Origin of the sequence: Lysobacter sp. TAB13 (assembly GCF_052113885.1) — a bacterium.
Classification (GTDB): Bacteria; Pseudomonadota; Gammaproteobacteria; order Xanthomonadales; family Xanthomonadaceae; genus Lysobacter; species Lysobacter gummosus.
On sequence record NZ_JBFRDR010000006.1, the window covers coordinates 115344 to 172530 of the forward strand.

Below are 57187 nucleotides of genomic sequence, written 5' to 3' on the forward strand. Positions count from 1 at the left end.
AGTAGCAGCAACCTCCACAGCAGGCGCCATTTCAGCGAGTGCGGGCGCACGCCGATCATGCCGCTTCCCGCAGCAGATAGCCGATGCCGCGGATGCCGTGGATCTCCACGCCGGCGCCGGCCTCGGCCAGTTTGCGACGCAGGCGCGACACGTGGGAGTCGAGCGTGTTGGACTGGATGTCGTCGTCGAATCCATACACGGCTTCCTCGATCACCTTGCGCATCACCGTGCGGCCTCGGCGGCGCAGCAGAGCTTCGAGCAGCAACAGTTCCCGGCGCGGAAGTTCCAGCGGCCGGCCTTCCACCTCCGCCAGCCGGGCGACCAGATCGAAAGCCAGAAGACCGATACGTATCGTGTCGGAGGCCATCCGCGCCGGCCGGCGCAAGACCGCGCGCAGCCGCGCGAGCAGTTCCTCGATCGCAAAGGGCTTGACCAGATAATCGTCGGCGCCGGCATCCAGGCCGACGACGCGATCGGACAGTTCTCCGCGCGCGGTCAGCACGATGACCGGCGTGAGCAGGCCCATGGCGCGCAGACGCGGTATCAAGGCCACCCCATCGCCGTCCGGTAGACTTCGGTCGAGCACGATCGCGTCGTGGACATCGCCCATCGCGGCGGCCTGACCTTCGCCCAGGGTAGGGACGTGGTCGGCGACCATGTCGTAATGCTTCAGCGCCTGGGTCAGGGCCGCTGCGAACTCGGGTTCGTCTTCGATCAGCAGAATGCGCATGAGCCCAGTTCCATTGAGTCCGCCGCATTCTGCCACTGCTTGGGCCTGTTCATGCCCCGATCCAGCGCGAGGCCACTCGCCGGGTTACGCGATACACGGTGGCGGGAGGCAGGTTGCCGTAGATGCGACCGAGCCGTTGCACCTTGAACCCATGGCGGTCGGTCCAGGATCGCGGCAGCGGGAACCGGGCGCCGTAAGTGAACTGATAGAACGCGCCGTCGGCCGGGAGATTGCGGAATGCGCCCAGCAACACAGCAAGCCGATGACGGCGCGACAGGTTGCGCAGTGGCAGGCCGCTGACCACGGCGGCGACACCGTTATCGCCCAATGACGGTTGGCGCGACAGGTGCCGGGCATCCGCGCACAGTACCTGCGCCGCCGGAAAACGCTGCTTCAACAGCGCGGCGAATTCAGGCGCCGCTTCGACCAGGATCAAATCCTCCTCGGACACCCCGCGTTCGAGCAGCGCCCGCGTGAATACGCCGGTGCCAGGCCCCAGCTCCAGGACCCGGCCGGCAGCAACATCTACCTGGCCGGTAATCAAGCGCGCCAGCGCCGCGCTCGACGGTGCGATCGCGCCGACACGCGCTGGCGAATGCAGCCAGGTGCGCAGGAACGACCCCAGATCGCGCAGCCTGCCGTAGGCGGAGGCAGAAGGCTCCAAGGCTGCGGGCTTCGATGCGGCGGGGTGCAACGATGCTGGATTCATTCGGATTCCCGATGGAAAGGTTCGAATCCGATCTTAAAGACAAAGGTTGCGCCAACATTGCGGCGGATGAGGGCTTCAGGCGGCTTGGCCCGGGGGCTTGAGGGAGGCGGGCGGACTGAAAAGCCAGATCCGATGCAAGCGATCGCCACACCGTTAGTTGCAACCTGTACCCGCTACAGCCTGATCCGCCGCGGCGTCGCTGTCCCTCGGCAGTATGCAAGGAGTATCGAATAGCTCCTTGCATATGCCATTGGGCCGGCGCTGGAGCTCGGTGCTTAAGCTCAGTGCTTATCGACGGCCTGCAGCCGAAGCATCACCACCCCGTGCGAAGGAACAGTGGCGGAATAATGGCCGGATTTTGGCCCCAGCGATTTATGCGCCCACAGGTCGCGCACTTCCACGGCCACCGAGGCGGGCAGGCCCAGCTCCGGCCAGCTCACCGCGATCTGCGCCGGCGCTTTGCCGCGATTGAACAAGATCACCGCCCGGCCGCCGTCGGCGAGCGGCTTGGACCACGCCTCTAAGTCGCCATCGTCGCGCACGCGCCGTCCCTGGACGCCGAGTGGATCCTGATCGACGGCTATGACCTCGCGATTGAGAAGGATCTCGCCGGTAGCCTTATCCATGCTGGCGATGTCGTTGCCGGCGAGCAGCGGCGCGGCCATCAGCGCCCACAGGCTGAACTGCGAACGGTATTCATCCGTCGTCATGCCGCCGTTGCCGACCTCCAGCATGTCGGGATCGTTCCAATGGCCTGGGCCGGCGTAGGGATGCAGCGGTTCGTGCAGGTCGATGATGTTGGACACGCCCAGCGCGAACATGCCGCCGCCTTCCCAGCGATCGTTGATGTCCTCGGTGGTCCGCCACAAGTTGCCGATCTTCTGGCCCCATTCCCAGGGCCGGCTCTTGTCGCTGAAGGTGGGGCGGTTGACGCCCCAGTTGCAGATCGAGAGCACGACATCGCGCCCGGTCGCGCGCAGCGCGTCGGCCATCAGCGAATAGGCTTCCTGGCTGTCGCGCGTGCCGGTGTAGCACCAGTCGTACTTGAGGTAGTCCGCGCCCCATTCGGCATACGTGCGGGCATCCTGGAACTCGTAGCCTTGGCTGCCCGGACGGCGGCCGCAGGTCATGCGGCCGGCGTCGGAATAGATGCCGAACTTCAGCCCCTTGGCGTGGATGTAATCGGACAGCGCCTTGATCCCGGACGGAAACTTCACTGGGTCGGCGGTGATGCGTCCGTCTTTGTCGCGCGGGCCTTGCCAGCAGTCGTCGATGATCACGTACTGGTAGCCGGCGTCTTTCATCCCGCTGCTTGCCATGGCGTCGGCGACGCTGCGCACGACCTTCTCGCTGATCTGGCAACCGAATTTGTTCCAGCTGTTCCAGCCCATCGGCGGCGTCATCGCCAGTCCGTTATGCGTGCGCTTCGGGTCTTTCGACGCGGGAAACAGGTTGGCGTTGGGGCCGAATTCGACGTTGTAGTCGTCCAGCGGAGTGAACTTCTTGGCCTGCACGGCCTGCGCCGCGGCGCCGGTGGAACTCAGCAGTGCGGTGGCGAGCAGCACTGCGCGAGCGAGGGTGGGGCGCAATCGATGGTCGTGCATGGGCGGGTTCCTGAGGCGGCTCGAAGGTGTGGAATCGATCGGCCGCTTCGATATGACGCAAGCCCGAAGCCTATGCAGCCAACGGGTGATTGAGGCCGCAGGAGAAAGTTCAATGCGGGTGCTCTATGCGGCGTCGTCCGTTGCGCGTCCGATTTTCGCGCCGATCGTAGCGCATGAGCGGCAGCTGTCATGGACGATGCAAGACCCAGGCATTCAAGAGTTTTGTTTGTGCGCAATTCGGCGCCGATGCTGTCGATTTAAGACTAGATCGCCGTCGAGCATGGTCCCGCGATGATCGAAATTTGCGATGCCCAACTAAATTTGCGCGAAAAAATTCGCAGGCGGCGCGCAGGCTCTGTTGCTCTGCCTGGCTGCGCAATTGCGGCCCTTTCGCGAACGAAGGAGCGCATGTCGAAATCAGCAGGGCCCACTCAGAACTGCAGCCGCGCCCCGATCATCGGGCTGAAAACGCTGGTGCGCCAAAAGCCGCTGGACAATCCATCGGAAACCCGCGAGTACATCGCTCCGCCGTACACGTCGAAGCGCTTGTTGAAACGGTAATCGAGCACCGCCGACCAGGCATCGAGCGTGCCCTGGCAGGTGCCGGCGGAACGGTCGGCGCAATGTGCGGTGCCGTAGCTGTTCTGATCGTAGTGATACCAGGCCCCGGTAAGGCTCAGGCGTTCGTCGATCTGCCAGTTCGCTCCCAGCCACGACACCTGCAGGTGCTTGGCGCGCGGGAAGGCCGCGTTGTTGACGAAGCTGATCAGGTAGCCGCCCAGCCCGTGGAATCCGGGTTGCAGCGGGTCGCTCGGATTGCGATAGCGGATGCGCTCATGGCCGCCGGAAATCTTCCAACGGTCGCCCAATTTGTAGCTGGCGGCGAGGGCGACTGCGCGGTTGTCCGATACCGTCGCGGCCAGCGAATCATGCGGCACGCCCGGCGCCGCGAACTGGCTGGCGCTCAGCGAAGCGGCGTTGATCGCGCGGTTCTTGAACGCGTACACCACATCGACCGACAGCGCGCCTTTCTGCACGCCCAGGTCGAGCTGGGCCGCCTTGCCCGGACTGCTGTCGCTGTTGCCGGGCTGGTAGATCAATCCGCCATGGAAGGCGCCGTGGGTCAGGGTGTACTTGATCGAACTGTCCAGCCGCACGTTCTGGGTATTGCCGCCGCCGGCGGTGGTGCCCGAGGCGCCCATCAGCGAAAACGCCAGCGACAAGCCGAGCGGATCGTACTTGCCGACGACATCGGTGAGCAGGGTGTTGTGCCGGCCCAGGCTCAGTGTGCCGTAGCGTTTCGAACTCAGGCCCAGGAACGCCGGACCGTTGAAGATCTGGCCCGCGCGCGAGCCGTCGGCGGCGGTGCGCTGATCTTCCCGCGCCACCCCGTTGTTGTTCACCAGCGAGGCCAGCGCATCGGAAATCTTGCCCGAGTGCGGGTTGAAGCCCATTTCGAAATTGAACACGCCCGACAGATCCTCGGCGAGCGGGATGTCGCCCTTGAGGCCGAGCTTCGACTGGCTCATGCCGTTGGGCGCGATCGCGGTGATCGAATCGCGGCTGTTCTTGGTGACCAGATAGGCCACGCCGGTATACATGTCCTGGCTCACCGGAACGCCGTGATTCTGGTAGGCCACGCCGATGTCGACTGCGCCGTACAAGGTGATGCCGTTCCAGGTCAGCGGCGCGGCTTTGTCGTCGGCGGCGTGCGCCACGTTCGCCAGGCTGGCCGCGCACACGGCGACGGCCAGGGCGGATCGATTCAGTCGATGGCTCGGCATCGGCTTTCCCCTAGGAATGGATAGTGTGATCCGGCGATTCGCCGTGGCGCGTTGCCCTCACCAGGGCAGCGAATAGGTCTTGGTATTGGTGAAGCTCTTCATCGCTTCCAGCACGCCTTCCTTGTAGCCAAGGCCCGAATCCTTGATGCCGCCGAACGGCGTCAGCTCCAGCCGATAACCGGGTACTTCGCGGATGTTGACGCTGCCGACTTTCAACTCGCGAATGAAGCGGGTGATGTAGTCGAGCCGGTTGGTGCACACCGAGGACGACAGCCCGTAGGCGGTGCCGTTGGCGATGCCGATGGCGTCTTCGATGTCGCTGAAGCGCACGACCGGCGAGACCGGGCCGAAGGTTTCGTGTTTGACCACCGACATCCGCGGATCGACGTGGTCCAGCACCGTGGGCGAATACAACGCGCCGCGGCGGATATTGCCGTATCGCAGCTGCGCGCCGGCGGCGATGGCCTCGTTGACCACCTGTTCGAATTGGATCGCCGCGGCTTCGTCGATGACCGTGCCCATGTCGGTCGCCGGGTCCATCGGATCGCCGTACTTCAAGGCCTCGGTCTTGGCCACCAGCCGCTCCACGAACTCGTCGGCCACCGATGCGTGCACCAGCATCCGCTTGATCGCGGTGCAGCGCTGTCCGGAATTCTTGTACGAACCGCTCGCGGCCAGGGTGGCGGCTTCTTCCAGATCGGCGTCTTCCATCACGATGATCGGATCGTTGCCGCCCAGTTCCAGCACTTGGCGCTTGTAGGCGGCCTTGCCGGCGATGTACTTGCCGATGGCCACGCCGCCGGTGAAGGTCACCAGATCGACGTCCTCGTGGGTGAGCATGGTGTCGGCGATCTCGCGCGGATCGCCGGTGATCACCGACAGCATCTGCGGCGGCAGGCCGGCTTCGTACAGGATGTCGGCCAGCACATAGGCCGACAGCGGCGTCTTCTCGCTGGGCTTGAGCACCATGCGGTTGTTGGTCGCCACCGAGGGCGCCACCTTGTGGATGACCTGGTTGAGCGGGTGGTTGAACGGGGTGATCGCGGTGATCGCGCCCAGCAGCGGTTCGCGCAGGGTGTAGACCTTGCGGCTCTTGCCGTGATGGGTGAGGTCGCAGGAGAACACCTGGCCGTCGTCCACCAGCGCCTGATTGGCGGCGAACAACAGCACGTCCGACGCGCGCCCGACTTCGTACAGCGAGTCCTTACGGCACAGCCCGGATTCCAGGGTGATGACGCGCGAGATTTCGTCCAGGCGCGAGGCGATGATTTCGCCGGCGCGCATGAGGATCTTGTAGCGATCGAAGCGGGTTAGCGTCGGCTGATAATCGCGCGCGATCCGATAAGCGTGGCGCACGTCCTCCAGCGTCGCTTTCGGCACCGTGGCGACGACTTCGCCGGTGTAGGGATAGGTAACTTCGATCACTTCGTCGCGATCGACCTTTTCGCCGGCGATGCGCAGCGACTCGCGGCGGATCGGGGTATAGCTGAGCAGGGTGTTCAATGCACTGTCCTTACGTGAAGAGGTTCGTCCGATCTCGCCGGCGAACCTGCGCCGGCGCTTGCGCTCAGCGGCGGATGAACACCGCGATCACCGCGCTGATCAGGCAACTGGTCGCTACGATCGGGAACACCAGGGCGGTGTTGCCGGATTGATCCAGCAGGTGGCCGATGATCGGCTCGCCCAGCCCGGCCAGCAGGTAGGAGAAGAAATTCAGCACGCCGGTGGCGGTGCCGGCGCGCTTGGCGCCGACCAAGTCGGGGCACAGCGCCCAGAACGAGGAGGCCGGGCCATAGACGAAGAAGCCGGCCAGAAACAACACGATCAGCGAGACCGCGCCGGCGGGCAGCAGGTACATGCCGCTGGCGGCCACCGCGCCCAACAGCATGTAAAGCACCACCGCCTTGCAACGGCTGGAGCCGAACAGACGGTCGGAAATCCAGCCGTTGGTCAGCGCGCCCAGCGCCATGCCCACCGGCAGCGCGACGGCGATCCACGTGCCCATCGTGGTGGTCTTGGCCGCGGGCCCCAGGTAGTGCACCGGCACCCAGACCAGCAGTCCGTAGCGGGCGGCGTTCTGGAAGCCGATGGAGAGGCCGGCGATCAGCAGGCGCGGATTGCGCAGCACGGCCTTGTAGCGATCCCAGGAGCTTTCCGCGACGTCGGTCGTCTTCGCGTTGGTGCCGGCGGTCGCGGCGTCTTCGGCATTGGCGATGCCGGTGTCGGGTGAGTCATAGCCCAGGTCCTCCGGGCGCTCGCGCACCACCAGGTAGAAGGTGATGCCGCCCAGCAGCATCAACAGCACCGGCATCCGGAAGATCCAGCGCCAATCGAGTTGCAGGGTATCGACGACGATCATCGAGGTGACGAAGGACAACACCGACGCGCAACCCGCGGCGAAGGTATAGAAGCCGTAGACCTTGCCGCGCTCGCTCAGGCCCCACCAGTTCGACAGCAGGCGGCTGCCGGGCGCCCAGCCGAGCGCCTGGAAATAACCATTCATGCCCCACGGAATCACCAGGCTCTTGAAACCCGTGGCGAAGCTCACCACCCAGTTCGCCACGCACGACAGGATCGCGCCGGCGGTCATCACCCGGCGTCCGCCGAACTTGTCCGCCAGATTGCCGTTGATCGCCTGGCCGACCGCGTACGACCACAGCAACGCCGTCGATGCCCAGCCCAATGTTTCCTTGCTCAAGCCGAACTCGCGCTGCAGGCCGGGAATGGCGAAGCCGAAGGTCTGCCGTCCGGTGTAGAAGAACAGGTAACAGAACATGGCGGCGAACAACATCCGCCATTGCGCGCGGCGAAAGGATCCATCGATGGGCGCGGTGTGAGCGCCCAACATGCGTTCGGCTGATTCCATCGTGATCTCCTGCTGAGCTGGCGGCCGTCTTGAGGGCTGGGCTGGCGAGCGCGGCGCGCGGCGCCGCGTTGAATGGGAAGCGCGGCGGCGTCAGGCCGAGGAAACCGCGCCGATGAAGTTCTTGCCGCGGGCGCCGTGCATGGCCCGCGCGATCATGGCGTCGGCTTCCTCCGCGCCAACGCCGTAATCGGCGAACTCGGTCTTGACCCCGAGGCAACGCAGGAAATCGCGCAGGCGCCGCGTTGCCGAATCGAGCGAAGGGCCGAACAGGCGTTGCAGAGTGCGATCGCGGTCGGCGCGCTTGGACCACGCCTTCTCCAGCACCAGCGGCAGCGTGAAGGAGCAGGCAATGCCGTGCGCAAGTCCGTGCCGCAAGGTCATTTCGTAAGAGATCGAATGCGCCAGCGCGGTCTTGGTGTTGGAGAAGGCGAGCCCGGCCTTGAGCGCGGCCAGCGCCATGCGCTCGCGCAGCTCGACATCGCCGAGATTGCGCATGAGTTTGGGCAGGCAGTCGAGAATGTCTTCGACCGCCGAGACCGCCAACGCGTCGGACACCGGATTGCCGTTGACGTTCCAGATCGATTCCAGTGCGTGCGAAAGCGCATCCAGGCCGGTCGATACGGTGACGCCGGCCGGCACCGAGAGCATCACCTCGGGATCGACGATCGCCGCCTCCGGCCAAGTCGCTTCCAGATGCAGCGAATACTTCTTCTGCCCGGCCGCGTCCCAGATCGTCGCCCACGGCGTGACTTCGCTGCCGGTGCCTGCGGTGGTGGGCACGGCGATCAGCGACTTGAGCTTGGCCGGGGCGAAATTCCGCCCTTCGGCGAGCAGATCGATGAGTTCGTCGAACTGACCGCTGCCGGTGCCGGTCATCAGCGCCTTGGAGGTATCGATCGCGCTGCCGCCGCCGACGGCGACGATCGCATCGCAGGCATCGGGATCGGCCCAGAAGCGGTTGTACAGATCCTTCAACTGGGCCACGTCGGGGTTCGGCTGCACGTCCTCGATCAGCGCCACCAGGCGATCGCCCAGCAGCGCCTGCAGGCGCGACACCAGGCCGAGCGCGCGCGCTTCGGGGAACGTCACCACTACCGCGCGCCGCTGAGCCAATACGGTGGGCAACTGTTCGAGACTGCCTCGCCCGCAATGGATATCTACGGGATTGCGGTAGGCGTGGATCATGTTGAGTCTCCGTTGGATGGCCGGCGTCCGCGGCGGGCGGCGCTGCTGTCTGGCGAGATCGCCGGCACGCATCGGTTGCGCATTCCCCTGTCGCACCGATGGCCACGTGTGGTTGCGTGCCGCGGACAAGGTTGGTGGAGGACCGATCGCTGCGTCCAATCGCATATTCGGTGTACGCATCGGGAAAAACCGATAGATGCACGGTTGCAATGTCATGCGCGATGGTCTTAGTCGATGCTGCATTGCGATAGCCGCTGCTCGTGCCCGATACGATGCTGCATCGCAAAAAATCCGGCGCGGCGGACAGGGTTTCGATGCGATGCGATACGCGCGCGGCTGCGGCGCGCATGCACGGTGTTCGGCAAGTGTGGGAGACTCGGGCATCCGTCGCTGACATGCAGCGCCACAAATCGAACGCGTTATGTTTCATCAGTACTACAAGTGGATTCGCTGTTTCCAGGCCGTCGCGAAAACCGGAGGGTTTACTGCGGCGGCGCAGTATCTGCATATCGGCCAGCCCACCGTGACCGACCAGGTGAAGGCGTTGGAGCAGCGTTTCGGCGTCGAGCTGTTCCTGCGCGGCAGCCGCAGCGTGCAACTCACCGATGCCGGCGAGCGCTTGTATGCGATTACCCGCGGCTTGTTCGGGCTGGAAGAAGAAGCGCTGACGTTCCTGCAGAACGCGCACAAGCTCAAGACCGGGCTTGTGCGCGTAGGCGCGGTCTCGCCTCCGATCTCGCTCGAGCTGGCGCGCAGGTTCAAGCGGGCGCATCCCTCGCTGGACATCGCCGTGACCGTCGGCACCGAGGCCCTGGTGCTGAAGCGGCTGCTGGATTTCGATATCGATGTCGGATTGCTGGCGGAAACCGGATCGATCGACGGCATCCATATCGCGCCGTACTGCCGCGAACGGATCGTCGCGGTGGTGCCCGATGGCCATCCCTGGATCGGCAAGCCGTCGGTTTCGATCCGCGACATCGAAGGGCAGAACATCATCCTGCGCGAGATCGGTTCCAAGACCCGCGACCGGGTCGAGCTGGCCTGCCGGCACAACGAGATCCCGCTGAACTGCGCGATGGAGATCAACAGCCGCGAGGCGATCCTGCACGCGGTCGCCAGCGGCATGGGCATCAGTTTCGTCGCCCAGATCGAGTGCATTCCGCTGCCGGGCCTGGCGATGGTCGTCATCGACGAGCCGTTGCTGTCGATCGACTATGCGTTGTGCTGTCTGGAGGTCCGCCGCGAACGCCCGTTGATCAAGGCCTTGTTCGACGCGGTATCGGACCAGAGCGGCTAGCGCGAAAGAGGGCGGGGCGCCCCGAGAGATGGTCCGCGCGGGATGAAGGCGGCGCGCGCCGCCTCGGACATGCGACTGCCGGGCCGCGAACCGCGACCCGGCGGCTATGACTTATGCGAGGTGGTTCAGCGCCAGCCGCAGGATGTCGAAATTGCGCAGGCGCCGCTGCGGCACGTCGCGCAGCTTGCGGTTGAACAGCAGCGGCACCGCCTGTTCGGACAAGCCGCCGTGCGAACGCAGCGGCACGTCCAGGCCGCTCAGGTCGTGGCGGTCGGGCGTGGTGCCGATCACCGTCAAGCGCTCGCTGACCACGACCAGATCGCCGATGCGGTCCAGCGGCAGTTCGAAGCGTTCGGCCGCGGCCTGCTTGTCCAGCACCAGTTCGATGCCCGGCAGCGCGGCTACCGCCTCGTGTACCGCGCGCCGGTCCATGGCCTCGGGCACATACACGGTGGCGTAGGAACCCAGGGCGCCGTGATGGACCACGTAGGGATCGGTGATCGGCAGCAGCACGCGCACCGCGCCGGCGCCGAAGCGCTGGTCGAGCACCTGCTGCAGGAACACGATGTTGGCCTTGCCCGCCGCATCGGTCTTGGCGTTCATGCCGTGGTCGGCGGTGACGCCGATCAGCGCGCCCAACTCGTCCAGGCGCTGCAGATAGCGGTCCATCATCGCGTAGAACTCGTTGGCGCCGGCGGTGCCGGGTGCGTGCTTGTGCTGGATGTAGTCGGTGGTGGACAGATACATCAGGTCCGGCCGCGTGGTTTCCATCAGCATCACGCCGGCGGCGAACACGAATTCGGACAGGTCGGCGCTGTAGACCGACGGCAATGGCTTGCCCACCTTGACCAGCACGTCGTCGATGCCGTTGTCCTGCACGGTGGCCTGATCGGCTTTCTCGGCCGAGAAACAGATGCCCTTGAGCTCATGGCCGAGCAGAGAGCGCAGCTTGTCCTTGGCGGTGACCACGGCCACCGACGCGCCGGCGCGTGCCGCCGCCGCCAGCACCGTCGGCGCGCGCAGGTAGCGCGCGTCGTTCATCAGCACTTCGGCGTTGGCATCGGCGTCGTAGAAGAAATTGCCGCAAATGCCGTGGACCGAGGGCGGAGCGCCGGTAACGATGGACAGGTTGTTGGGATTGGTGAACGAAGGCACCACGCAGTCGCCGGCCAGCACGCTGCCGCGCTGGGCCAGGCTGGCGAAGAACGGCGCGACGCCGGCCTGTACGGCCAGGTTGATGTATTCCTGCTCGCAGCCATCGACGCAGACGATGACCGTCGGCTGGGCGGGAAGGCGATAGGCGTGGCCGTTGACCTGAATCTCGGAGCTCATGGGGACCTTGGTAAGGGGCGAAACCGGACGGATCGCTATGGCCGGCATCCTAATTTATGAATTAAACTGGCACAAACGAGTTTATTTCGCCTATTTGTCAGAAAAACTCACATGCCGCATAAGCTCCCACCACTCAATGCGCTGCGTATCTTCGAGGTCGCCGTGCGCGCCGGCAGCTACTCGCTGGCCGCGCGCGAGCTGAACCTGACCCACGGCGCAGTAAGCCGGCAGATCGAGATCCTCGAGCAGTGGCTGGGCCAGCCGCTGTTCCGGCGCGAGGGCCGGCGCATGGTGCCGACCGTGCATGCGCAGGCGTTCGGACGCGAGATCAGCGAGGCCTTCGACCATATCGGCGCGGCCTCCGAACTGTATGGCCGGATCGCCACGCGCAAGGTGATCCGGGTCAACGCGCCGGCGACCTTCGCCATGCGCTGGTTGATTCCGCGGCTCGACGGCTTCCACCGGCTGCAGCCCGATGTCGACGTGCGCGTGTCGACCGCCTTCAGCAACGAATCGGGTTTGCAAGGCACCTTCGATCTGGCCATCCGCCGCACCATCGAGCGCAATGGGCAGTTCGAGGTCGAGCCGATCTTCAGCGAGACCCAGACGGTCATCGCCAGCCCGTCGTTGCTGGCCAACACTCCGCTGCGCGATCCGCAGGACCTCATCGACGGCGTGCTGCTGTACACCGAAACGCGGCCGGGAACCTGGGAAGCCTGGCTGCGCGAAGCCGGCTTCGATTCGCTACGGCCGCTGCGGATGCTGCGTTTCGATCATTTCTTCGTCACTCTGCAAGCGGTGGTGGACGGACTGGGATTCGCCATCGGCACCTTCCCGACGCTGGACATGGACCGTCGGGCCGGACGCATCGTCACGCCCTTCGAGGACATCCGCGCCAGCGGCAGCAGCTACTACCTGCTGGTGCCGCGCGACGGCGACAAGCCCGCGCATCTGCGCGCGTTCGTCGACTGGTTGCTGGCGCAAGGCGCGGCGGGGACGACATAGTCCGAACGCCGCGCAGAGCGCCATATACGCATCATCGAAGCGCCGAGCCGGGTCAGCAACGATCCGCGCAAGCCCACGGTTGCTTCGCGCACGCGTCTCACCGTGACGCCTTGACGACGGTGCGGAAAAAAGAAGGGCCCGGAAATTTCGGGCCCTTTCTTTGTACGCGTATCATTTCCACTGACGGCGTTCGCGTGAGCCCGGCAATATCGGGCCCGCGCGCACCGCGCCGGCGCTGCAGGCGAGCATCGCCGCGGCGCAGATACCCGCTCAGGTCTTGCGTGCCACCGGAGTCACCGATGATGAAGCCGTTTCATATCCTGCGGGCAGTCGTCTTCGCCGCACTGATGTCGCTGGCGGCGAGCGCAACCGCCGCTGGCCAGGAGCGTGCGTCCGCGCCGGCGAGCGCGACGACCTCGCTGCCGGCCGCGATCCTGCCGAGTTTCGACGACGGCCCCTATCTGTTCTATGGCCACGGTCGCATCGATGCGCGCTGGGTCTGCGATGGCAAGGCGACCGAACGCACATTCCCGGCCAAACATTGGCCGGTGACGGTACCGGTGCAATGCGGCCAGACCCGTCCGATCAAAGTGCGCGCGCCAGCCGAGCCGGAACCGGACATTGCGCTCGGACAAGTGGAGCGCATCGCGGCGCTGTCGGACGTGCACGGCCAGTACGACCTGATGGTCCGTCTTCTGCGCAGCAATAGCATCGTCGATCGCAAATTGAACTGGCGGTATGGCCGCGGCCATCTGGTCGTCGTCGGCGACGTGTTCGATCGCGGGCCCAAGGTCAATCAGGTCTTGTGGTTGCTGTACGCTCTGGAGCAACAGGCGCGAGCGGCCGGCGGCGGCGTGCATCTGTTGCTGGGCAATCACGAGATCATGGTGATGGCCAACGACCTGCGTTATGTCAATGACGGCTATAACCGCAACGCCGGCGTGCTCGGCACATCCTATATCGATCTGTACGGCCCTCAGACCGTGCTCGGCCACTGGTTGCGCAGTAAGCCGGCGATCACCCAGATCGACGACCTGTTGTTCGTGCACGGCGGCATCGCTTCGAGCTACTTCGAGATGGATCTGACCCGGGCGCAGATCAACCAGCGCTATCGCGCCACGCTCGGCACAACCAAGTCGGCGTGGCAAGGCAATCCGGAACTGGCCGCGCTCTACAACGGCAAGACCAGTCCGATCTGGTATCGCGGTTACTTCACCGATCCGGAACTCAAACAAGAACAGGTCGATGCCATCGCCGCGCGGCTGGGCGTCAAGCACATCGTCGTCGGCCACACCTCGCACAAGCAGATCGGTAGTTATTTCGACGGCGTCGTCATCGGCGTTGACAGCAGCATCAAGAACGGCGAGTACGGCGAACTGCTGCTGATCGAACGCGGCAAGATGAGTCGCGGCACGCCCGACGGGAAGCGATTGCCCCTGACTGCGGCCGATCGTCTTGCCGAAACTGATTGAGCGCGGTTTGCGGCAGTCACCTCGCTGTTCGAGAGGCGGCGGGCCAGGCGAGCCAAGCCGCCTGGACCAACACTTCGGATAGTGAGCGAACCGCGGCTGTTGTTTGAATCTGCGCGGGCAGGGCTTGATCCTGACGGTGTGTGCATCATGAAGCGTCGTGCACGTGCTGGGCGGAGCAGGGCAGGCGCTACCGAATCAACAAGGCTGATTGCCGTGATCTGGCGTCGAACGGGGGAGGCCTGCAAACCGCTTCGCCAGCCTTCAGTGGCACAGATCACGGCTGCGGCGCCGGCGGCCGCTGAGGCGGCGCCACGTTCGAAATCGCGGTTACTTAGCAATTGCCTGCTGAAGTCCACGTGTCACCGCGGCGTACAACAAGCTCGCCATTGATGCAGCGAAGCGAACTTTGCTGATCTGGTTTTGCGCTTCGCTCCGCAAGAAGCTCCGTTTCGAGCTTTAGTACGCGATCGCGCAGAGCGTCTCGTTCTTGTATTAGGTCAGCGATTTGGCTCTCTACTAATTGGCGACGGGCGAGGGCGAGCTTTTCACTTTCCGTCCGTTTTTTGTCATCAGCCGCGACCTGCTGCTTTCCGATCTGATACGAGGTTCCGCCAGCCGCCGCAATGATGCCAACGAAGACCAAGATCGCTAATGCTGTTCCGACCGATCCCCAGCCTTTGTCATCGCCTTTTCGGCGTATCTGCGTCTCGTCCATAAGCCCCCCGTGTGAGTGCCCAGGATAAGGAAAAGCCCCCCGAGTTGGGGACCTTCACCATGACTTTGACTGGCTGTCGATCCTTGGCGGCCTTCGTGGCGGCATTACGGCTTCCAACCTGGGCCAACCGCGCTTCGCTGTGTTCGCGCCATGCCAGACCTTCAAAGCGGCGGCGCAGTTGTTCGGGCATGGCTGGTTATCGGGCCAGCAAGGCGGGCGAGTAGTCACGGTGACCTCCTGTCTGTGCAAGTAACCCCATGAAATCAAGGAAGAAACGCACTAGGCGCGACCGGATCGCTCTTATCTAGTACTTCGCATAATGTGTATTATGTTAAAAGAAAGGTGTGCCTTTGATAAGTGCCGCGCTGTCGGCAACCGCTGAGTTCAAGATTTTGAATGGGTGCCCTTTCCATTGAACGCACCTTACAGATCTAGCAACCGCCAAATGGCCTGCTTTTTCGCTTGGTAGGTGTCTTCGATGAATTCTTTGTAGTCGTGGGACTGGGAGTCGTCGAAGCGACTTTGTTCGTCGCGAATGAACCGGCTCAACCAGCTATCGTTCGCTTCCCGATGCTCATCCAAGACGCGTAACTGGGCCAGATGCTTTTCCAGATCGAGACCAGGCTGGCTGGAATAGCCTGACTCGATGCGGCGATTTAGCACTGCTTGCAACTGCACATGGCCGGCTTCAGTGGACGTCGTGCCATCACGCACGTAAACCACGCTTGTTCGCAAGCCATCCCCTTCCTTTAGCGCCAGGAACGGCAGGAGTTTGGGATTGTCTTCCACGAGCAAGACTTGGAACGACTTGCCCACTAGGGCCTCGTATTCGGCCGCGCCGAAGGCAAAGTCGAGAATTTGGTACTCCAGCGGCTTGGGCAGGTAGCCGTTGAGCGGCGGGATGAGCTGTGCCTTGTCCTTGATGCTCGGCAAGCCGCTCGGAACGAGGCTGCCATCTGCCTTTTGCGACACACCCGCAATGAGCGCACCGCCGCCTGAATTCGCCAAGGCCAGGATATGACGAGCGAGCTTAGGTAGCACCGGCCAATCGGCTTTGAAGTCAAGGTAGTCGGTCTCGCCGATGTTGCGGCGAAGCAGCTCTCGCAGTGCCTCTCGGGTCGGTTCTGTAAAGAACCGGGCAAATGCTTCGTGTTGTTCTTTGAGAATCGTCATCCAGGGAAACTCGATGCGCATCCCAGTATCAGGCATGCGGGGTCAAAGGCGAGTCGCCGGATCAGTATTACACCCGATTACTACTGCAGCTCCGCGACGTCGGGAGTCTTCTCCGAGACTATGGACTCGGCGTCACCGCCGCCCTGCCCCTTTGTCAGAGCGTGCGGATCAAGTCCTCGCGCAACCCGCCACTATCACGCCCGCTCAGGGCAACACACGCAGCTTGATGTTGCGATAGTGCACTTCGCTGTCCGGATCGTGCGCCTGCAGCGCGAAGGTGCCCGAGGACAGCACCCTGCCCTGCATGTCGGCCGGTCGCTGCGGCTGCTTCGGCTGCGTGTAGTCGATGATCGGCTTGTCGTCGACGAACGTGCGGATGCGGCGGCCCTCCACGCGGATGCGCAGCGTGAACCAGACATCGTCCTTGGCCGGCGCCTGATAGTTGTCCTTGACGGCATACAGGCCGCCGGTGCGCTTGGGGTCGCTGTGGCTGTTGTTGACCTGCACTTCATAGCCTTTGGACGGCCAGCCTTCGTCCTGCCAGGCGGTATGGAAGTAGACGCCGGAATTGGCGCCGGGCTTGGTCATGACTTCCAGCTGCAGTTCGAAGTCGCGGAAATCGTGACGCTGCACCTCGCCGACGTAGTACAGATGCGAACGCGGGCCGTGCACCACGATCTCGCCGTCGCGCACATTGAACGAACCCGGCGCCTCGCTGGCGCGCCAGCCGTCCAGCGTCTTGCCGTCGAACAACGGCTGCCAGTCGCGACGCGCCGGTTCCGCGGCGTGGGCGCTTGCGACACTGGCCAATGCCAGCACGCTGGCGGCGAGCAAACGAATGTACATGCGGTGTGTCCTCCAGGCAGGCCGGCGCGCGGCCGGCACGGAATCGCGACGTGTGATCGGCGGCATCAGCCCACTCCCACCAGTTTGAGCACGTCCGGCGGCGGGCCTTCGAAACTGGCCATCGGCACGTTGCCGACATAGCCCAGGTACTGCCGGCCTTGCGGCGATGTGCAGAACCCGCCGATGGTCAGGTCGCGATAACGGGCGAAGAACCGCGCGGCCTGTTTGAACTCGGCGCGTGCCCTGGGCAGATAGCAGATGTCGTCGCAGATCGCGATGCGCTGGCTCTCGATCGATTCGCCGAAGCTGCGCGAAAAACGCTGCTCCGCCTGCTCGTCCAGCCAGTCGAATCCGGCCAGGATCAATTTGCGATCCTTGACCTGTCGCGGATACGGCGCGCTGACCCATTCGTTGATGAAATCGACCACGCCGACCGCGACCGCGCCCGGCGCATCGGGTTCGTCCGGGACGATCAGGCTGCACAACCCAGTGGCGATGCGCCGCTGGCGTTCGTCCAATGTCAGCGGCCACACCGAACCGGGACCATAGGTCTTGAGCAGATCCGGATCGGTGCCGTAGCCCACGCCCGAAGGCAGCCTGGGCGGCGGCAGGTCGGAACTGCAACCGGCCAGCTGCAACAGCGGCAGCGCGCTGGCCGCGCTCAACATCCACTTCAGCGATGTGCGGCGGTCCATCACAACTCCTTGCGGCGCATGCGCGCCAGGATGTGGTCGCAGGCGCGCCAGGCCAGCGCCATGATGGTCAGCGTCGGGTTCTTGTCGGCATTGGACGCGAACACCGCACCGTCGGTGATGTAGAGATTGTCCACGTCCCAGGTCCGGCACCAGCGGTCGGTGACGGAGGTTTTCGGATCGGCGCCCATGATCGCGCCGCCCAGTTCGTGGATGATCGAACCGCCGGGGGCGATGGCCTTGGCGCCGTCGGTCTCGACCTTGCCCTGCACGCGCCCGCCCATCGCCGTGATGATGTCGGCGAAGGTGCGCTGCATGTGCGCGGCCTGGCGGTTCTCGTGCTCGGACCACTGCCAGTGGAAGCGCAGCACCGGGATGCCCCACTTGTCCTTCGCCTGCGGGTCGATCTCGCAGTACGAGTTTTCGTTCGGAATCATTTCGCCGCGGCCGGCGAAACTGACGAAGGAGCCGTAGTAGCGGCGCACGTCTTGCTTGAACTTCAGGCCGTAGCTGCCGCCGGTGAGCCATTCGAGCTTGGCGCCGGTGCCCGGGCCGGGCATGCGCCGGCCGCCGCCGAACTCGATGTGATAACCGCGCGCGAAACCCAGCTTGCCGGCCAGTTGCTCCTTGTAGAGCCACCATGGCGTGTACATGTGGCCGCCGTCGGCGCCGTCCTCGTTGTGCAGCGGCAGGTTCTCCAGGATCGGAACCTGTCCGGTCAGATCGGCGCCGACGGTATCCATTACATAACGGCCGACCTTGCCGCTGGAATTGGCCAGACCGTCGGGAAACGAAGTGGATTTCGAATTGAGCAGGATCCGCGCCGATTCGCAGGCGCTGGCGGCCAGAATCACCACGCGCCCGGAGGCGGCGAATTCCTTGCCGCTGGTCTTGTCGATGAAGCGCACACCGTCGGCCTTGCCGTTCGCGCCCAGCACGACTTCGCGCACCATGGCGTTGCAGACGATGTCGAGCCGGCCGGTCGCCAGCGCCGGCGGCAGATGCACGGTGGTCGATTGGTAGTTGGCGCCGGTCGAGCAGCCGCGACCGCAGGGCGTCGCCCACCAGCAGGCCGCGCGACGCAGCATGGACTCGCGCAAGATTCGCTGCGCCTCGGGGTTGCCCGGATGCAGTTTGGCCGGCAGGTTGTCCGCGTCCAGGCGCCGGGTCAGCACTGCGCGGTGTCCGGCGATCACCGGAACACCCAAACGTCCGGCGCGCTGCTGCACCAGCAGATCGCTGACCCTGGGCTTGGGCGGCGGCAGCAATACGCCGGCGGGCGAATTGGGCGTGTTTTCCAGACCGTCGTTGTCGCCGTACACGCCGATCAGCATCTCGACCTTGTCGTAGTACGGCGCCACATCGGCGTAGTCGATCGGCCAGTCGAAGCCCAGGCCGTCGCGGCTGTGGGGCTTGAAGTCGTAAGGACCGTTGCGCAGCGAGATCCGTCCCCAGTGATTGGTGCGGCCGCCGAGCATGCGCGCGCGCCACCAGTCGAACCGGCCGGCATCGTCGCGTCGTGTGTTGACGTAAGGTTCGCCCGGCACCTGCCAGCCGCCGTCGACGGTGGCATCGTAAAAACCGAAGGCTTTTTCCGGCGTGTCCACGCCGCGCAGCGGCGCCTGGTCCGGGGTCTGGAACATCGCGGTTTCGGTCGCCGGCGTGTAGTTGCGCCCGGCTTCGAGCATCAACACCTTGGCGCCGTCCATGCACAGCGTGTAGGCGCTCTGGCCGCCGGCGGCGCCGGAGCCCACCACGATCACGTCATAGGTTTGTTTGATGGCGCTTGCGGTCAGGAAAGGCACGGTATGACCTCAGCGCGTCACGCTTTCAGGCGGCGCAGATAATCGAAACTCAGCTTCGCGCTTTCCAGCGGCGCTCGTTCGAAATTCTCTTGCTCGACGAAGTAATGGCGGATGCGCTGAGGGTCCATGGCGGCGAACAGCTTGGGCCAGTCCACGCGGCCGCTGCCGACCTCGGTGGTCTGGGCATCGACGCGATCGACCAGCGTCTTCGCGTCCTTGCGCACGTCCTTGATGTGCAGCGCCGAAATACGATCGGCATGGCGGGTGAGCAGCCGCAGCGGATCGGCGCCGGCGGTGGTGACCCAGCCGATGTCGAGCTCCATCGTCACCAGCTTCGGATCGGTCAGCCGCAACAGTTCGTCGTAGGCCACCACGCCGTCGAACGAGCGGAATTCCATATTGTGGTTGTGGTAGCCGCAGGTGATGCCCGCCTTGCGGGTCAGCTCGCCTATGCGGTTGAGCTGCTCGGCGTTCCATTTCCAGTCGTCCAGCGTCATGCCGGCCGCGAGCGCATTGCCGTCCTTGAAACGCGCATCGGCGGTCGAGGGAAACGAGATCACGATATAGCGCGCGCCGATGGCTTCCGCGAAGTCGATGCGCTGCTGAAAATCCTTCTGCGCATCGCTCATGCCGCAATGCATGCTGGGCGCGGTCAGGCCGTTGTCCCTAAGCATGGCCCGCACGTCGGCGGCGGACGCCTTGGGTATGCCGGCGAACTCGACCTCGCCGTATCCGATCGCGGCGACCGCCTTCAAGGCCGCCGGCAGGTCCTTCGCGACATCGTCGCGGATCGTCCACAACTGCAGCCCGACCGGCTTGCCCAGCGGCCCGGTGCGCGGTTTCGCGGCAAAGACATTCGGGGACATCATCGCGACAAGGGCAAGCGAACCGCTTTGGAGGAAAGCACGTCGAGTCAGCATGGTGTTCTCGCTATGTCAAAAAATGTCAGGGCTGGAATTCAACAAATCCAAAAAATGTCAGGACCGGAATTCGACAAGCGATGCTGCATTGCGACAACGTGTAAGCATCACCTGTCGGTTGTGACACGCCTTGTGACAGGCGTTTCGATGCTACCGGCTTTTCGCGGTAGAGTCCTGATCGAGCCAGCCTGGGAAGTGTGGTATGCCAGCCGGAAACAATTTCTTTGACGCAATCGTGGTCGGAACCGGGATCAGCGGTGGATGGGCTGCGAAGGAGCTCACCGAGAAAGGATTGAAAACCCTGGTGCTCGATCGCGGACGGATGGTGAAGCACGGCGAGTACCCTACCGCGCTCGAACAGATCTGGGAGCTGCCCTATGCCGGCCGCCCCACGCAGGACGATCTGCAGCACCAGATGGTCACGCAACGCGCCGGCGTGCTGACGCAGGCGAACAAGCACTGGTTTGTCGACGACACTGAGCATCCCTACATCGAGAAGAAACCTTTCGGCTGGGTGCGCGGCTATCACGTCGGCGGCCGTTCCATCATGTGGGGCCGGCAGTCGTATCGCTGGAGTCCGATGGACTTCGAGGCGAACGCGAAAGAAAACATCGCGGTCGACTGGCCCATCCGTTACGAAGACCTCGCGCCGTGGTACGACCGCGTGGAGAGCTTCATCGGCGTAAGCGGCCAGGCCGAAGGCTACACGCAATTGCCGGACGGCAAGTTCCTGCCGCCGATGGCCCTGAACTGCGTCGAGCTGCATCTGAAGGAAGCGATCGCGAGCAAAATGGGGCGCGCGCTCACCATCGGCCGGACCGCGAATCTCACCGCTCCCCTCGCCCACAGCCCGCAGCGCGGCACCTGCCAGTACCGCAACCTGTGCGTTCGCGGCTGCCCGTTCGGGGCTTACTTCAGCAGCAACTCCAGCACGCTGCCCGCGGCGGAGAAAACCGGAAACATGACGCTGCGGCCCAATTCGATCGTCTATGAGCTGATCTTTGATGCGAAGAACGACCGCGCCAGCGGCGTGCGCGTGCTCGATGCGGAAACCAACGAGCAGATGGAATTCCACGCCAAGGTGATCTTCCTGTGCGCGTCGACGTTCGGCTCTACCTCGATCCTGATGAATTCGGTCTCCAGCCGCTTTCCGGAAGGGTTCGGCAACGACAGCGGCGAGCTGGGCTGCAACATCATGGATCATCACCTGGGCATCGGCGCCACCGCGCTGGTGGAAGGCTTCGACGATCAGTACTACAGCGGCCAGCGCCCCAACGGCATCTACATTCCGCGCTTCGTCAATATCGGCAAGGACAAGCGCTCGTACCTGCGCGGTTTCGGTTACCAGGGCGGCGCGGGGCGATCGGGATGGACCCGGCTCATGGAAGACGCCACGCTGGGCGCGGACCTGAAGACCAAGGCCGCGCAGCCTGGGCCTTGGGGCATGCGACTGGTGGGGTTCGGCGAAACTCTTCCGTATCACGACAACCGCGTGGTCTTCGATCGCGCGCGCAAGGACAAGCACGGGCTGCCGGTGCTGGAGTTCGATGCCGGCATGCGCGAAAACGAAACGAAGATGCGCAAGGACATGGCGACAGAAGCCGCGACGATGCTGGACGCGGCGGGATTCAAGAACGTGCGCGAGTACGACAACGCCGACGATCTGGGCATGGGCATCCATGAGATGGGCACCGCGCGCATGGGCTGGGATCCGAAAACCTCCGTGCTCAATGCCTGGAACCAGGTGCACGCGTGCAAGAACGTCTATGTCACCGACGGTTCCTGCATGACCTCGTCGGCCTGCCAGAACCCCTCGCTCACGTACATGGCGTTGACGGCGCGCGCCGCCGACCACGCCGTGCAGGAACTCAAGCGGATGAATCTATGACGACCGACCTCAACCGCCGCGAGGCGATACGCCGCGTCGCCTTGCTGATGGGCGGCGCGGTTTCGGCGCCGGCCATCCTGGGCGTGCTCGCCGGCTGCTCGGCCGAACCGGGCGCATCCACCGAGCCGGGCAAGAATGCCGAATGGAAGCCGCTCTTCCTTACCCAGGCGCAGGCCGCGCTGGTGGCGGAAGTCGCCGAGATCATGATTCCGCGCACCGATACGCCGGGCGCGAAGGATGTCGGCATCGCGGCTTTCATCGACAAGATGTTGAAGGATGTCTACCCGAAGGACGATCAGGCGCGCTTCGTCGCCGGACTGGCGGACTTCGAAACCCAGGCCAAGCGCGAACACGGGCGCGCCTTCCTCGAACTGGAACCGGCGCTGCGCGCGGCGGCGGTGAAACAGGCGCACGACCCGGCGGTCAAGGCGGAGCATGAGTCCACCCTGCCCCTCGCCCAGCGCCATCGTCCTTTCATCCTCACGATGAAAGAACTCACCTTGCTCGGTTACTTCACTTCCGAACCCGGCGCCACGCAGGTGTTGCAGTACCGCCCGATTCCGGGCGTGTACCACGCATGCGTGCCGCTGGCGCAGGCGGGCAACGGCAAGACCTGGGCCACCGAAACCAGCCGCGCGTTCTGATCCGCGTTGCGCATTGCGTAACTCCGCACGGCGACAGCACAGCCCCGCGACCGCGACGATGATGCAGTGCAAATTGACATCCTCGCACCCCTGGGGCAAGTTCAGTTTAGATCGATCTAAATCAATGGATGCACATGCATCGACTTGCGATTTCGACGGCGGCCGCGCTGGGCCTTACCGCACTCGTGCCATCTGTGTTGCTGATCGGCGCGCCGGCCTTCGCCAAAGGCCCGCCGGCCGATCTCAAGGCGTACACCGAGTCGGTGGCGGGCACCGCCATCGGCTTCGACATGGTGCCGATCCCCGCCGGCCGCTACCGCATGGGCAGCCCCGCCTCGGAATCCGGACGCGAGGCCGATGAAGGCCCGCAAGCCGAGGTCGCGGTCGGCGCGTTCTGGATGAGCAAGTACGAAGTCACCTGGGACGAGTACGACCAATTCCGCAAACTCGCGCCGAAGCTGAGCAAAGGCGCCGACGCGCCCAGCGATGCGGTGACCGGGCCGACGCCGCCTTACGCCGACGAATCCTGGGGATTCGGCAAGGGCCGCCAGCCCGCCATCGGCATGACCTGGCATGCGGCCACCGAGTACTGCCGCTGGCTGTCGGCGAAGACCGGACATCACTATCGCCTGCCGACCGAGGCCGAATGGGAATACGCGGCCCGCGCCGGCACCAGCACGCCGTGGTCGTCGGGCGAAGACGCCGCATCGCTCGATGCCAGCGCGTGGCATGCCGGCAACGCCAACAGCGCGCCGCATCGCGTCGGCGGCAAGAAGCCGAACGCATTCGGCTTGTACGACATGCACGGCAACGTCGCCGAATGGACCCTCGACCGCTACGACCCCAAGCGCTACGCCGCGCTGAAAGGCCCGGCCGCCAAGGACCCAGTCGCCCTGCCCGGCGCGGCGCGCTATCCGCACGTGGTACGCGGCGGTTCCTTCGAAGACGATGCCGCCCACCTTCGCAGCGCCGCGCGCCGCGCCTCCAAACCGGCCTGGAGCCGCCGCGATCCGCAGGAACCGCAAAGCGTCTGGTGGCATACCGACGCCAGCTTCGTGGGCTTCCGCGTGGTGCGGGCGATGGATGAGGTGCCGGCGTTGAAGCAGTTCAAATCGAAGGTGACGCGCGCCAGTCCCAATCAATAGCGCGGCAATCAGACGCAGCGAGCCGCTTGGCGCTTATCGCGCGGACGCGCTCACCGACACACAAACGCAACCCACATGGAAAGGCACCATGACCGACGAACGCAACCGCGAGGCAACGCTTCCCTTCGATCCGCTGCGCCGCGAGTTCCTGCAAAGAGGCGTCGGCACCGCCGCCGCGGTCGGCCTGGCTTCCGTGTTCGGCAGCGCGTATGCCGGCGGCAGCGACGAAATCCGCGTGGGCCTGATCGGCGCCGGCGGCCGCGGCACCGGCGCGCTGCGCAACGTGCTGGAAGCCGCGCCCGGCGTGCGCGTGGTCGCCATCGGCGATGTGTTCCCGGAGCAGTTGGGCAAGAGCATCGCCGCGATCGAAGCCAAGCTCGGCAAGCCGATCGGCGTACCGCCGGAACGACAGTTCTCCGGGCTCGATGCCTATAAGAAGGTCATCGCCCAGGACATCAATTACGTCATCCTGGCCAGCCCGCCGGCGTTCCGGCCCGAGCACCTGAAGGCGGCGATCGAAGCCGGCAAGCACGTGTTCACGGAGAAACCCATCGCGGTGGATTCCCCGGGCGTGCGCCAGGTGCTGGCGCTGTCGGACATCGCCGACGGCAAGGGCCTGAAGATCGCCGCCGGCACGCAGCGCCGGCATCAGGCCGGTTATCTCGACACGATCAAGCGCATCCACGACGGCGCCATCGGCGAAATCGTCGCCGCCCGCGCGTACTGGAACCAGGGCGGGCTGTGGCATGTCGACCGCAAGCCGGGCTGGAGCGACGGCGAGTGGATGCTGCGCAACTGGCTGTACTTCAACTGGCTGGCCGGCGACATCATCGTCGAACAGCACATCCACAATATGGACGTGGTCAACTGGGCGATGAATGCGCATCCGGCCAGCGCGGTGAGTCTGGCGGGCCGGCAAGTGCGTACCGAATCGGTGTTCGGCAATGTGTACGACCATTTCGCCACCGATTTCGAATACGAAAGCGGCGCGCACATGATCAGCATGTGCAGGCAGATGGACGGCTGCGCCAACAACATCTCCGAGGTCCTGGTCGGCACGCGCGGCAATTCGCGCGTGGATCAGCACGTCATCACCGGCGCCAATGCCTGGAAGCGCGACTCGCGCCTGGCCGAGAGCGATATCGATCCGTATGTGCAGGAACACGCCGACCTGATCGCGGCGATCCGCGGCGGCAAGCCGCTCAACGAGCTCAAGCAGGTTTCGGAAGCCACCCTGACCGCGATCATGGGACGCATGGCCGGTTACAGCGGCGGCCGCGTCACCTGGGAGGACGCGCTCAATTCGCAGGAATCGCTGGCGCCCGCGCCGTTCACCCTGAGCGGTTCGATCGCGGTGCCGGTCGTCGCCATGCCCGGCCGGACCGGCGACAAGCAGGCATGAGGACGCGGCCCATGACGATGACTTGGTTATCGATGGGCCCTTCGCGCAGGCCGGCCGCGGCAGGCTGGCTGTTCGCGATGTTGTTTCTCGCCGTCTGCTGCTTTCCCGCCGCCGCGGCGCCAGGCGAGCGCGCGGCCAAGGCTCTGCCCTCGGTGCTCTACTTCACCTACTCATCGGGCTACAAGCACGAAGTCGTTCCCGAGTCCGAGCAAATCCTGGTCAAGCTCGGCGAAGACTCCGGCCGCTTCCGCGTGACCGTCAGCCACGACCCGGCGATTATCGACGCCGCGCAGTTGGCGCGCTACGACGCCGTCGTGTTCTACACCACCGGCGAACTGCCGATCGACGCGCGGCAGAAGCGCGATCTGCTGGCCTTCGTCGAAGGCGGCAAGGGCTTCGTCGGCGTGCACAGCGCCAGCGATACTTTCTATCAGTGGCCGCAGTACGGCCGCATGCTCGGCGGCTATTTCGACGAACACCCGTGGAATCAGGAAGTCACGGTCAAGGTCGAAGACCGCAAGCATCCCGCCACGCGCGGGCTGGGCGCGAGTTTCGTCATCGCCGATGAGATCTATCAGTTCAAGGACTGGTCGCGCGCCGACGTGCATGTGCTGCTGAGCCTGGACACCGGTTCGGTCGATCTGAAGCATCCCAAGGTGCATCGCCAGGACGGCGATTTCGCCCTGGCCTGGACGCGCACCCAGGGCAAGGGCCGCGTGTTCTATACCGCGCTCGGTCATCGCCCGGAGGTCTGGCGCGATCCGCGCTTCCAGGGCCTGCTGATCGGCGGCCTGGAATGGGTGTTGGGCAAGTGAAGCGCCTGCTGGCCGCGTTCGCGATCTTCGCCGCGCTGTCGGCGACGGCGTTCGCGACGCGTGCGCAGGCCCCGCTCACGCGCTACCAGCGCAGCGAAGCGCACATGGGTACGCAGACCCGCATCGTGGTGTACGCCGCCGATGCGGCGAGCGCCGAGCGGGCGATGCGCGCCGGTTTCGCCCGCATCGCGCAACTCGACGGCGAACTCAGCGACTATCGCGAAGACAGCGGCCTGATGCGCCTGGCCGCGCAGGCCGGCCGCGGCGACATCGCGGTCGGCGAGGATCTGTTCCGCGTGCTGCAGGCCAGCCAGGACGTGGCCGAACGCTCCGGCGGCGCCTTCGATGTCACCCAGGGCGCGCTCACCCGCTTGTGGCGCAGCGCACGCAAGCTCAGCGAATTGCCGCGCAGCGAACGCATCGAACGCGCGCGCGCGAACGGCGGCTATCGCTATCTGCATCTGGATGCGCAGGCGCGCACCGTCCGCATCGATCGGCCCGGCATCGGCCTAGACGTCGGCGGCATCGCCAAGGGCTACGCGGCCGATGAAGCCTTGGCGGCGGTCACCAGGCAAGGCGTGACGCGCGCGTTGGTCGCGCTGGGCGGAGACATCGCGGTGTCCGACGCGCCGCCGGACGCGCCGGGCTGGCGCGTGAGCATCGCGCCGCTGGCGTTCGCGCCAGCCTCGCCGCGAGAATCCGCGCAAACGCGCGAGGCGCCCGCGCAAACGACGCTGTACCTGCGCCACGCCGCCGTCTCCACCGCCGGCGATGCCGAACAATGGTTCGAGGTCGATGGCCGGCGCTATTCGCATCTGATCGATCCGCGCAGCGGCTGGCCGATGCAGGGCCGCAGCGCGACCACGGTGATCGCGCGCCGCGGCATCGACGCCGACGGCCTGGATACCGCCGCCGCCCTGCTCGGTCCGATCGAAGGCGCGCGGCTGATCGAATCGGTGCCGGGCGCGGCCATGCGCATGGAGCGCGACGATCCGCTCGCGAATGCGACCGAGGTACGTGCTTCGACCGGCTGGCCGCGCCAGAATCGTTCGCTGTACGACGGCGCCGCCCCGCTCCATGGCCGCGCCGCCGTCGCGGCCACCGCTCGCCCTCTCCCGCCGACATCATCGAGCCCGCCATGATCCGTTCCGTCCATCTGCAACAATTCCTGCCGCCCATGGCGCTGTGCATCCTGCTGGCCTGCGCCACCAGTGCGAGCGCCGCCCGGCCCGCGGCGAGCAACAGCCCGAGCGCCGCCGAACGCCGCGAAGGTTTCGTGTCGCTGTTCGACGGCCGCTCGCTGCAGGGGTGGCACGGCTACGGCAAGTCCGGGCAGCCGGTGCAGGGATGGAAGGCCGTCGACGGCGCACTGGTGCGCACTGAGGCCGGCGGCGATCTGGTCAGCGACAAGCAGTACGGCGATTTCGAATTGCGCATCGACTGGAAGATATCGCCCGGCGGCAACAGCGGCATCTTCTATCGCGGCACCGAGTCGGAGCCGCAGATCTACCGCAGCGCGATCGAGTACCAGGTGCTCGACAACGACCATCATCCCGACGGCAAGAACGGGCGCGACCGCTGGGCCTCGGCCCTGTACGGCCTGTATCCGCCGGCCAAGATCACGACCCGCCCGGTCGGCGAATGGAACCAGGCCCGGATCGTCGTGCGCGGCGACCACGTCGAACATTGGCTCAACGGCGAGAAAGTGGTCGAATGCACACTGGGCTCGCCGGACTGGAAGGCCCGCGTGGCGGCGAGCAAGTTCAAGGACTGGCCGTCCTTCGGTGTCGCCCGCAGCGGCGTCATCGGCCTGCAGGATCACGGCGACGCCGTCAGCTATCGCAACATCCGCATTCGCGAGCTTTGATGTTTGGAGGGCATCGGTTCACCGATCGCCGCCCTCGATACCGGTCCACCAAAAACTGATCGCAAGGCTCGACGCCCCCCATCCACTCCAGCGCCACGGGAACGCCATGACCGCATCCATCCGCATCCGCCTGTCGGTCATGATGTTCCTGCAGTACTTCGCCTGGGGCGCGTGGACGGTCACGATGGGCACGTATCTGCTGCAGGCGATGAAATTCAGCGGCGAACAGACCGGTCTGGCCTACGGCACCTCGGCGATCGCGGCGATCGTCTCGCCGCTGTTCGTGGGGCTGGTGGTGGATCGCTGGTTCGCCAGCCAGCGCGCTCTGGCGGTGTTGTTCCTGCTCAGCGCGGCCACGCTGTACTACACCTCGCTGCAAACCAGCTTCGTGCCGTTCTATGCGGCCTTGCTGCTGCACATGCTGTGCTTCATGCCGACCATCGCGCTCAGCAACGCGGTCGCGTTCCGCCACATGGACAATCCGCAGCAGCAATTCCCCGGCGTGCGCGTGCTCGGCACGATCGGCTGGATCGCCGCCGGCTGGCTGGTCGGGTATGTGCTGCACGCGGAAAACAGCGCGGTCCAGTTCCTGGTCTCGGTGATCGCCCTGGTGGTGCTGGGCCTGTTCTCGCTGGCGTTGCCGCACACCCCGCCGCTGCCGCGGGCGCAGGACGCGGCGCGACCGGGCTTGCGCGATTTCCTTGGGCTTGACGCGCTGCAGCTGATGCGCAACAGATCGTTCGCGGTGTTCATGATCGGCTCGCTGCTGGTGTGCATCCCGCTGCAGTTCTATTACGCCTTCACCAACGGCTTCCTCAACGAAATCGGCGTGTCCAACGCCGCCGGCAAGATGACCTTCGGGCAGATGTCCGAGATCGCCTTCATGTTGGCGATGCCCCTGTTCTTCCGCCGCCTGGGCATCAAGGCGATGCTGCTGATCGGCATGGCCGCGTGGGCGGCGCGTTATCTGCTGTTCGCCAGCGGCGACAGCGGCCAGCTGATGTGGATGCTGTACCTGGGCATCCTTCTGCACGGCGTGTGCTACGACTTCTTCTTCGTCAGCGGCCAGATCTATGTCGACCGCGAAGCGCCGGCGCACCTGCGCGCCTCCGCGCAGGGCTTCCTGACCCTGGTGACCTGGGGCGTGGGCATGTTGATCGGCTCATGGCTGTCGGGCAAGGCGGTCGACGCCTATCGCATCGCCGGCGATGCCGGCCTGCACGACTGGTCGCGAATCTGGCTGATCCCCGCCGTCGGCGCGGCCGCGGTCTTCGTCTTGTTCGCGTTGTTCTTCCGCGACCGTGCACCGCAACAACCCACGGCCAGTCAGGGAGCGTCCTCGCCATGAAAGCGTTGCGCGCAGGCCTGATCGGCGCGGGCTTTATCGGCCCCTGGCATGTCGACGCGATCCGGCGCCTGGGCCATGTCGAAGTCGCCGCGCTCGCCGGCAGCGACCTGCCGCGCGCCCAGGCGCGCGCACGCGAACTCGCCATTCCGCAGGCGTATGGCGACTGGCGCAGCCTGATCGAAGACCCGCGCATCGATGTGGTCCACATCGCCACGCCCAACCGCCTGCACTACCCCATCGCCCTGGCGGCGATCGCGAACGGCAAGCACGTGGTCTGCGACAAACCGCTCGCCGATACCGTCGAACAAGCGCGCGAGTTGCTGGCGGCGACACGCGCCGCCGGCGTCTTCCACGCGGTGACCTTCAACTATCGCGGCAATCCGCTGGTGCAGCAGGCGCGCGCCGCCATCGCCGCGGGTCAGATCGGCAAACCGCATCTCGTGCACGGCCAATATCTGCAGGACTGGTTGCTGCACGACAGCGACTGGTCCTGGCGCCTGGAACCGGATCAACTCGGCGCATCGCTGGCCCTGGCCGACATCGGTTCGCACTGGTGCGATCTGGCCCAGCACGTCACCGGTCTGCGCATCGCGCAGGTGCTGGCCGATCCGGTCACGGTGGTGCCGCGCCGGCGCAAGCCCGCGCAATCGGCCGGCAGCTTCGCGGCAAGCGGTGCCGGCGACGACGCGCAATGGGTCGACATGGCCAGCGAAGACATGGCGACGGTCTTGCTGCGTTTCGACAACGGCGCACGCGGCAGTCTGACGGTCGGCCAGGTCTGCGCCGGCCACAAGAACGATCTGGTACTGGAAGTCTGCGCGGCGGCCGGTTCGATGAAATGGCGCCAGGAAGCGCAGAACGAATTGTGGATCGGCCACCGCGGCCGCGCCAACGAACTGCTGCAGAAAGACCCGAGCCTGCTGTTGCCGGAAGCCCGGCCTTATGCGCGCCTGCCCGGCGGCCACCAGGAATCCTGGAGCGACGCGTTCTGCAATCTGATGCACGACATCTACGCATCGATCGCCGGCTGGCCCGACACCGGCGCCGCCCTGCCGCCCACGGTGGCGACCTTCCACGACGCGCTGCGCGTGCAGTGCACGATCGACGCCATGCTCGACAGCGCCGCCGGCGGCGGCGTGTGGACGTCGGTCGCCGCGTCCCCCGACCCTTGAGGACCATCGCATGAAACTCGGCGTGTTCACCCCATTGTTCGCCAAGCTGAGTCTTGAACAGATGCTGCGCAAGGTGCAGGCCGCCGGATTGGACGCGGTCGAACTCGGCGCCGGCGGCTTTCCCGGCGCTGATCACCTCGATGTCGAAGGCCTGCTCGCCTCGACCGATCGAGCGCGCGATTTCCGCGCGCTCATCGCCGATCACGGCCTGATCGTCAGCGCCCTGTCCTGCCATGGTAATCCGCTGCATCCCAATGCCGATATCGCCCGGCGCGACGACGCCATCCTGCGCCGCACCGTGCGCCTGGCCGAACGCCTTGAAGTGCCGGTGGTGATCACCTTCTCCGGCTGCCCCGGCGACAGCGACACCGCGCGCATCCCCAACTGGATCACCTCGCCGTGGCCGCCGGAGATGCTGCAGACGCTGGAATGGCAGTGGAACGAGAAAGCGATTCCGTACTGGCGCGGGGCCACCGCCGATGCGCGCGAGCACGGCATCCGCATCGCCCTGGAACCGCATCCGAACTTCATCGTGCACAACGCCGACACGGCGCTGCGCCTGCGCGCGGCGGCCGGCGATCATCTCGGCGTCAACCTCGATCCCAGCCACATGCTGTGGCGCGGCGTCGACATGCCGCAGGCGATCCGCGCACTGGGCCCGGCGATCTTCCACTTCCATGCCAAGGACGTCGCCCTGGACCGCGCCAACACCGCCGTCAACGGCGTGATCGACGGCAGGTCGTATCGCGACATCGCGCAACGCGCGTGGAGCTTCCGCTCGGTCGGGCATGGGCACGACCTGCTGGTGTGGAAGCAGATCATGCAGGCCTTGCGCGTCGCCGGTTACGACTATGTGGTGAGCCTGGAACATGAGGACGCGCTGATGTCCACCGAGCAAGGTTTCCAGACCGCCATCGACACGCTGAAGCTGGCGCTACTGCGCGAGGCGCCCGACGAGCCGTGGTGGACCTGAGCCGCCGCGCCGGATATCGCACTGCCCGCACCGCCCGATACGATCACCGACAGGACCCACCCATGCAACGACGCGCCTTCCTCCAATCGACCGCCGCCGCCGCGGCCGCCACCGTGCTGCCTTCGATGGCGGCCGTCGGCGCGAAACCGGCGGCGCATGGGCCCGCCCCGGGCTTCAAGCTCAAATACGCCCCGCACCTGGGCATGTTCGAAGCCTCGGCGGGCAAGGACCCGATCGCGCAGATTCGCTACATGGCCCAGGCCGGCTTCAAGGCGTATGAAGACAACGAACTGATGCAACGCCCGGTGGCCCTGCAGGAACGCATCGGCGAGACCCTCGCCGGCAACGGCATGACCATGGGCGTGTTCGTCATCGACGCCGGCGACAACTGGAAGGTGTCCTACACCACCGGCAAGAAGGAATTCCGCGAGGCCTTCGTCAAGACCTGCCGCGATGCGGTGGCGACGGCCAAGCGCGTCAACGCGAAATGGATGACCATCGTGCCCGGCTTCTTCGAGGCCAAGTTGCCCGTGGACATCCAGACCGGCCACGTGATCGACGCGATCCGCGCCGGCGCCGAGGTGATGGAGCCGCACGGCCTGACCATGGTGATGGAACCGCTGAGCGACCGGCCCGAGCTGTTTCTGCGCACCTCCGCGCAGGCCTATGCCATCGCCCGCGCCGTCAACAGCCCGGCCTGCAAGGTTCTTTACGACATCTATCACATGCAGCGAAACGAAGGGAATCTGATCCACCACATCGACCTGGCCTGGGACGAAATCGCCTACTTCCAGATCGGCGATGTACCGGGGCGCAAGGAACCGGGCACCGGCGAGATCAACTATCGCAACATCTTCGCCTACATCCATGAGCGCATGCACAAGGAAGGCCGCGACTTCGTGTTCGGCATGGAACATGGCAACGCCTCGCCCGGGGTCGAGGGCGAGCAGCGTTTGATCGAGGCTTATCGGCGCAACGACGACTTCTGAGCTGACTTCGGTTTTGTTGAACGAAAAAAATTCTCGGCGACGCGGTCAATCGATGACCGCGATCGCATCGACCTCGATCAGATAACCCGGGGACAGCGAGGCCACGCCGAGCACCACGTCGGCCGGCTTGTGATCGCCGAACAGCGTCTTGCGGGCTGCTTCGATAATCGGCAGGCATGTGTCGCGTTCGTAGTTGACGACGTAGATCGTGATTCTTGCGACGTGTTCTGGCCCGGCGCCGGCGGCGGCCAGTGCGCGGCCGAGATTGGCGTAGACCTGGCGCGCCTGAACCGCGAGATCACCCGGGCCCACGAGATTGCCGTCGATGTCTTCCGGCTCCTGACCCGAGACGAATACCAGCTTGCTTCCGGTCGCGACGACGACCTGGGTGTAGCTTTGCTGCGGCGGAAGATCGACAGGGTTGATGCATTTGAGCGTCATTGATTACCTGTTCTCTTGGCTGTGACGGGAACCGGACAGCAGTCATTGTTGACCCGCCGGCGACCCGCGCGAAAACGATCACCCCATCGCAGGCAGATGCGGCAGCAGCTTGTCCAAGGTGATCGGATACTCGCGCACCCGGATGCCGGTGGCATTGTGGATGGCGTTGGCGATGGCCGCGCTTACGCCGCACAGGCCTAGCTCGCCCACGCCCTTGGCTTTCATCGGCGACGACTTGTCGTCGGCCTCGTCGAGGAAGATCACTTCCTGGTGCGGCACGTCGGCGTGCACGGCGACTTCATAACCGGCCAGATCGTGGTTGACGAAGAAGCCCAGGCGCTTGTCCACCGCCAGTTCTTCCGACAGCGCGCCGCCGATGCCCATCGTCATCGCGCCGATCACCTGGCTGCGGGCCTGCTTGGGATTGAGGATGCGCCCGGCCGCGCACACCGCCAGCATGCGGCGGATGCGCGATTCGCCGGTGGCGATGTCCACGCCGACTTCGACGAAGTGCGCGGCGAAGGTCGATTGCTGGAACTTCTTCGCCAGATCGCCGAACTCGATGCTGTCTTCCACCACCACCTCGCCGGACTCGGCGGCCTTGGCCAGCGCGACGCTGCGGCCGTCCGCGCTGACCTTGCCGTTGGCGAAGGCGGCCTTTTCCGGGTCGAAGCCCAGCTTGGCGGCGACTACCTGACGCAACTTCATGCAGGCGGCATACACGCCCGCGGTGGAACTGTTGGCGCCCCACTGCCCTCCCGAGCCGGCGGCGACGGGGAAATCCGAATCGCCCAGCCGCACGACCACCTTGTCCAGCGGCACGCCCATCATCTCCGCCGCGGTCTGGCCGATGATGGTGTAGGTGCCCGTGCCGATGTCGGTCATGTCGGTTTCCACCGTGACCTTGCCGTCGCCGCCCAGGCGCACGCGGGCGCCGGATTTCATCACCAGGTTGTTGCGGAACCCCGCCGCCATGCCCATGCCCAGCAGCCATCGGCCGTCGCGCACGCTGCCGTGCTTCGCATTGCGCTTGTTCCAGCCGAAGCGTTCGGCGCCGGTGCGCAGGCATTGCACCAACTGGCGCTGCGAGAACGGGCGCTCGGGCTTCTCCGGATCCACCTGGGTGTCGTTGCGGATGCGGAACTCCACCGGGTCCATGCCCAGTTTCTCGGCCATTTCGTCCATGGCGATTTCCAGCGCCATCAATCCCGGCGCTTCGCCGGGCGCGCGCATCGCGTTGGCTTCGGGCAGGTCCAGCGTGGCCAGCCGCGCCTGCATCATGCGATTGGCGCCGGCATACAGCAGCCGCGTTTGCTGGACCGCGTTCTCAAGCCCGCCGCCTGGCAGATCGCCGGACCAGCTTTCATGACCGATGGCGGTGATCGTGCCGTCCTTCGCCGCGCCGATGCGGATGCGCTGGATCGTGGCCGGACGATGCGTGGTGTTGTTGGCGATCAACGGCCGCGGCAGCGCGACCTTGACCGGGCGCCCCGCCGCGCGTGCGCCCAGCGCCGCGAGCACGGCGTCGGAACGCACGAACAGCTTGCCGCCGAAGCCGCCGCCGATGAAGGGCGAGACCAGGCGAACGTTTTCCTTCGCTATGCCCAGGGTCTTGGCGACATCGCCGCGGCCCCAGGCGATCATCTGGTTGGAGGTCCACAGCGTGAGTTTGTCGCCGTCCCAGGCGGCGATTGAGGCATGCGGCTCCATCATCGCGTGCGACTGGTCGGGCGTGGTGTAAGTGGCGTCCAGTTGCACCGGCGCGGCGGCGAATGCGCCGGCGAAATCGCCCACGGCGATGTCGGGTTGCTCGCGCTCGGAGATCACCGCCGACTTCTTGGCCTCGGTCAGGTCGAACGCGCCGCCGGTGCGGTCGTAGCGGATGCGCACCAGGCCGGCGGCGGCACGCGCCTGTTCGAAGGTTTCCGCCACCACCAGCGCGACCGCCTGGTGGTAGTGCTGAATCGCCGGGCCGCCGAGCAGCTTGGCGGTGTTGAAGTCGCCCTTGGTCAGTTTCCCGGCGTTGGCGGCGGTCACGATGGCGAGCACGCCCGGCGCCTTGCGCGCGGCGTCCAGGTCCATCGACATGATGCTGCCCTTGGCGATGCCGGCGCCGATCACATGGCCGTAGGCCGCGTTGGGCACCGCTTCGTGCTGCTCGTAGGCGTAAGGCGCGGTGCCGGTGGTCTTCAGCGGGCCATCGATGCGGTCCAGCGGCTTGCCGACCACCTTGAGCTGGTCGATGGGGTTTTTTGTCGCGGGGGTATCGAACTTCATGGCATCACTCCTTCGCCTGCGCCAGCACCGCGCCGAGCGTGCGCTCGGCCAGCAGCAGCTTGAAGCCGTTGTGCTCGGTGGGCTTGGCGCCGGCGAACAGCCGCTCGGTCACCGCCTTGGCGCCGTTGGGAAGCTGCGACTCGGCGGCTTCGCTGCGCCACGGCGCATGCGCGACGCCGCCGACCGCGACGCGGCCGGTGCCGTCGCGCTGGATCACCGCGGCGATCGACACCAATGCGAACGCGTAGGAGGCCCGGTCGCGGACCTTGCGATAGATGTGAGCGCCCTCGACCGGCTTGGGCAGCGTGACCGAGGTGATCAACTCGCCCTTGCCCAACACCGTATCGAGGTGCGGCGTATTGGCCGGAGCGCGATAGAACTGCGCAAGCTCGATGCTGCGTTCGACGCCGTCGGCCTGCACCGTCTGCACGGTGGCATCCAGGGCGCGCATGGCCACGGCCATGTCGCTGGGATGAGTCGCGATGCAGGCCTCGCTGCCGCCGATCACGGCCAACTGCCGGCTGACGCCGCCCAGCGCGGCGCAACCGCTGCCGGGATTGCGCTTGTTGCAACGCTGATGGGTGTCGTAGAAATACGGGCAGCGCGTGCGCTGCAGCAGGTTGCCCGCGGTGGTGGCCTTGTTGCGCAACTGCCCGGAGGCGCCGGCGACGAGCGCGCGCGACACCAGCGCATAGTCGCGGCGGATACGCGCGTCGGAGGCCAGATCGGTATTGCGCACCAGCGCGCCGATCTTCAACCCGCCCTCGGGCGTGGGCTCGATCGTGTCCAGCTTGAGCGGATTGACGTCGATCAGGTGCGCGGGCGTCTCCACTTCCAGCTTCATCAAATCCAGCAGATTCGTCCCGCCGGCAATGAAGCGGGCGCCGGGCTTGCTGGCGGCCGCGGCGGCGGCCTGCGCCGGCGAGGACGCGCGCTCGTAGGTGAAGGCCTTCATGCGGACCTCCCGGCGACTTCGACAATCGCATCGACGATGTTGGAATACGCGCCGCAGCGGCAGATGTTGCCGCTCATGCGCTCGCGGATCTCCTCGGCGCTGACCTTGGGCCGCGCGGTCAATGTCTCGCTGACCAGACTCGGCACCCCGCTCTTGATCTCGCCCAGCATCGCCACCGCCGAGCAGATCTGGCCGGGCGTGCAATAGCCGCACTGATAACCGTCGTGTTTGATGAAGGCGGCTTGCATCGGATGCAGCTTTTGCGGCGTGCCCAGGCCCTCGATGGTGGTGATGCGATCGCCCTCGTGCATCACCGCCAGGGTCAGGCAGGCATTGATGCGCCGGCCATCGACCATCACCGTGCACGCGCCGCACTGGCCGTGGTCGCAGCCCTTCTTGGTGCCGGCCAGGTGCAAGTGCTCGCGCAGCGCGTCCAGCAGGCTGGTTCGCGTGTCCAGTTCGAGCGTCTCGGGCTTACCGTTGACCTCGAAGGCCACCGTCGCCATCACCGGCGGCTGCGGCGGATCGTCCTGCGGCCTGGCGAACGCCACCGAGGGCGCGGCGATGGCGGTGGCCGATGCTGCACCGGCCTTGAGCAGTTCCCTACGTGTGATACCGAGTTTGAGTAAGCTGTCCACGCGCGCGGCTCCTTCTAGGCTAGCGATAGCTGGCATAACAGGCAGAAGAATAAAATCATAAACGCGCGACGCGTTCGATCGAGCGTCCGCTCGGAGCTGTCGCGAAGTACTGCTCGATACTAGCGCAGGTCAGCGCTGATCTTTAACGCGAAGCGGCAATAGGGCCTGTGCGCATCATCGTGCGTCAGCCTTCCTATCATTTCCGTGACATCGATTGGTTTTGCCGAAGGCGTGGCGAAATTGTGCGTCGCAAAATGCGCCCGGTTTTGGCCTGTCCGCCCCGCGCCTGCCGTTGGCCTGAGGTGTTCGAGCCATCACGGGACAGGCCATGATCATTTCGGTATTCAACCTGAGCCACGGCGCCGTCACCGACATCCATATGCAGAAGGTGATCCGGGCGATCAATGTCCAGATCGAACGCGATTTCGAGCCCTACTGGAGCTTCGGCGCGACACTGCGCCTGGAGGGACACACGGCTCGCAAGGGCAAGCAGCGTTTCAAGTTCGATCCGCTGAACATGCGCGGCGACGGCGTGCTCTACGTGCTGGACAAGTTCAACAAGGAGCTGGGCGGCGCGCACGACACGGATTTCCGCGGCGTCCCGGCCGGCGTGGTGTACCTGGATCTGAGCCAGGGCCTGCAGGAAGACTGGACCGTCAGCCTCTCGCACGAAGCGCTGGAAATGATCGCCGATCCGCAGATCAATCTGGTCGTGCAGGGCCCGCACCCGGAAGGCCGCGACCGCGACGTATTCCATTGGTTCGAGATGTGCGACGCCGTGCAGGCGCAGTCCTACGCGATCGACGCAATTCAGGTGTCGGACTTCGTGCTGCCGTTGTACTTCACGCCGTCATCGGAACCGGGCTCGCGCAACAACTTCATGGGCGCGGCGATACGCGGTAAGACGGCTCATCACCTGCCCTCCTTCGGCGTCGCGCACGGCGGCTACATCGGCTACTTCGACCCGAAGAAGGCCGATAACCTGACCTACGAACACGAAGGCGATGCTTTGGCGAGGAAACGCCGGATCCTGAAGCAAGGCCGCACCGGCCGCCGCGCGCAGCGCATGGTCAAGACGGCCAGATTCGCGACGATACCGAAGGCATGACCAAAGCGCCGGGACCCCCGGCGATCAGTCGAACAACTTGCCTGGATTCATCAGCCCGTTAGGGTCCAGCACCTGCTTGATCCCGCGCATCACCGCGATCTCCGCCGCGCTGCGCGTGCTGCCCAGATAGCCTTTCTTGACCAGGCCGATGCCGTGCTCGGCCGAAATGCTGCCGCCGTGGCGCTGCAGCGATGCGGCGAGCAGCTTGGTCACCTGCTCGCACTGGGCGAGGAAGTCGGCATCGGATACGTCTTCGGGCTTGAGCACGTTGATGTGCAGGTTGCCGTCGCCGATGTGGCCGAACCACACCACCTCGAAATGCGGGTAAGCGCCGCCCAGCAAGGCCTGGGTTTCTTCCAGGAACGCCGGCATCGCCGAGATCCGCACCGAGACATCGTTCTTGTACGGCTTGCGCGGCGCCAGACTTTCCGAGATGCCTTCGCGCAAACGCCACAGTTGCGCGGCCTGCGCATCGCTCTGGCTGATCACGCCGTCGCTGACCCAGCCGTGCTCCATGCAGTCTTCGAACGCAGCCATCGCCGCGGCTTCGCGGGCCTCGTCGCCGATCGCGAATTCGGTGACCACGTAATACGGATGGGTCTGCTCGAACGGCGCCTGCGCGCCGTGCGCCAGCACGTGCCGCAGCGCGTGATCGGTGAAGAACTCGAACGCCTCCAGTTGCAGGCGTTCGCGGAAGGCGGTGAAGACTTTCATCAGCACGTCGAACGACGGCAGCGCCAGCAGCATGACGTTGGTCGGCGGCGGTGGATCGGTGAGCCGCAGCGTGGCCTCGACGACGACGCCCAGGGTTCCTTCCGAACCGATGGCCAGGTGGCGCAGGTCGTAGCCGCTGGAGTTCTTCACCAGGCCGCGGTTGAGGTCGAGCAGTTCGCCGGACCCGGTGACCAGCTTGAGACCGGTGATCCACTCGCGCGTGTTGCCGTAGCGGATCACGCGGATGCCGCCGGCGTTGGTGGCGATGTTGCCGCCGATCGAACACGAACCCCGTGCGGCGAAATCCACCGGATAGGTCAGGCCGTGCTCGCGCGCGGCGTTGTGCACGGCCTCTAACGCGATGCCGGGCTGCACGGTCAGGGTGCGGTCGGCCGGGTCGAACGCCAGCACGCGGTTCATCCGCTCCAGGCTGATCACCAGTTCCCCCTGGGCCGCCACCGCGCCGCCGGACAGGCCGGTGCGGCCGCCGGAGGGCACCAGGGCCACCCGGTTGACGTTGGCCCAGCGCACGATGGCCTGCACTTCCTCGATCGACGCCGGCAAGGCGATCGCCAGCGGCGCCGGCGTCCAGCGCCGGGTCCAGTCGCGGCCGTAGTGTTCCAGGTCGGCGGCATCGGTCTTCAGGCGCAGGTCTGGCGCGTCGCGGCGCAAACCTTCCAGGCGCGGGTCGGTCATCGGGGTCGGGGGGAGGTGGGGAGACGGCGAGCATGCCAGCGATGCCGCGGCCAATCCAGGCTCCGGCCGGGGCCGCCGGGGGCCCCGATCCGGGCCGTTGCCGCATCGCAGCAAAAACTCGCCGCTTCTGGCATTGTGACCGTCCGCCCCCCTTCCCCACTCTTTGCGCAATGGCGAACAAGAAAACCTCGTACCCCCTGCAGGACATCCGCGTCCTGTTGCTGGAAGGGGTCAGCAAGACCGCCGTCGATACCTTCCGCGCCGCCGGTTACACGCAGATCGAGTACCACGAGAAATCCCTGCCGGAAGACGAACTCAAGCGCCGCATCGCCGAGGCGCACATCGTCGGCATCCGTTCGCGCTCGCACCTGACCGCCGATGTGCTCGCCAACGCGCGCCGTCTGGTCGCGGTGGGCTGCTTCTGCATCGGCACCAATCAGGTCGACCTGGAAGCGGCCGAACTGGCCGGCATCCCGGTCTTCAACGCGCCCTATTCCAATACCCGCAGCGTCGCCGAGCTGGTCATCGCCGAGGCGATCCTGTTGATGCGCGGCATCCCGCAGAAGAACGCCGAATGCCACCGCGGCGGCTGGTCGAAATCGGCCGCCGGCAGCCATGAGGTGCGCGGCAAGACGCTGGGCATCGTCGGCTACGGCCATATCGGCACACAGGTAGGCGTGCTGGCCGAAGGCATCGGCATGAATGTCATCTTCCACGACATCGAAACCAAGCTGTCGCTGGGCAATGCGCGGCATGCGAGCAGCCTCGACGACCTGCTGCGCCGCTCCGACGTGGTTACGCTGCACGTGCCGGAGACCGCGTCCACCCAAGGCATGATCGGCGCGACGCAGATCGCGCTGATGAAGCCGGGCGCGCATCTTCTCAACGCATCGCGCGGCACGGTGGTCGACATCGACGCACTGGCCGCGGCGTTAAAATCCGGCCACATCGGCGGCGCGGCGATCGACGTGTTCCCGGTGGAGCCCAAGGGCAACGACGACAGCTTCGTTTCGCCGCTGGTCGGCATGGACAACGTCATCCTGACCCCGCACGTCGGCGGCAGCACTCTGGAAGCCCAGGACAACATCGGCCTGGAAGTGGCGGCCAAGCTGGTGCGCTACAGCGACAACGGCTCGACGCTGTCGGCGGTGAACTTCCCCGAGGTCACCCTGCCCGGCCACGACGGCAGCCACCGCTTCCTGCACATCCATCGCAACGTGCCGGGCGTGCTGTCGCAGATCAACGACTTGTTCAGTGCGCACAAGGTCAACATCGACGGCCAGTATCTGCGTACCGATGCCAAGGTCGGTTACGTGGTGATCGATGTGACTGCCTCCGAGGAGCAGACCTCGGTGCTGAAAGAAGCGCTGGCGGCGGTTCCGGGCACGCTGCGGACGCGGGTGTTGTATTGAGTCAGCGGCAGGCGGTGGTTTCACCGCCTGCTTTTAGTGCGGGGCCGGCAGGACCCGGCTTTCAGCCCATGGCCAGTAGACGCCACGCCAGCCAGGCCGGCACGCCGAGGTAGAACAGCGCACGGCCCAGCCATTCCAGCGCGTCGCGCACGGCGGCCGCATGCGCGGATCGCAAGGCCATGGCCAGCACCACGGCGGTTTCGATCGCGATCCGCAGCACGGCGGCGAACAGCATCAGGCCGATCGACCACGACGCCCACCAGATCAGCAATCCGCTGAGATACGCCGCCAGGCCAAAGGTGTAGTACTCGCCGAACGCGCCGCCGAAGGCGATCACCTGATGCAGGCGGAAGGCGACCAGCGCCAGCAGCAGCGGGAACAGCGCGAATTTCAGCAGCGGGTGATCGATCCGCCGACGTGCGTCCGCGCGGGCCTGGGCCAGATCGGCCAGATCGGCCAGATCGGCCGCGAAGCGGCCTTCCAGGCGAACCGGCGCGCCGGTCGCGGCCAGCATCCGCTGCAATGCATGTGGACGCGTCAGCGCCAGACCCCGCGTCCACCAAGGGCCGGCGGCGAGGCGCACATCGACGCCGCTGCCCGGCAGCGGAATGCGCCAGGGTCGCAGCGACGCTATCGACGCCACGGGGAGTTCGATCCGTTGCCGGCGTTGATCGAGCACCAGCAACAGGCCCTCGATGCGCGCTTGCGCAGCGAACGCGCGTTCGATGGCCCATGCGGCTACGGCCGGCGCCAACACCGCTCCGGCGAATATCCGCAACTGCGACAAGGACTGAATCTGCAGACCGATGCGCGCCAGCATGTCGAAGGCCAGCCACACCAGCCCCGCGCCCGCGCACAGCCGCAGCGCGCCGGTCAGCGCCCGCCAGAACGGCGTGAGCGCCACGACTTCGATGGCCGATTCCACCTTCGCCGCGGCGACGGCTCGGCGGCGCGAGGCCTGCCACGCGGCCAGCGCCGCCAGCGCGAGCAGGAACACCGCGCCCGCGCGCCCTACCCAATCGCCCCAGCGCACCATCAAGGTCGGCGATGGATCGCGGGCGCTGATGAAGGCGGTCAGCACGGCCTGATCGCCGATGGAGGTGTTCGCCAGCACCTCGCCGGTGTCGTCGATGATCGCGCTGAATCCGTTGGTGGTGACGCGCACCTGCGGCAGCCGCGTTTCGATGCTGCGAAAAGCCGCGACCGCCAGATGCAGGCGGGCACCGACCGGATACGCGGTGAACCAGGAATCGTTGGAGATGCCGACGATGGCCTGCGCCCCGAGCCGTGCGCCGTCGATCGCCAAGTCGCTGTGCACATCGTCCAGGCAGATCAGCGGCACCACGTTGACCTCGCGCCCGTCCGCGCTGCGCAGCGGCAGCACGCGCGCACCGTCGCCCGGGCTCCAGGTGCCGGTCCACGGCAGCCAGCCGCGCAAGCGCGGCCCGTCCAGCCATCGCGGCACGTGCTCGGTCAGCGGGAACGGATGGGTCTTGCGATAAAAACCGAGCAGCCCCTTGCCCGGTTCGAGGAACGCGGCCGCGTTGTACTCGCCCTGCCCGTCGCGATCGTAGGTGCCGAACACCAAAGGCACGCCGGCCGTATCGACGAAGCCCTGAATCTCGCGGTCGAGCGCGGCGCCGTCTTCGCTGCGCGGATGGCCGAAGGTGGTGGGATATACGGTTTCCGACCACAGCAGCACATCGGCCTGATGGTCGCGGATCGCCGACCATGAAAGCGCGTAATGCGTGTCGAGCACACGCCGCACCACGCCGTAAGCGCCGATCTGTTTGCGCAGGCGCTCGTAGTCGGTGATGTTGGCCTGGACCATGGCGACGCGCAGCGTCGGCGCGTTATCCGCCGGCGCTGCCTGCAAATCCGCGCGACGCATCGCGCCGTAACCTGCCATGCACGCCACGATGCCCACCGCCGCCGCGAGCGGCCGCAGCCACGCGCGCACGCCGCGGCCGCGGCGTTCGACGGCGAAAGCGATCGCCTCGTTGACCAGCAGCAACAACACGGTGATGCCCGCGGCGCCGCCGAGGTCGGCGACCTGGCGCAGCACGGCCGACGGAAACAGGCCGTGTCCCATCGTATCGCCCAAGGGTTTGGCCACCAGCCATTCGCAGGCAACCCACGCGCTGGCCGCGGCCACAGCGCGCAGCCAAGGTCCGTAGCGGCGTCCGGTCCAGTGGCGCACCAGCGCGAAGGCGATGAATTGCGGCTGCACTAGCGGCGCGAATACCAGCAGCACCAGCGTCGCGGTCGACGCACCCACGCCGGTGTACGCGCCGATCGCCGCGCCGAACCAGTAGAACACCGCGGCCACGAAGGCGATGCTCATCAACGCCGCGTTCGCCAGCACGCGCAACGTCGGCCGGTCGCTGTCGAGCGTGAGCAGCCACGGCACCAGCGCGACGAAGCCCAGGCCCCAGGCGAGGTCGCCGCGAGCGTAAAGGCCGAGCAACACGCCGGTGGCGAGAATGCCGGCGAGACTACGCCAGCGGGACGGGGACAACCGCTCCTGGATCAAATCGAAACACTCCGTGTAGCGGTGTCAGCGCGGTGGAATCCGGATCTGCCGCTGCGGCATTCCCGGTGGCGCGAGCGCCGGCGGCACGACGCGGTCGGCCGGCATGGCGATCGGCCGGCCCTGCGCGTCGTGCAGAACGAAATCGGGGGAGAACATCAGGATCGGTTCGATCGGCACGCCTTCGTCGGTCACCTGATGATGGCGGACATAGCCTTGCGGCAGCTCGTAGCCTTCCGGCACCGCCAGCCCGATCAGCGGCGGACTCGTACCGGGCGGATTGAACGCACCCAGGCCGGTGCGCACGCCGGCCTGCTGCAAGGCCTCGATGACCTGCGCGCCGGTGGGTTCCGGATCGCCGGGTTGGAAGTAGGAAGCCAAATCGTTGGGATCGTTGCTCGGCATGTCCTGCGCTTGCCGCATCGACGCGGCTTGGTGCGCGGGACGCGTGGACGCAGATCGGTCGTCGACCGCAGCGGTCGCCACGTCGCGGTCCATATCTGCCTGCGCGGCGACGGCATTCGCGCCCTGCACCGGTTCGCGCAACCACAACCACGCCGCCAGCGCCACCGCGATCACGACCGCGGCCACCACCCACGGCAGCGTTCTGCCGCGGGCAACGGACGCTTTCGGAATCACACGCATGCCCTCGCCGTCCGCTCGGGACGGCGGGGCATGCGGATGGCGGCGCTCGGCCACGGCGCGATAGTCCGTCGGACGCCTGGATCAGGGACCGGCCGGCTGATACACCGACAAGGCCCAACCCATGCGCTCGTGCCCGTACTGGTTCCAGATCGGGCTGCGGCCGTTGGTGAAGCTGGAATAACGCGGCGCGCCGCTGCCGGTGGTTCCACCAAACAGGCCGGCCGACACCGTGCCGCCGGTGTAGGTCGGATGGGTGTCGTCGGACTGGATGTAGTCGAACGAACTGGAGGACGAAACGAACTTGGTGTTGGCGTCGCGCAAGGTCGAACGCAGGGTCACCGCTGTGCGGTTGATATAGCTGGCCTCGCTTTCGCCGAGCACGTAGCGCAGCGCGTCGGAATCGATCTGGCCGTCGCCGTTGCTGTCGTAGTCCGCGCCCATGTACTGAGCGAAGCTGTCCACGCACTTGAAGCCCTTCTGGCGGGCGTATTCGCACATCCAGTAGTTCATCTTGGCGATCGCCGGCAGGAAGCGGTCGCGCATGTTCACCGTCTGGCCGGTGCCGGCGTCGGTGCACGAGCTCTGCACGTTGTCGGCGTTGTAGCCGGGGTAGTACAGATTCGACACCACCTTAAGGCGCGTATTGGCGTTCGCGTTGGCGTTGATGTAGTCCATCGCCAGCGCCACGTAGGTCTTGCACGAGTTGATCGCCGCATCCATGCCGCTGTAGTCGCAGGTTCCGGTCTGCGACTTGAACGCCGAGCGCGCCTGCAGGCCGTCGTTGCCGCACATCTCGAAGCTCACCACGCGGGTGGACGCGGCCTGCATGTAGGAACGCTCGGCCACGATCTTGTTTTCATAGACATCGCGCGCCACCGCGCCGGATTTGGCGCGACGCACGTTTTCGATGTCGGCGTTCCAGCGCGCCGACAGGTATTCGGCATCCACCGTCGTCGCCGAGTACTTGCCCGCATTGCTGATCGAACCGTTATAGCCGGCGAAGATCGAATCGCCGTAGGCGACGGATCGATACGTGGTGCTGGTGCCGGCGCGGTCGATGGTCCACGACACGTTCTGGTTGAGGGTGTTGGCCATGGCGGGGGCGGTGAGCGCGAGCAGCGCCACAGCCGAAAGCAACCGCCCCGCTTTGTTGCGGAACAGAGTCTTCATCCTTAATTCCCCTTCGAGATGATGTTCGCTGCGGACACCCGTTGGTGTCCGATGAGAAAACGCGAAGTCCGACTGACGGCGAGGACGCCTGGAATGTCGCGGCATCGCTCCCCCTGCCATCGCCCCCGGACGCTAGCGTATGGTTTCAGGGGGCGCAATGTGCGCTGCAACAGCCACGATGGGCTGCATCACGTTTTCGTACATGGCGCGCAGTGGGCCGTATCCGGGCGGCGTGAAGATGTCCGGATCTTCGCTGGCGAGGAAATTCTCCGGCGCGTCGATTCTCTTCGACTGCGGCGAGCGATCACAGATCGATCCATGCGGTCGAATGGATTCGCCGCGCCGCCGCTTCCATGCAGGCGCGATGCTTCGGCTTTCTAATGAGTCGTCATTGCGAACGACGTTCTGAAAGCAGCCGAAGATCGACGTCCAGCCTCACCACTTCTCACCGAAAAATTCACGCATGCGGCTGCATGCACAACAACATGCAGATACCTGAACAAATTTAATTCCACTTGCGTGATGCGAGTCCGGAAGCCGCGTGCGCGCGACGATTTTTCGCGTTGTTGTGCAGTGCGAGGCAGGCATACGGTGCGCTGTGGCCGCCAAGCCGGGCCACGTCCGAGGTCGCCGTCGATCGCTGCCTCGCGCAGTTGAGTGCTTCCGCAACCGTCTTTCAATTGCCCGACTCCTCTCGCTGGCCACGCCGCCACACGGCTTGGACTGCCGGATGCGTGCGCCTGCGTCATGGAGAAGGCCTCTGCCCTCTAGGAAGGAAAGACCCATGAAACGACTGTACGGTTCCCTGGCTTTGTTATCGCTTTCGATCGGCGCCGCGATCGCCGGACCGGCGACGCTTCCGGCGGCGTTCGATCATCCGAACGTTTCGCCCGTAGACAAGATCGCGCTGCGCACGATGCCCGCGGTCAACGTCGAAAAATTGAAGGCGCAAGACCGGCTGCGCGACAAGCGCGGCGATATCCCCCGCTTCGCCTTTCCGATGACGGTGGACATGACGCCGCTGAATTCCGGCGTATGGGAAGATCTCGACGCCGAGCATGTGATCTGGCGCCAGCGCGTGCGTTCGGACAAGGCGATGTCGCTGAATTTCGGCTTCACTCAGTACTACATGCCGGCCGGCGGCCGCATGCTGATCTATCCGGCGACCCAGACCAAGGGCGGCGACCGCGAACTGATCCGCGAGTACACCGACCGCGACAACAATGAGATGGGTCAGCTGTGGACAGCGATCGTCCCGGGCCAGGAAGCGGTGATCGAAGTGGTGGTGCCGCGCGCCAGCGCCGGCCAGTTGAAGCTGCAACTGACCAAGATCAATCACGACTATGTCGGCTTCGGCCCGCTCGCGCGTCGCATGGCCGAGGCCAGCGGCGAGAAAGGCGTGTCGGGTTCGTGCAATGTCGACGTGGTCTGTCCCGACGGCAACGGCCGCCGCGACATCATCCGCTCGGTGGGGGTGTATTCAAAGAACGGTTCGCTGGCCTGCACCGGTTCGCTGGTCAACAACACCGCCAACAACAAGAAGATGTATTTCCTCACCGCGCACCACTGCGGCATGACCACCGCCGCGGCCGCGACCAGCATCGTGGTGTACTGGAATTACCAGAACTCGACCTGCCGCGCGCCCAATACTCCGGCCAGCGGCGCCAACGGCAACGGCTCGCTGGCCCAGAACCAGTCCGGCTCAAGACTGCGCGCGACCTCGGCCAATTCCGACTTCACCTTGTTGGAACTCAACACCGCGGCCAATCCCGCCTTCAACCTGTTCTGGGCCGGCTGGGACCGCCGCAACCAGAACTTCCCGGGCGCCATCGGCATCCATCATCCGAACGTCGCCGAGAAGCGCATCAGTCTGTCCGTCAGCCCGACTTCGTTCGTGGCCTGGGGCGGCGGCGCCGGCACCACACACTTGAACGTGCAGTGGCAACCCACCGGCGGCGTGACCGAACCGGGTTCGTCGGGCTCGCCGTTGTACAGCCCTGAAAAACGCGTGATCGGCCAGTTGCACGGCGGCCCGTCCAGCTGCAGCGCCACCGGCAGCAACCGCAGCGACCAGTACGGCCGCGTGTTCACTTCGTGGACCGGCGGCGGCACCGCGGCTAGCCGCTTGAGCAACTGGCTCGATCCGGCCGCCACCGGCGCGACCTTCATCAACGGCATCAACTGATCCGGCCATCGATCGGACCGGCGAGCCGCTCCATGCCGGAGCGGCTCGCTGTGCGTGCTGCCGCGGATGCTGCAAAGCCAGTGGCCTGACTCGCTCAGTCATCGCACGCCGCAAGCGGCATGCATCCAGGGCGAATCAGCGGTCGCTCAGGAATACTGGCGATCCAGGCCGTGCGTGGCCAGCATCTGATTGACGTGAGTCAATACGTAGTGGCGATCGTCGGCACCGGCTTCGGACAGCAGGCGATCGATCCTTCCGTGCAGGAATTCGCTGAACTCCGACTCGCCGCCCAATTGCCTGCGCCAAAGCGGCAGCGTGGAGCGCAGGGTGAACAGTTCCGAGGCGAGGACATTGCGGGACTTGGTCATAACGAAGGGCCTTGACCGGAAATACGGACACGCCACGCATCATAAAGAGACCCGCGCCGCCGCAATAACGCCGCCGCCCGATTCAGCATCGGGAAGTGTGATGCCGCATCACCTTTGACGAAACGTTAATGTGCGGCGCCATCGCCGCGCTCGCCGCAGGCGCTACAGCAAACCCAGCTGAGCCGCTTTCAAGGTAGCCGCTGCGCGCGTGGAACATCCGAGTTTGCAAAACACGCTTTCGATATGCGTGCGCACCGTGCTGGGACTGATGGAAAGCTTCTGCGCTGTCACCTTGTTGCTGGCGCCCAGGCTGACCCAGCGAAGGATTTCGCGCTCGCGTTCGGTCAGCAGTCCGGTCGTGGGCGCGAGCGAGGTCGATGCTGCCGGCCGCCGCTTTTCGAGCAGCGCATGCACGACGTCGACATCGTATCGGCCCGCGGCCGCATCGCTCAGCAGCAGATCGCCGGCGGCGGCGTCGGAATACGCCTCTCGCCAGGGTCGCGCCGAACGCAGCGCGGCCAGTGCGGTGGCTGCGGCGAGAATGCGCGCTTCCAGTGGAATATCGCTGCGCCGGCTTTCGCGAAAATAGCCGGAACCGTCGGCGCGTTCGTAGGCGTAGGAAGCGATCGCCGCTTCCTCGGCGAGCGAACCGATGCGTTTGGCGGCGCGACCGGTCCAGTACGGCGCCAGCCGCACGCGCTCCCAGGCCCACTGCGCCAACCGGCCGGGCGTGTCCCAGATCATGTTGGGCACGGCGGCGCGGCCCATGCCGTGAATCAGCGCGGCGCGGTACAGCCGCTGCTGGCCGGCGCCGTCGACGCCCAGGCGCACGGCCGCATTGCGCGCCAGTTCGGCGGTCCTGCGCGAGTGGCCGGTCATCCACGGCAGCTTCAGGTCGATCACGTGCGCGAGGATTTCCAACGACGTGCTGCGGCCAGCGAATGCGGCGTCGATCGAATCGGCGCCGGACAGCGCCGATTCGTCGTCGAGCGCGGCCAGCCACTCGTTGGCGCGCGCGATCGCTACCGTCGCCATCGCCTTGGGATACAAACCGTCCGCGCGCGATTCGATCAGCCGACACGCCTGCTCCAACCCATAGAGCCGGCTGAAAATATCCAGGTCGCCGGCCAGCGAGGCCGTGTAGACCGCGGCCGGTACTTCATCGCCGCGCAAGCCTTCCGGCGCGCCGCTGCCGTCGTGGCTTTCGAACAGATGGCGGCAGGCGAACTGGGCTTCTTCGTCCAGGCCCAGTTGCGCCGCGATGTCTCCCGACACTTCGCAATGAATCCGCGACAGCGACACGAACGCCGAGCCTTTGCCGCGGGTGCCGGCGCGAAAGCCGCTGCCGGAGGATTGATTGGCGAGCAGCGCCTTGCGCCCGCCGACATCGTCGCCGAACAAGTGCGAGAACTCCGGCGCGTTGGCGGTGCAGCCGGACCAGCGCAGCAGCGAAACCGCGCTGGCGCGCGCGACGCCGGCGCGGTCAGCGCCGAGTTCGCCGGCCAACCGCCCCGCGATCCACGCCGCACGCGGCGAATGATCGGTGGGCTGGCCCATGGCGAGGTCGCCCACGAAGGCCAGGGCGCGGATCACATCCAGCAGGGGGACGGCGGAATCGTCCACGCGTGTCGTTCCGTTACGAAGAGAGGGCGCAAGTCTATCGCCGCCGCTCTCGCGCGGGCCTCGGTCATTCAACCGATGGTGCGCGCGACGGGGCGGGTCGAAGCTATGTCCCAGGTTGGTTCACCCCACCCGCCTGCCCCACCCAACGTCCGATCCACTCACTATTCACTCCAGGAGACTCCCATGAAACTCACGACTCTCGCCCTCGCCGCGGCCGCCGCTCTGTCCGTGGCCTCCTTCGCTCACGCCGCCAAGCCCGAGGCGCCGAAGGGCGTCAAGAACATCGTACTGGTACACGGCGCTTTCGCTGACGGCTCCGGCTGGCAGCGCGTCTACAACCGTCTGACCAAGGACGGCTACAAGGTCAGCATCGTGCAGCAGCCGACGATCACCTTCGCCGACGATGTCGCGTTCACCAAGCGCGTGATCGTCCGCCAGGACGGGCCGGTGGTGTTGGTCGGTCACTCCTACGGCGGCGCGGTGATTTCCGAAGCCGGAACCGATCCGAAAGTGGAGCGCCTGGTCTACATCGCCGCGTTCGCTCCGGAAGCGGGCGAGTCGGTGCTGTCGCTGACCTCCAACCCGGCCCCGGGCGCGCCGGTTCCGCCGATCGTGCCGTCGAAGGACGGTTTCCTGGGCCTGGACCCGGCGAAGTTCGCCGCATCCTTCGCCGCCGATCTGCCGAAGGAAGACGCCGAATTCATGGCCGCCTCGCAGGTGCCGTGGGGCCTGGAAGCTGCCGGCGGCAAGGTCACCGTGCCGGCGTGGAAGTCGAAGCCGAGCTGGTACCTGGTCGCCAACGACGACCGCATGATTCCGCCGCCGGTCCAGCAGATGATGGCCAAGCGCGCCGGCGCGACCGTGGTCGAGGCGTCGGGCAGCCATGCGATCTATGTTTCGCAGCCCGATGTGGTCGCGAAGATCATCGAGCAGGCGGCGAACGCCAAGAAGTAAAGCGCTGTCGCCGCGCCTGGGCGACGCACGACGGATCATCGCGGTGTTGCGTGCGCGCAACACCGCGCCCGGAATACGGCGGTCGCCGGCCGCCGTTGCGCGACTTCGGCCGATCCGCATCAACCGTAAGGTTTCCGAAAGGTCGCCGCCCTCGCCTTCGTGGACGCTGTCTTCGACCGCCGGTCAGGACGACACCGGCGAGCGGCCCGCCAGGACTCTCCATGCGGGCGAGCGTCGTCTCATCAGTGAGGACACGATCATGGCTACCATCAGCTACGCCGGTTACGGCGTTTGGAACAGCACCAACGACGTCACCAGCAAGGTTACGCAGCAGTACGCGAACAAGCAGCGCGAGTTCTGGGCCAACAACGGCGACTACGGCGATCCGGCCCCGGGCGAGCGCAAGTACCTGTACATCGTATGGAACAGCAACGGCGCGGACAGCGGCGTGGTCGGCGAAGACGACAGCCGCGGCATCGTTCTGCCCTGAACCTTCTGAATCGTCCGACAGACGATTTCGCAACACCGCGCCGACCTGGATTTCCAGGTCGGCGCTTTGCTTTGCCTCACCCAGGCTCACCGCGGATCGCCGGCTGAGCGTATCGGGCCTGCAACATCACAATGCGCGAGCGCGCTTTCAGTTGTCCTGGTAGTAGACGTTGTCGATCAGCACGTCGACGTTGGCCGCCGGCGGGTCCGACACCACCATGAACATCTGCTTCACCGCGCGCAGATCCAGATCGTGGAAGGCGCTGAACGGGATGCTGACCTCATGCCAGTTGCCGTCGCGCACCAGGCCGTATTGCTGGCCGCCGTTGACGAAGTCCAGCCAGCTGTCGCCGAAGGAACTGTTGATGCCGATCTTGAACGTCGACGGCGTGGTCGTGCGCATATGGAATTTCAGCCGGCCGTTGCCGAAGCGGCTCATGTTCTTGTAACCGTTCAAGGCCACGCCCAGGCCGTACCAGGCGCCGGCGTTGGCGCGGTAGGCCATCAGCTGATTGCCTTCGAAGGCGGGCGCGGAAATCGGCGTGAGGTTGTTCCACAGCCACAGATTGGCGTCGCCGTTGTAGTTCAAGCGGGCGTTCATGTCGGCGCGCTCGGTGTAGACGCCGAACTTGCCGCTGGGCGGATTGGCGCCGGTGTACAGCTCGCTGCCCGGGTTCTGGTACAGGCGGATGTAGTCGATCTCCATCTTGCCCGGCAGCGGCGCGGTGATCGCGTTGTTGCTCATCACCCCGGTGTAGCTGCCGCCGACGGCGAGATTGAGCAGCACGTAATACTGCTGATGGAACTCATGCAGCGAGGCGCCCTCGATGTTGGAGATGGCGAATTCGAAGTACTGCTGGCCGTCGATGGAGACGCGGATGAACTGCGGGTCCCAGCTCATGCGATAGGTGTGGAAACCGCCGTTGAGGTCGCTGGCGCTGTTGTAGTCCAGGCCGTAGTCGGCCTGCGAGCCGTTGTAGTCCCAATGCACGGCCGCCCCGACTCTGCGGTTGGTCACGCCGGCGGCGATCGCCGCGGCCGAGCCCATTTCCAGCAGATCGATCTCGCCGCGCGCCGGCCAGTTGCCGATCGTGCCGAGCATCCAGTACGCCGGCCACAAGCCGTTGCGCAGGTCGGGCACCTTGATCCGCGCTTCCAGCGTGCCGTACTTGAAATGCATGCGGCCTTCGGTCTTCAGGCGCGCCGAGGTGAACGCGCGGCTGCCGAAGTTCTCGCGCCGCGCTTCGATGACCAGCTTGCCGTTTTCGATGCGCGCGTTTTCCGGGCGGCTGGTGTAGTACTGCAATTCGCTGTTGCCCCAGCCGCAGATGCCGAGCTGGCAGCCGTCGCCGACGTCGTAGATCCATTTGTTGCCGTCGATCGACGGGCCGTTGAAGTTGTCTTCCCACACCAGGGTCTGGGCGGATGCATCGGATGAAACCAGCAGGCTGCCGCCCGCGATCAATGCGGCGGCGAGCGTGTAAGCGCGTGAGACGTTCATTGGACAGCTCCGGCTTGCGAGGGGTCGGCCTGTGCGCCGCCGTCGGACGACGGCCCGGCGACAGGTTCGCGGCCGAAACTGGGTTCGTATGACAGCGCTGTCAATCTCTGTCATTCGGCATGTGCTTTTTGCCGGGCCGGCTTCACATTCCCGATGTGGGCTGGTTGGTAGTCCGCGCAGGCGCGAGACGCGGGCGTGTTGCACGACAGCACGGCTTGCGAACGACGCGAAGTGCCCGCAAAGCCGCGCCGGTGGCGGATAATCGCGCTCCGATCGCCGTCGCCGTCCTCATGAACCTGCCCATTCGCCGCTGGCTGTCGCCGGCATCGCTGCTGATCGCCCTGCTGTTCGCCGTCGCGCTGCCGGCGCCGGCGCTGGATCTGCCGCAACGCTGGATCCACGGCGCGCCCGGCGAACCGAGCCTGCAGGTGCAGCAGGCGGCGCCGGGGTTGTGGGTGTTGCGCCAGTCCAAGGCGAGCAACTTCGAAGCGCCGTTCATGTATTTGATCGCCGGCGATCGGCGCGCCCTGCTCCTCGACACCGGCGCCGAACCCGCGGCCGGCGGCGAGCTGCCGCTGCGCGCCACCGTCGATCGCCTGCTGGCGCAGTGGCAGCGCGAGCATGGGTTGACCTCGCTGCCGCTGGTGGTCGCGCACAGCCACGGCCATCGCGATCACGTCCACGGCGACGCGCAGTTCCGCGATCGCGCCGATACCCGCATCGTCGGCATCGAGCCGGCGCAGGTGACGGCGTTCTTCGGGCTCGATCGCTGGCCCGAGGGAGAAGCGCAGTTCGATCTCGGCCATCGCGCGCTCATCGTAATGCCGCTACCGGGGCACGAGCCGGCGCATATCGCCATCTACGACGCCGACAGCGCGAGCTTGCTCAGCGGCGACAGCCTCTATCCCGGGCTGCTGACCGTGCGCGACTGGCAGGCCTATCGCGCCAGCGCACGGCGTCTGGCCGAGTTCGCGCGCACGCACCGGATCGACCACGTGCTCGGCGCGCATATCGAAATGAGCGCCACGCCCGGGCAGTTGTATCCCCTGGGCAGCGCCGATCAACCCGATGAGCACGCGTTGTCGCTGAGCGCGAAGCAACTGGCGCAATGGCAGCGCACGGTCGAGGGCCTCGGCGATTTCGTGCATGAGCACGGCGGCGCGGATTTCGCCTTTGCGCGCATCGCCCAGCCGGACGAATTCGCCGACAAGCCCAATACCCACGGCATGCTGGTGGTCGGTGTCGACGCGGTGTATCTGTCGCATCTGCCGATGTTCCACCGGCCGCACAACTATCAGCTGATCTTCGAAGCCGCGCTGCCCGACGCCGCACTGCGGACTTATCGCGCCGACGCCAAGGCGCATCCGGGCGAGTACTACACCCTGGCGCCGACCGCGCAATGGGTGCTGCCGGAAACCATCCGCCCCGACGGCCATTTCAAGGCCGATCTGTACCGCGGCCACTTCGAGCGCGGCGGCACGCCGATCGCCTCCGGCATCGAAGTGGGCGTGCGCCGGATCGTGCATTTCCGCCGCTTCGAGCCCGGGCGCAAGCCGCAGCCGGCGCAATGGATCGGTTTCGGCCGCGCCGGCGAGCGCTTCCTGGCGCATCGCCTGGAAGGTCCGCCGGATATGGATCAGATCGTGCAAGTGTCGGGCGCTCGCGGCGCGCACGCGTCGGCCGAGGATCAGGCGGTGGTGCGCGGCGGCAAGATCGCCACGCCCAGCGGCGAGTTGCACAAGCGCGACCGGATCGGCGGGCTGCGCGTGCAGCGGGTCGTCTACACCGAATACGGCGATGTCGCCGAGTGAGTCCGGCCCGCATTCGCGCCGCAACCTTCCCACGATGCCGACGCCGCGATCTCACGAACGCTTAACCTCAAGCGCGCGCGAATGCTTGAAACTGTCGCCTGCGTGCACCATTCTTTGCCGCACTCGAACCGGCGCCCCATGACCTATCCCTCGCTACTGCTGCGCTTGCTGCTGATCGTCGCGCTGAGCCTGAACGGCTACGCGGCGGCGGTGATGTCGGTCGGCGGCGGGCATGCGATGTTCATGGGCAAGCCCAAGGCGGCCGCGTCGGCGCAGGTCGCGGACAGCGCTGAATGTCATGACGGCGCGGGCATGGCGGCGATGATGCACGACGGGCAAGGCGCGATGGCGATGCATCACGGCGCGGGCGGCGCCGATCCGCAACCGGCCAAGCCCGATCCGAATTCTCCCAAGCACGGCGACGACTGCTGCGGCAAGTTCCGTTGCCAATGCGACTGCCTGCAGGCGGTGGCGATCGTGCGCATCGAGCTGCCGGCGCCGCCGCAGCTGTCCAACGCTCCGCTCGCGCTGCCGCGCGAAGCCGCCGCGCCCAGCGGCGTGCTGAGCCTGCCGATACGGCCTCCGATCGCCTGATCGCCGCGCCGGGTTCGTCCCGGCTGCACGGTTAGCAGGGCCCGGTGTCGCGCGCAATCGCGATGCCGGCGCGGCTGAACCGTTCGTTCGCGCGGGCCCATCGCCGCTATCGCGGCCTTGCGCCGGCCCGCGCGCATCGCGAGACTGATCGCGACTCTTCCCCATAGGAAGATTCTGATGAACCGATTTTTTTCCAACAACGGCGAACCGGCCGATGCCGGGCGGCGCCGTTTCGTCGCCGGCCTGACCGCCGGCGGCGCGGTCGCCGGCAGCGGCCTGTGGCGCGGCGTGCACGCCGCCCCTGCCCTGGCGCAGACCCCGCGCGTGCTGAGCGGCAACCAGTTCGATCTGTCGATCGGCGAGGCCACGGTGAACTTCACCGGCCGCACGCGTCCGGCCATCACCGTCAACGGCAGCCTGCCCGCGCCGATCCTGCGCTGGCGCGAAGGCGACACGGTGACCTTGCGCGTCGCCAACCGCCTGCGCGAAGGCATGGGCTCGATCCATTGGCACGGGCTGATCCTGCCGGCCAACATGGACGGCGTGCCGGGGCTGAGCTTCGACGGCATCCATCCGGGCGAGAGCTACGTCTATCGCTTCCACGTCGGCCAGTCGGGCACCTACTGGTATCACAGCCATTCGCTGTTCCAGGAACAGGCCGGTTTGTACGGCGCGATCGTGATCGATCCACGCGAGCCGGCGCCTTACCAATACGACCGCGAGCACGTGCTGCTGCTGTCGGACTGGACCGATGTCGATCCGGCCGCGCTGTTCCGCCGGCTGAAGAAGATGTCCAGCTACGACAACTACTACAAGCGCACGGTCGGCGATTTCATGCGCGACGCGCGCGAGCGCGGGCTGGCGCAAACCCTGCGCGACCGCGGCGAATGGGGCCGCATGCGCATGACCCCGACCGATCTGTCCGACGTCAACGCGCACACCTACACCTACCTGCTCAACGGCGTCACCCCGGCGGGCAACTGGACCGGCCTGTTCCGGCCCGGCGAGAAAGTCCTGCTGCGTTTCATCAACGGCTCGGCGATGACCTACTTCGACGTGCGCATTCCGGGGCTGAAGATGACCGTGGTGGCGGCCGACGGGCAGTACATCCATCCGGTCAGCGTCGATGAGTTCCGCATCGCGGTGGCGGAAACCTTCGACGTATTGGTCGAACCCTCGGGCCAGGACGCTTACACGATCTTCGCCCAGGACAACGCCCGCACCGGTTACGTGCGCGGCACCCTGGCGGTGCGCGAAGGCCTGCAGGCGGACGTGCCGCGCAACGATCCGCGCCCGCTGATGACGATGGACGACATGGGCCACGGCGGCATGAGCGGCGGCGCTCACGACATGTCGAAGATGGGCGGCGGCCACGACATGTCGAAGATGAAAGGCATGGAAGGCGGCTGCGGCGCGAACATGGGCATGGCCGGCATGGATCACAGCGCGATGGCCAAGGCACCGGCACAAGGCGACCCGCGCCTGATCGACATGCGCGCGATGACCACCTCGGCCAAGCTCGACGATCCCGGCATCGGCCTGCGCGACAACGGACGCAAGGTGCTGACCTACGCCGATCTGCACAGCCTGTTCGACGATCCCGACGGTCGCGAACCCGGCCGCGAGATCGAGCTGCATCTGACCGGACACATGGAGAAATTCGCCTGGTCCTTCGACGGGCAGAAATTCATGGGCGCCGAGCCGATCCGCCTGACCTACGGCGAACGCCTGCGCATCGTGCTGGTCAACGACACCATGATGACCCACCCGATCCATCTGCACGGTCTGTGGAGCGATCTGGAGAACGAACAAGGCCAGTTCCAGGTGCGCAAGCACACCATCGACATGCCGCCGGGAACGCGCCGCAGCTACCGCGTGCGCGCCGACGCGCTGGGCCGCTGGGCCTATCACTGCCATCTGCTCTACCACATGGAAGCCGGGATGATGCGCGAAGTGAGGGTCGAGGAATGAAGACGACCGCGCGCGTTTCTTGTTTCGCAGGCACGGCGCTCGCGCTGGGGCTGTCCGTGGCCGGCGCCGCGCAGGCGCAAAGCCACGATCACGCGGCGATGCAGGCGCAGGGCCGGAAGGCCGATGCGTCGAAGCCGGTCGATCATTCGAAGATGGATCACTCGAAGATGGATCATTCGGCCATGCCCGCGCCGAAGCAGGATCAGGCCGATCACTCCGGCATGAATCATTCCGGTATGGATCAGGGCAGCATGGACCACAGCGGCATGGATCACCGCGACATGAAGCCGGCCGCCAAGCCCGCCGCGCCGAGCGAGCCGCGCGAACCCATCCCCACCCCGACCGACGCCGATCGCGCCGCGGCATTCCCGCCGCTGTCGCATCACATGCAGCACGCCTCCGGGCTCAATCACTATCTGCTGTTCAACCGCCTGGAAGCGGCCGACGCCGATCGCGGCAGCGCGCAAGCCTGGGAAGCGCAGGGCTGGATCGGCAACGACACCGACCGGCTATGGCTGCGCAGCGAAGGCGAACGCGAACGCGGACACACCGAATCGGCCGACCTGGAAGTGCTGTACGGCCGCGCGATCTCGCCGTGGTGGGACGTGGTGGTCGGCGCTAGGCACGACTTCCTGCCGCGACAGTCGCAAAGCTGGGCCGCGATCGGCGTGCAGGGCATGTCGCCGTACAAGTTCGAGATCGCCGCGACTGCCTATGTCGGCGACTC

General features: G+C 65.9%; 49 protein-coding genes (2 of these 49 only partly in view). 23 read left to right on the forward strand and 26 right to left on the reverse strand.

The window, feature by feature from the left end; all coding sequences use genetic code 11:
* From AB4Y92_RS09430 to psrA, 8 genes are all read right to left on the reverse strand, one after another.
* Window positions 1-59, reverse strand: partial view of a sensor histidine kinase gene (locus AB4Y92_RS09430; RefSeq protein ID WP_441819393.1) — the start only. It extends 1369 nt beyond the left edge of the window; 59 of the gene's 1428 nt are visible here — the first part of the coding sequence; the start codon lies at window positions 57-59; its stop codon lies off the left edge, out of view.
* Window positions 56-730, reverse strand: a complete 675-nt coding sequence (locus tag AB4Y92_RS09435; protein ID WP_441819394.1) for a response regulator transcription factor — start codon at window positions 728-730, stop codon at window positions 56-58. The genes AB4Y92_RS09430 and AB4Y92_RS09435 overlap by 4 nt, the downstream gene beginning before the upstream one ends.
* Window positions 731-779: 49 nt before the next feature.
* Entirely contained in the window at window positions 780-1439 is a 660-nt protein-coding gene (locus AB4Y92_RS09440; protein ID WP_441819395.1) for a class I SAM-dependent methyltransferase, read from the reverse strand.
* A gap of 281 nt (window positions 1440-1720) precedes the next feature.
* Window positions 1721-3043: a glycoside hydrolase family 27 protein gene (locus AB4Y92_RS09445; protein WP_441819396.1), complete on the reverse strand. Its 1323-nt coding sequence runs from the start codon at window positions 3041-3043 to the stop codon at window positions 1721-1723.
* A 431-nt stretch (window positions 3044-3474) separates the two neighbouring features.
* A complete protein-coding gene (locus tag AB4Y92_RS09450) occupies window positions 3475-4827 on the reverse strand; it encodes a porin (protein ID WP_441819397.1) in 1353 nt (450 codons plus the stop codon).
* Window positions 4828-4884: 57 nt separating this feature from the next.
* Complete coding sequence (gene phnY, locus AB4Y92_RS09455) at window positions 4885-6330, reverse strand: phosphonoacetaldehyde dehydrogenase (protein WP_441819398.1); 1446 nt, start codon at window positions 6328-6330, stop codon at window positions 4885-4887.
* A gap of 64 nt (window positions 6331-6394) precedes the next feature.
* A complete protein-coding gene (locus AB4Y92_RS09460; RefSeq protein ID WP_441819399.1) occupies window positions 6395-7693 on the reverse strand; it encodes an MFS transporter in 1299 nt (432 codons plus the stop codon).
* Between the two features lie 90 nt (window positions 7694-7783).
* Window positions 7784-8878 (reverse strand): iron-containing alcohol dehydrogenase PsrA, encoded by a 1095-nt coding sequence (psrA, locus tag AB4Y92_RS09465; RefSeq protein ID WP_441819400.1) that lies wholly within the window; start codon window positions 8876-8878, stop codon window positions 7784-7786.
* A 421-nt stretch (window positions 8879-9299) separates the two neighbouring features.
* On the opposite strand from psrA, the gene AB4Y92_RS09470 reads away from it, so the two are divergent.
* The gene (locus AB4Y92_RS09470; protein WP_441819401.1) at window positions 9300-10175 is read left to right on the forward strand and encodes a LysR family transcriptional regulator; all 876 of its coding nucleotides are present in this window, start codon (window positions 9300-9302) and stop codon (window positions 10173-10175) included.
* Between the two features lie 111 nt (window positions 10176-10286).
* On the opposite strand, the gene phnA is transcribed toward AB4Y92_RS09470, so the two are convergent.
* On the reverse strand, window positions 10287-11507 hold the full coding sequence (gene phnA / locus AB4Y92_RS09475) for a phosphonoacetate hydrolase (RefSeq protein WP_441819402.1): 1221 nt from the start codon (window positions 11505-11507) through the stop codon (window positions 10287-10289).
* A 111-nt stretch (window positions 11508-11618) separates the two neighbouring features.
* Here phnA and AB4Y92_RS09480 point away from each other — a divergent pair, with 111 nt between their 5' ends.
* Window positions 11619-12512 carry a LysR substrate-binding domain-containing protein gene (locus AB4Y92_RS09480; RefSeq protein WP_441819403.1) on the forward strand — a complete coding sequence of 298 codons (894 nt, stop codon included), beginning with the start codon at window positions 11619-11621 and terminating at the stop codon, window positions 12510-12512.
* Window positions 12513-12814: 302 nt separating this feature from the next.
* Window positions 12815-13984 (forward strand): metallophosphoesterase, encoded by a 1170-nt coding sequence (locus AB4Y92_RS09485; RefSeq protein ID WP_441819404.1) that lies wholly within the window; start codon window positions 12815-12817, stop codon window positions 13982-13984.
* Window positions 13985-14315: 331 nt separating this feature from the next.
* On the opposite strand, the gene AB4Y92_RS09490 is transcribed toward AB4Y92_RS09485, so the two are convergent.
* The 6 genes from AB4Y92_RS09490 to AB4Y92_RS09515 form a co-directional block, all read right to left on the reverse strand.
* Window positions 14316-14699, reverse strand: a complete 384-nt coding sequence (locus AB4Y92_RS09490; RefSeq protein WP_441819405.1) for a hypothetical protein — start codon at window positions 14697-14699, stop codon at window positions 14316-14318.
* Window positions 14700-15122: 423 nt separating this feature from the next.
* Window positions 15123-15872 carry an AlbA family DNA-binding domain-containing protein gene (locus AB4Y92_RS09495; protein ID WP_441819406.1) on the reverse strand — a complete coding sequence of 250 codons (750 nt, stop codon included), beginning with the start codon at window positions 15870-15872 and terminating at the stop codon, window positions 15123-15125.
* A gap of 204 nt (window positions 15873-16076) precedes the next feature.
* Window positions 16077-16718, reverse strand: a complete 642-nt coding sequence (locus AB4Y92_RS09500; protein WP_441819407.1) for a 3-keto-disaccharide hydrolase — start codon at window positions 16716-16718, stop codon at window positions 16077-16079.
* Between the two features lie 65 nt (window positions 16719-16783).
* A complete protein-coding gene (locus AB4Y92_RS09505; protein ID WP_441819408.1) occupies window positions 16784-17413 on the reverse strand; it encodes a gluconate 2-dehydrogenase subunit 3 family protein in 630 nt (209 codons plus the stop codon).
* Complete coding sequence (locus AB4Y92_RS09510) at window positions 17413-19215, reverse strand: GMC family oxidoreductase (protein WP_441819409.1); 1803 nt, start codon at window positions 19213-19215, stop codon at window positions 17413-17415. The genes AB4Y92_RS09505 and AB4Y92_RS09510 overlap by 1 nt, the downstream gene beginning before the upstream one ends.
* Window positions 19216-19232: 17 nt before the next feature.
* Window positions 19233-20081 (reverse strand): sugar phosphate isomerase/epimerase family protein, encoded by an 849-nt coding sequence (locus AB4Y92_RS09515; protein ID WP_441819410.1) that lies wholly within the window; start codon window positions 20079-20081, stop codon window positions 19233-19235.
* Between the two features lie 256 nt (window positions 20082-20337).
* Between AB4Y92_RS09515 and AB4Y92_RS09520 the strand changes: the two genes are divergently transcribed.
* The 11 genes from AB4Y92_RS09520 (at window position 20338) to AB4Y92_RS09570 (ending at window position 32378) form a co-directional block, all read left to right on the forward strand.
* Window positions 20338-22023 (forward strand): GMC oxidoreductase, encoded by a 1686-nt coding sequence (locus tag AB4Y92_RS09520; protein ID WP_441819411.1) that lies wholly within the window; start codon window positions 20338-20340, stop codon window positions 22021-22023.
* Window positions 22020-22667 (forward strand): gluconate 2-dehydrogenase subunit 3 family protein, encoded by a 648-nt coding sequence (locus AB4Y92_RS09525; RefSeq protein ID WP_441819412.1) that lies wholly within the window; start codon window positions 22020-22022, stop codon window positions 22665-22667. Before AB4Y92_RS09520 ends, AB4Y92_RS09525 begins: the two co-directional genes overlap by 4 nt.
* A 134-nt stretch (window positions 22668-22801) precedes the next feature.
* Window positions 22802-23812 carry a formylglycine-generating enzyme family protein gene (locus AB4Y92_RS09530; RefSeq protein ID WP_441819413.1) on the forward strand — a complete coding sequence of 337 codons (1011 nt, stop codon included), beginning with the start codon at window positions 22802-22804 and terminating at the stop codon, window positions 23810-23812.
* 88 nt (window positions 23813-23900) lie between these two features.
* The gene (locus AB4Y92_RS09535) at window positions 23901-25214 is read left to right on the forward strand and encodes a Gfo/Idh/MocA family protein (RefSeq protein WP_441819414.1); all 1314 of its coding nucleotides are present in this window, start codon (window positions 23901-23903) and stop codon (window positions 25212-25214) included.
* A gap of 11 nt (window positions 25215-25225) precedes the next feature.
* The gene (locus AB4Y92_RS09540) at window positions 25226-26029 is read left to right on the forward strand and encodes a ThuA domain-containing protein (RefSeq protein ID WP_441819415.1); all 804 of its coding nucleotides are present in this window, start codon (window positions 25226-25228) and stop codon (window positions 26027-26029) included.
* Window positions 26011-27171, forward strand: coding sequence for an FAD:protein FMN transferase (locus tag AB4Y92_RS09545; RefSeq protein WP_441819416.1), 1161 nt, complete (start codon window positions 26011-26013; stop codon window positions 27169-27171). Before AB4Y92_RS09540 ends, AB4Y92_RS09545 begins: the two co-directional genes overlap by 19 nt.
* Window positions 27168-27896 carry a 3-keto-disaccharide hydrolase gene (locus AB4Y92_RS09550; protein WP_441819417.1) on the forward strand — a complete coding sequence of 243 codons (729 nt, stop codon included), beginning with the start codon at window positions 27168-27170 and terminating at the stop codon, window positions 27894-27896. The genes AB4Y92_RS09545 and AB4Y92_RS09550 overlap by 4 nt, the downstream gene beginning before the upstream one ends.
* Window positions 27897-28002: 106 nt before the next feature.
* Window positions 28003-29244: a nucleoside permease gene (locus AB4Y92_RS09555; protein WP_441819418.1), complete on the forward strand. Its 1242-nt coding sequence runs from the start codon at window positions 28003-28005 to the stop codon at window positions 29242-29244.
* On the forward strand, window positions 29241-30416 hold the full coding sequence (locus AB4Y92_RS09560) for a Gfo/Idh/MocA family protein (protein WP_441819419.1): 1176 nt from the start codon (window positions 29241-29243) through the stop codon (window positions 30414-30416). Before AB4Y92_RS09555 ends, AB4Y92_RS09560 begins: the two co-directional genes overlap by 4 nt.
* A gap of 10 nt (window positions 30417-30426) precedes the next feature.
* A complete protein-coding gene (locus tag AB4Y92_RS09565; protein WP_441819420.1) occupies window positions 30427-31389 on the forward strand; it encodes a sugar phosphate isomerase/epimerase family protein in 963 nt (320 codons plus the stop codon).
* A gap of 62 nt (window positions 31390-31451) precedes the next feature.
* Window positions 31452-32378 carry a hydroxypyruvate isomerase family protein gene (locus tag AB4Y92_RS09570; RefSeq protein ID WP_441819421.1) on the forward strand — a complete coding sequence of 309 codons (927 nt, stop codon included), beginning with the start codon at window positions 31452-31454 and terminating at the stop codon, window positions 32376-32378.
* Between the two features lie 45 nt (window positions 32379-32423).
* Here the strand turns inward: AB4Y92_RS09570 and AB4Y92_RS09575 are convergent, their stop codons facing one another.
* The 4 genes from AB4Y92_RS09575 to paoA all read right to left on the reverse strand — a co-directional run bounded on the left by AB4Y92_RS09575 (window position 32424) and on the right by paoA (window position 36689).
* The gene (locus AB4Y92_RS09575; RefSeq protein ID WP_441819422.1) at window positions 32424-32819 is read right to left on the reverse strand and encodes a RidA family protein; all 396 of its coding nucleotides are present in this window, start codon (window positions 32817-32819) and stop codon (window positions 32424-32426) included.
* 78 nt (window positions 32820-32897) lie between these two features.
* Window positions 32898-35096 (reverse strand): aldehyde oxidoreductase molybdenum-binding subunit PaoC, encoded by a 2199-nt coding sequence (paoC, locus tag AB4Y92_RS09580; protein WP_441819423.1) that lies wholly within the window; start codon window positions 35094-35096, stop codon window positions 32898-32900.
* Window positions 35097-35100: 4 nt separating this feature from the next.
* On the reverse strand, window positions 35101-36051 hold the full coding sequence (locus AB4Y92_RS09585; protein ID WP_441819424.1) for an FAD binding domain-containing protein: 951 nt from the start codon (window positions 36049-36051) through the stop codon (window positions 35101-35103).
* A complete protein-coding gene (gene paoA, locus AB4Y92_RS09590; protein WP_441819425.1) occupies window positions 36048-36689 on the reverse strand; it encodes an aldehyde dehydrogenase iron-sulfur subunit PaoA in 642 nt (213 codons plus the stop codon). Before paoA ends, AB4Y92_RS09585 begins: the two co-directional genes overlap by 4 nt.
* Window positions 36690-37017: 328 nt before the next feature.
* On the opposite strand from paoA, the gene AB4Y92_RS09595 reads away from it, so the two are divergent.
* Window positions 37018-37797 carry a hypothetical protein gene (locus AB4Y92_RS09595; RefSeq protein ID WP_441819426.1) on the forward strand — a complete coding sequence of 260 codons (780 nt, stop codon included), beginning with the start codon at window positions 37018-37020 and terminating at the stop codon, window positions 37795-37797.
* A gap of 24 nt (window positions 37798-37821) precedes the next feature.
* Here the strand turns inward: AB4Y92_RS09595 and AB4Y92_RS09600 are convergent, their stop codons facing one another.
* Window positions 37822-39207 carry an FAD-binding oxidoreductase gene (locus AB4Y92_RS09600; protein ID WP_441819427.1) on the reverse strand — a complete coding sequence of 462 codons (1386 nt, stop codon included), beginning with the start codon at window positions 39205-39207 and terminating at the stop codon, window positions 37822-37824.
* A gap of 170 nt (window positions 39208-39377) precedes the next feature.
* Here AB4Y92_RS09600 and serA point away from each other — a divergent pair, with 170 nt between their 5' ends.
* Window positions 39378-40619, forward strand: coding sequence for a phosphoglycerate dehydrogenase (serA, locus tag AB4Y92_RS09605; protein WP_441819428.1), 1242 nt, complete (start codon window positions 39378-39380; stop codon window positions 40617-40619).
* Between the two features lie 61 nt (window positions 40620-40680).
* On the opposite strand, the gene lnt is transcribed toward serA, so the two are convergent.
* The 3 genes from lnt to AB4Y92_RS09620 all read right to left on the reverse strand — a co-directional run bounded on the left by lnt (window position 40681) and on the right by AB4Y92_RS09620 (window position 44964).
* The gene (gene lnt, locus AB4Y92_RS09610) at window positions 40681-43137 is read right to left on the reverse strand and encodes an apolipoprotein N-acyltransferase (protein ID WP_441819429.1); all 2457 of its coding nucleotides are present in this window, start codon (window positions 43135-43137) and stop codon (window positions 40681-40683) included.
* A gap of 39 nt (window positions 43138-43176) precedes the next feature.
* A complete protein-coding gene (locus AB4Y92_RS09615; protein WP_441819430.1) occupies window positions 43177-43794 on the reverse strand; it encodes a hypothetical protein in 618 nt (205 codons plus the stop codon).
* Between the two features lie 81 nt (window positions 43795-43875).
* The gene (locus AB4Y92_RS09620) at window positions 43876-44964 is read right to left on the reverse strand and encodes a hypothetical protein (RefSeq protein ID WP_441819431.1); all 1089 of its coding nucleotides are present in this window, start codon (window positions 44962-44964) and stop codon (window positions 43876-43878) included.
* 784 nt (window positions 44965-45748) lie between these two features.
* On the opposite strand from AB4Y92_RS09620, the gene AB4Y92_RS09625 reads away from it, so the two are divergent.
* Window positions 45749-47149 carry a trypsin-like serine peptidase gene (locus AB4Y92_RS09625; protein ID WP_441819432.1) on the forward strand — a complete coding sequence of 467 codons (1401 nt, stop codon included), beginning with the start codon at window positions 45749-45751 and terminating at the stop codon, window positions 47147-47149.
* Window positions 47150-47295: 146 nt separating this feature from the next.
* Here the strand turns inward: AB4Y92_RS09625 and AB4Y92_RS09630 are convergent, their stop codons facing one another.
* Both AB4Y92_RS09630 and AB4Y92_RS09635 read right to left on the reverse strand, forming a co-directional pair.
* Entirely contained in the window at window positions 47296-47517 is a 222-nt protein-coding gene (locus tag AB4Y92_RS09630; RefSeq protein ID WP_441819433.1) for a hypothetical protein, read from the reverse strand.
* 162 nt (window positions 47518-47679) lie between these two features.
* Entirely contained in the window at window positions 47680-49140 is a 1461-nt protein-coding gene (locus AB4Y92_RS09635) for an HD domain-containing phosphohydrolase (protein WP_441819434.1), read from the reverse strand.
* A 183-nt stretch (window positions 49141-49323) separates the two neighbouring features.
* Here AB4Y92_RS09635 and AB4Y92_RS09640 point away from each other — a divergent pair, with 183 nt between their 5' ends.
* Both AB4Y92_RS09640 and AB4Y92_RS09645 read left to right on the forward strand, forming a co-directional pair.
* On the forward strand, window positions 49324-50094 hold the full coding sequence (locus AB4Y92_RS09640) for an alpha/beta hydrolase (protein ID WP_441819435.1): 771 nt from the start codon (window positions 49324-49326) through the stop codon (window positions 50092-50094).
* Between the two features lie 259 nt (window positions 50095-50353).
* Window positions 50354-50584, forward strand: a complete 231-nt coding sequence (locus AB4Y92_RS09645) for a hypothetical protein (protein ID WP_441819436.1) — start codon at window positions 50354-50356, stop codon at window positions 50582-50584.
* Window positions 50585-50731: 147 nt separating this feature from the next.
* On the opposite strand, the gene AB4Y92_RS09650 is transcribed toward AB4Y92_RS09645, so the two are convergent.
* Window positions 50732-52084 (reverse strand): glycoside hydrolase family 16 protein, encoded by a 1353-nt coding sequence (locus AB4Y92_RS09650; protein ID WP_441819437.1) that lies wholly within the window; start codon window positions 52082-52084, stop codon window positions 50732-50734.
* Window positions 52085-52374: 290 nt separating this feature from the next.
* On the opposite strand from AB4Y92_RS09650, the gene AB4Y92_RS09655 reads away from it, so the two are divergent.
* The 4 genes from AB4Y92_RS09655 to AB4Y92_RS09670 form a co-directional block, all read left to right on the forward strand.
* Window positions 52375-53895 (forward strand): MBL fold metallo-hydrolase, encoded by a 1521-nt coding sequence (locus tag AB4Y92_RS09655; RefSeq protein WP_441819438.1) that lies wholly within the window; start codon window positions 52375-52377, stop codon window positions 53893-53895.
* A 138-nt stretch (window positions 53896-54033) separates the two neighbouring features.
* A complete protein-coding gene (locus AB4Y92_RS09660; RefSeq protein ID WP_441819439.1) occupies window positions 54034-54489 on the forward strand; it encodes a CopL family metal-binding regulatory protein in 456 nt (151 codons plus the stop codon).
* A 177-nt stretch (window positions 54490-54666) separates the two neighbouring features.
* Complete coding sequence (locus tag AB4Y92_RS09665; RefSeq protein ID WP_441819440.1) at window positions 54667-56460, forward strand: copper resistance system multicopper oxidase; 1794 nt, start codon at window positions 54667-54669, stop codon at window positions 56458-56460.
* Window positions 56457-57187: the 5' portion of a copper resistance protein B gene (locus AB4Y92_RS09670; protein WP_441819441.1), read on the forward strand. It continues 301 nt past the right edge of the window; only the first 731 of its 1032 coding nucleotides appear in the window; its start codon is at window positions 56457-56459; the stop codon falls past the right edge of the window. Before AB4Y92_RS09665 ends, AB4Y92_RS09670 begins: the two co-directional genes overlap by 4 nt.

What these genes read in the sequence shown, in the direction of transcription:
- AB4Y92_RS09435 (WP_441819394.1), bottom strand. Translation starts at nt 730, where the DNA reads ATGCGCATTCTGCTGATCGAAGACGAACCCGAGTTCGCAGCGGCCCTG.
- AB4Y92_RS09440 (WP_441819395.1), bottom strand. Translation starts at nt 1,439, where the DNA reads ATGAATCCAGCATCGTTGCACCCCGCCGCATCGAAGCCCGCAGCCTTG.
- AB4Y92_RS09445 (WP_441819396.1), bottom strand. Translation starts at nt 3,043, where the DNA reads ATGCACGACCATCGATTGCGCCCCACCCTCGCTCGCGCAGTGCTGCTC.
- AB4Y92_RS09450 (WP_441819397.1), bottom strand. Translation starts at nt 4,827, where the DNA reads ATGCCGAGCCATCGACTGAATCGATCCGCCCTGGCCGTCGCCGTGTGC.
- AB4Y92_RS09460 (WP_441819399.1), bottom strand. Translation starts at nt 7,693, where the DNA reads ATGGAATCAGCCGAACGCATGTTGGGCGCTCACACCGCGCCCATCGAT.
- psrA (WP_441819400.1), bottom strand. Translation starts at nt 8,878, where the DNA reads ATGATCCACGCCTACCGCAATCCCGTAGATATCCATTGCGGGCGAGGC.
- AB4Y92_RS09470 (WP_441819401.1), top strand. Translation starts at nt 9,300, where the DNA reads ATGTTTCATCAGTACTACAAGTGGATTCGCTGTTTCCAGGCCGTCGCG.
- phnA (WP_441819402.1), bottom strand. Translation starts at nt 11,507, where the DNA reads ATGAGCTCCGAGATTCAGGTCAACGGCCACGCCTATCGCCTTCCCGCC.
- AB4Y92_RS09480 (WP_441819403.1), top strand. Translation starts at nt 11,619, where the DNA reads ATGCCGCATAAGCTCCCACCACTCAATGCGCTGCGTATCTTCGAGGTC.
- AB4Y92_RS09485 (WP_441819404.1), top strand. Translation starts at nt 12,815, where the DNA reads ATGAAGCCGTTTCATATCCTGCGGGCAGTCGTCTTCGCCGCACTGATG.
- AB4Y92_RS09490 (WP_441819405.1), bottom strand. Translation starts at nt 14,699, where the DNA reads ATGGACGAGACGCAGATACGCCGAAAAGGCGATGACAAAGGCTGGGGA.
- AB4Y92_RS09495 (WP_441819406.1), bottom strand. Translation starts at nt 15,872, where the DNA reads ATGACGATTCTCAAAGAACAACACGAAGCATTTGCCCGGTTCTTTACA.
- AB4Y92_RS09500 (WP_441819407.1), bottom strand. Translation starts at nt 16,718, where the DNA reads ATGTACATTCGTTTGCTCGCCGCCAGCGTGCTGGCATTGGCCAGTGTC.
- AB4Y92_RS09505 (WP_441819408.1), bottom strand. Translation starts at nt 17,413, where the DNA reads ATGGACCGCCGCACATCGCTGAAGTGGATGTTGAGCGCGGCCAGCGCG.
- AB4Y92_RS09515 (WP_441819410.1), bottom strand. Translation starts at nt 20,081, where the DNA reads ATGTCCCCGAATGTCTTTGCCGCGAAACCGCGCACCGGGCCGCTGGGC.
- AB4Y92_RS09520 (WP_441819411.1), top strand. Translation starts at nt 20,338, where the DNA reads ATGCCAGCCGGAAACAATTTCTTTGACGCAATCGTGGTCGGAACCGGG.
- AB4Y92_RS09525 (WP_441819412.1), top strand. Translation starts at nt 22,020, where the DNA reads ATGACGACCGACCTCAACCGCCGCGAGGCGATACGCCGCGTCGCCTTG.
- AB4Y92_RS09530 (WP_441819413.1), top strand. Translation starts at nt 22,802, where the DNA reads ATGCATCGACTTGCGATTTCGACGGCGGCCGCGCTGGGCCTTACCGCA.
- AB4Y92_RS09535 (WP_441819414.1), top strand. Translation starts at nt 23,901, where the DNA reads ATGACCGACGAACGCAACCGCGAGGCAACGCTTCCCTTCGATCCGCTG.
- AB4Y92_RS09540 (WP_441819415.1), top strand. Translation starts at nt 25,226, where the DNA reads ATGACGATGACTTGGTTATCGATGGGCCCTTCGCGCAGGCCGGCCGCG.
- AB4Y92_RS09545 (WP_441819416.1), top strand. Translation starts at nt 26,011, where the DNA reads ATGGGTGTTGGGCAAGTGAAGCGCCTGCTGGCCGCGTTCGCGATCTTC.
- AB4Y92_RS09550 (WP_441819417.1), top strand. Translation starts at nt 27,168, where the DNA reads ATGATCCGTTCCGTCCATCTGCAACAATTCCTGCCGCCCATGGCGCTG.
- AB4Y92_RS09555 (WP_441819418.1), top strand. Translation starts at nt 28,003, where the DNA reads ATGACCGCATCCATCCGCATCCGCCTGTCGGTCATGATGTTCCTGCAG.
- AB4Y92_RS09560 (WP_441819419.1), top strand. Translation starts at nt 29,241, where the DNA reads ATGAAAGCGTTGCGCGCAGGCCTGATCGGCGCGGGCTTTATCGGCCCC.
- AB4Y92_RS09565 (WP_441819420.1), top strand. Translation starts at nt 30,427, where the DNA reads ATGAAACTCGGCGTGTTCACCCCATTGTTCGCCAAGCTGAGTCTTGAA.
- AB4Y92_RS09570 (WP_441819421.1), top strand. Translation starts at nt 31,452, where the DNA reads ATGCAACGACGCGCCTTCCTCCAATCGACCGCCGCCGCCGCGGCCGCC.
- AB4Y92_RS09575 (WP_441819422.1), bottom strand. Translation starts at nt 32,819, where the DNA reads ATGACGCTCAAATGCATCAACCCTGTCGATCTTCCGCCGCAGCAAAGC.
- paoC (WP_441819423.1), bottom strand. Translation starts at nt 35,096, where the DNA reads ATGAAGTTCGATACCCCCGCGACAAAAAACCCCATCGACCAGCTCAAG.
- AB4Y92_RS09585 (WP_441819424.1), bottom strand. Translation starts at nt 36,051, where the DNA reads ATGAAGGCCTTCACCTACGAGCGCGCGTCCTCGCCGGCGCAGGCCGCC.
- AB4Y92_RS09595 (WP_441819426.1), top strand. Translation starts at nt 37,018, where the DNA reads ATGATCATTTCGGTATTCAACCTGAGCCACGGCGCCGTCACCGACATC.
- AB4Y92_RS09600 (WP_441819427.1), bottom strand. Translation starts at nt 39,207, where the DNA reads ATGACCGACCCGCGCCTGGAAGGTTTGCGCCGCGACGCGCCAGACCTG.
- serA (WP_441819428.1), top strand. Translation starts at nt 39,378, where the DNA reads ATGGCGAACAAGAAAACCTCGTACCCCCTGCAGGACATCCGCGTCCTG.
- AB4Y92_RS09615 (WP_441819430.1), bottom strand. Translation starts at nt 43,794, where the DNA reads ATGCGTGTGATTCCGAAAGCGTCCGTTGCCCGCGGCAGAACGCTGCCG.
- AB4Y92_RS09620 (WP_441819431.1), bottom strand. Translation starts at nt 44,964, where the DNA reads ATGAAGACTCTGTTCCGCAACAAAGCGGGGCGGTTGCTTTCGGCTGTG.
- AB4Y92_RS09625 (WP_441819432.1), top strand. Translation starts at nt 45,749, where the DNA reads ATGAAACGACTGTACGGTTCCCTGGCTTTGTTATCGCTTTCGATCGGC.
- AB4Y92_RS09630 (WP_441819433.1), bottom strand. Translation starts at nt 47,517, where the DNA reads ATGACCAAGTCCCGCAATGTCCTCGCCTCGGAACTGTTCACCCTGCGC.
- AB4Y92_RS09640 (WP_441819435.1), top strand. Translation starts at nt 49,324, where the DNA reads ATGAAACTCACGACTCTCGCCCTCGCCGCGGCCGCCGCTCTGTCCGTG.
- AB4Y92_RS09645 (WP_441819436.1), top strand. Translation starts at nt 50,354, where the DNA reads ATGGCTACCATCAGCTACGCCGGTTACGGCGTTTGGAACAGCACCAAC.
- AB4Y92_RS09650 (WP_441819437.1), bottom strand. Translation starts at nt 52,084, where the DNA reads ATGAACGTCTCACGCGCTTACACGCTCGCCGCCGCATTGATCGCGGGC.
- AB4Y92_RS09655 (WP_441819438.1), top strand. Translation starts at nt 52,375, where the DNA reads ATGAACCTGCCCATTCGCCGCTGGCTGTCGCCGGCATCGCTGCTGATC.
- AB4Y92_RS09660 (WP_441819439.1), top strand. Translation starts at nt 54,034, where the DNA reads ATGACCTATCCCTCGCTACTGCTGCGCTTGCTGCTGATCGTCGCGCTG.
- AB4Y92_RS09665 (WP_441819440.1), top strand. Translation starts at nt 54,667, where the DNA reads ATGAACCGATTTTTTTCCAACAACGGCGAACCGGCCGATGCCGGGCGG.